This window comes from Limosilactobacillus gastricus DSM 16045 (genome assembly GCF_001434365.1).
Lineage (GTDB): Bacteria > Bacillota > Bacilli > Lactobacillales > Lactobacillaceae > Limosilactobacillus > Limosilactobacillus gastricus.
Window position 1 is genome coordinate 1 of the sequence record NZ_AZFN01000003.1, and the last position, 57,671, is coordinate 57,671.

At 42.7% G+C, this 57,671-nt stretch carries 55 protein-coding genes, 1 pseudogene and 1 riboswitch (1 of these 57 running past the window's edge); of the genes and pseudogenes, 26 read left to right on the plus strand and 30 right to left on the minus strand.

The features are described from left to right. Positions 1-20: 20 nt before the first annotated feature. The 3 genes from mazE to guaA form a co-directional block, all read right to left on the minus strand. On the minus strand, positions 21-314 hold the full coding sequence (gene mazE / locus FC60_RS01180) for a type II toxin-antitoxin system PemI/MazE family antitoxin (RefSeq protein WP_056936690.1): 294 nt from the start codon (positions 312-314) through the stop codon (positions 21-23). A gap of 105 nt (positions 315-419) precedes the next feature. Next, positions 420-1,100 carry a DUF4357 domain-containing protein gene (locus tag FC60_RS01185; RefSeq protein ID WP_056936691.1) on the minus strand — a complete coding sequence of 227 codons (681 nt, stop codon included), beginning with the start codon at positions 1,098-1,100 and terminating at the stop codon, positions 420-422. Positions 1,101-1,370: 270 nt separating this feature from the next. Further along, positions 1,371-2,924 (minus strand): glutamine-hydrolyzing GMP synthase, encoded by a 1,554-nt coding sequence (gene guaA, locus FC60_RS01190; protein WP_056936692.1) that lies wholly within the window; start codon positions 2,922-2,924, stop codon positions 1,371-1,373. 173 nt (positions 2,925-3,097) lie between these two features. Between guaA and FC60_RS01195 the strand changes: the two genes are divergently transcribed. Genes FC60_RS01195 through FC60_RS01205 form a run of 3 tightly spaced genes read left to right on the plus strand, consistent with a single transcriptional unit; the run spans position 3,098 to position 5,649 of the window. Then, entirely contained in the window at positions 3,098-3,697 is a 600-nt protein-coding gene (locus FC60_RS01195; RefSeq protein WP_056936693.1) for a GTP pyrophosphokinase, read from the plus strand. Between the two features lie 11 nt (positions 3,698-3,708). After that, on the plus strand, positions 3,709-4,380 hold the full coding sequence (locus FC60_RS01200) for a response regulator transcription factor (protein ID WP_056936694.1): 672 nt from the start codon (positions 3,709-3,711) through the stop codon (positions 4,378-4,380). Positions 4,381-4,401: 21 nt separating this feature from the next. Then, positions 4,402-5,649 carry a sensor histidine kinase gene (locus FC60_RS01205; protein ID WP_007122229.1) on the plus strand — a complete coding sequence of 416 codons (1,248 nt, stop codon included), beginning with the start codon at positions 4,402-4,404 and terminating at the stop codon, positions 5,647-5,649. Between the two features lie 67 nt (positions 5,650-5,716). Here FC60_RS01205 and FC60_RS01210 read toward each other — a convergent pair whose 3' ends face one another. From FC60_RS01210 to helD, 11 genes are all read right to left on the minus strand, one after another. Further along, entirely contained in the window at positions 5,717-7,156 is a 1,440-nt protein-coding gene (locus FC60_RS01210) for a 6-phospho-beta-glucosidase (RefSeq protein WP_056936695.1), read from the minus strand. 14 nt (positions 7,157-7,170) lie between these two features. Next, a complete protein-coding gene (locus FC60_RS01215; RefSeq protein WP_056936696.1) occupies positions 7,171-8,367 on the minus strand; it encodes an MFS transporter in 1,197 nt (398 codons plus the stop codon). A gap of 16 nt (positions 8,368-8,383) precedes the next feature. Next, a complete protein-coding gene (locus FC60_RS01220) occupies positions 8,384-9,277 on the minus strand; it encodes an alpha/beta hydrolase (RefSeq protein WP_056936697.1) in 894 nt (297 codons plus the stop codon). 94 nt (positions 9,278-9,371) lie between these two features. Further along, positions 9,372-10,274, minus strand: coding sequence for an ROK family protein (locus FC60_RS01225; protein WP_056936698.1), 903 nt, complete (start codon positions 10,272-10,274; stop codon positions 9,372-9,374). Continuing rightward, positions 10,271-11,131 carry an AraC family transcriptional regulator gene (locus tag FC60_RS01230; RefSeq protein WP_056936699.1) on the minus strand — a complete coding sequence of 287 codons (861 nt, stop codon included), beginning with the start codon at positions 11,129-11,131 and terminating at the stop codon, positions 10,271-10,273. Before FC60_RS01230 ends, FC60_RS01225 begins: the two co-directional genes overlap by 4 nt. A gap of 153 nt (positions 11,132-11,284) precedes the next feature. Further along, the gene (locus FC60_RS01235) at positions 11,285-12,757 is read right to left on the minus strand and encodes a glycoside hydrolase family 1 protein (protein WP_056936700.1); all 1,473 of its coding nucleotides are present in this window, start codon (positions 12,755-12,757) and stop codon (positions 11,285-11,287) included. 15 nt (positions 12,758-12,772) lie between these two features. Continuing rightward, positions 12,773-14,758, minus strand: a complete 1,986-nt coding sequence (locus FC60_RS01240) for a beta-glucoside-specific PTS transporter subunit IIABC (RefSeq protein ID WP_056936701.1) — start codon at positions 14,756-14,758, stop codon at positions 12,773-12,775. 133 nt (positions 14,759-14,891) lie between these two features. Continuing rightward, positions 14,892-15,740: a PRD domain-containing protein gene (locus FC60_RS01245; RefSeq protein ID WP_056936702.1), complete on the minus strand. Its 849-nt coding sequence runs from the start codon at positions 15,738-15,740 to the stop codon at positions 14,892-14,894. A 156-nt stretch (positions 15,741-15,896) separates the two neighbouring features. Then, a complete protein-coding gene (coaA, locus tag FC60_RS01250; protein WP_056936703.1) occupies positions 15,897-16,820 on the minus strand; it encodes a type I pantothenate kinase in 924 nt (307 codons plus the stop codon). Between the two features lie 111 nt (positions 16,821-16,931). Continuing rightward, positions 16,932-19,022, minus strand: a complete 2,091-nt coding sequence (locus tag FC60_RS01255; protein WP_056936704.1) for an LTA synthase family protein — start codon at positions 19,020-19,022, stop codon at positions 16,932-16,934. A gap of 189 nt (positions 19,023-19,211) precedes the next feature. Next, positions 19,212-21,503: an RNA polymerase recycling motor HelD gene (gene helD / locus FC60_RS01260; protein WP_056936705.1), complete on the minus strand. Its 2,292-nt coding sequence runs from the start codon at positions 21,501-21,503 to the stop codon at positions 19,212-19,214. A gap of 106 nt (positions 21,504-21,609) precedes the next feature. Between helD and FC60_RS01265 the strand changes: the two genes are divergently transcribed. From FC60_RS01265 to FC60_RS01275, 3 genes are read left to right on the plus strand one after another with little or no spacing between them, the layout of a single operon-like run. After that, positions 21,610-22,275, plus strand: coding sequence for a histidine phosphatase family protein (locus tag FC60_RS01265; RefSeq protein ID WP_056936706.1), 666 nt, complete (start codon positions 21,610-21,612; stop codon positions 22,273-22,275). A 3-nt stretch (positions 22,276-22,278) separates the two neighbouring features. Then, positions 22,279-23,556, plus strand: coding sequence for a GTPase HflX (gene hflX / locus FC60_RS01270; protein WP_056936707.1), 1,278 nt, complete (start codon positions 22,279-22,281; stop codon positions 23,554-23,556). 15 nt (positions 23,557-23,571) lie between these two features. Then, positions 23,572-24,072, plus strand: coding sequence for a cupin domain-containing protein (locus tag FC60_RS01275; protein WP_056936708.1), 501 nt, complete (start codon positions 23,572-23,574; stop codon positions 24,070-24,072). A 49-nt stretch (positions 24,073-24,121) separates the two neighbouring features. On the opposite strand, the gene FC60_RS01280 is transcribed toward FC60_RS01275, so the two are convergent. Then, positions 24,122-25,714 (minus strand): APC family permease, encoded by a 1,593-nt coding sequence (locus FC60_RS01280; RefSeq protein ID WP_082601312.1) that lies wholly within the window; start codon positions 25,712-25,714, stop codon positions 24,122-24,124. Positions 25,715-25,831: 117 nt separating this feature from the next. Here FC60_RS01280 and FC60_RS01285 point away from each other — a divergent pair, with 117 nt between their 5' ends. Then, positions 25,832-26,869 carry an aldose epimerase family protein gene (locus FC60_RS01285; RefSeq protein WP_056936709.1) on the plus strand — a complete coding sequence of 346 codons (1,038 nt, stop codon included), beginning with the start codon at positions 25,832-25,834 and terminating at the stop codon, positions 26,867-26,869. 76 nt (positions 26,870-26,945) lie between these two features. Here FC60_RS01285 and FC60_RS01290 read toward each other — a convergent pair whose 3' ends face one another. From FC60_RS01290 to FC60_RS01315, 6 genes are all read right to left on the minus strand, one after another. Then, on the minus strand, positions 26,946-27,455 hold the full coding sequence (locus FC60_RS01290) for an SA1002 family membrane protein (RefSeq protein ID WP_056936710.1): 510 nt from the start codon (positions 27,453-27,455) through the stop codon (positions 26,946-26,948). Between the two features lie 4 nt (positions 27,456-27,459). After that, complete coding sequence (locus FC60_RS01295) at positions 27,460-28,302, minus strand: DUF6681 family protein (RefSeq protein ID WP_007122242.1); 843 nt, start codon at positions 28,300-28,302, stop codon at positions 27,460-27,462. Between the two features lie 11 nt (positions 28,303-28,313). Then, positions 28,314-28,733, minus strand: coding sequence for a hypothetical protein (locus FC60_RS01300; protein ID WP_056936711.1), 420 nt, complete (start codon positions 28,731-28,733; stop codon positions 28,314-28,316). 80 nt (positions 28,734-28,813) lie between these two features. Continuing rightward, positions 28,814-29,257, minus strand: a complete 444-nt coding sequence (locus FC60_RS01305) for a Fur family transcriptional regulator (RefSeq protein ID WP_056936712.1) — start codon at positions 29,255-29,257, stop codon at positions 28,814-28,816. Positions 29,258-29,268: 11 nt separating this feature from the next. Beyond that, the gene (locus tag FC60_RS01310; protein ID WP_056936713.1) at positions 29,269-29,826 is read right to left on the minus strand and encodes a guanylate kinase; all 558 of its coding nucleotides are present in this window, start codon (positions 29,824-29,826) and stop codon (positions 29,269-29,271) included. Continuing rightward, positions 29,826-30,248 carry a bis(5'-nucleosyl)-tetraphosphatase gene (locus FC60_RS01315; RefSeq protein WP_056936714.1) on the minus strand — a complete coding sequence of 141 codons (423 nt, stop codon included), beginning with the start codon at positions 30,246-30,248 and terminating at the stop codon, positions 29,826-29,828. The genes FC60_RS01310 and FC60_RS01315 overlap by 1 nt, the downstream gene beginning before the upstream one ends. Positions 30,249-30,349: 101 nt before the next feature. On the opposite strand from FC60_RS01315, the gene FC60_RS01320 reads away from it, so the two are divergent. The 4 genes from FC60_RS01320 (at position 30,350) to FC60_RS01335 (ending at position 35,508) form a co-directional block, all read left to right on the plus strand. Beyond that, the gene (locus FC60_RS01320) at positions 30,350-31,744 is read left to right on the plus strand and encodes an APC family permease (RefSeq protein ID WP_056936715.1); all 1,395 of its coding nucleotides are present in this window, start codon (positions 30,350-30,352) and stop codon (positions 31,742-31,744) included. 92 nt (positions 31,745-31,836) lie between these two features. Next, positions 31,837-32,193 (plus strand): arsenate reductase family protein, encoded by a 357-nt coding sequence (locus FC60_RS01325; RefSeq protein ID WP_056936716.1) that lies wholly within the window; start codon positions 31,837-31,839, stop codon positions 32,191-32,193. Positions 32,194-32,203: 10 nt separating this feature from the next. Next, positions 32,204-34,558, plus strand: coding sequence for a Xaa-Pro dipeptidyl-peptidase (locus FC60_RS01330; RefSeq protein WP_056936717.1), 2,355 nt, complete (start codon positions 32,204-32,206; stop codon positions 34,556-34,558). A gap of 44 nt (positions 34,559-34,602) precedes the next feature. Beyond that, positions 34,603-35,508 (plus strand): proline-specific peptidase family protein, encoded by a 906-nt coding sequence (locus FC60_RS01335; protein WP_056936718.1) that lies wholly within the window; start codon positions 34,603-34,605, stop codon positions 35,506-35,508. 48 nt (positions 35,509-35,556) lie between these two features. Here the strand turns inward: FC60_RS01335 and FC60_RS01340 are convergent, their stop codons facing one another. Both FC60_RS01340 and FC60_RS01345 read right to left on the minus strand, forming a co-directional pair. Beyond that, positions 35,557-36,099 carry an RBBP9/YdeN family alpha/beta hydrolase gene (locus tag FC60_RS01340; protein WP_056936719.1) on the minus strand — a complete coding sequence of 181 codons (543 nt, stop codon included), beginning with the start codon at positions 36,097-36,099 and terminating at the stop codon, positions 35,557-35,559. Between the two features lie 128 nt (positions 36,100-36,227). Beyond that, a pseudogene (locus FC60_RS01345) lies at positions 36,228-37,504 on the minus strand (MFS transporter). A 376-nt stretch (positions 37,505-37,880) separates the two neighbouring features. On the opposite strand from FC60_RS01345, the gene FC60_RS01350 reads away from it, so the two are divergent. Beyond that, a complete protein-coding gene (locus FC60_RS01350; RefSeq protein WP_056936720.1) occupies positions 37,881-38,519 on the plus strand; it encodes an HAD family hydrolase in 639 nt (212 codons plus the stop codon). A 66-nt stretch (positions 38,520-38,585) separates the two neighbouring features. Then, complete coding sequence (locus FC60_RS01355; protein WP_420804644.1) at positions 38,586-39,203, plus strand: L,D-transpeptidase family protein; 618 nt, start codon at positions 38,586-38,588, stop codon at positions 39,201-39,203. A 27-nt stretch (positions 39,204-39,230) separates the two neighbouring features. On the opposite strand, the gene FC60_RS01360 is transcribed toward FC60_RS01355, so the two are convergent. Together FC60_RS01360 and FC60_RS01365 are read right to left on the minus strand one after the other, a co-directional pair. Then, entirely contained in the window at positions 39,231-40,307 is a 1,077-nt protein-coding gene (locus FC60_RS01360; protein WP_056936721.1) for a phosphoesterase, read from the minus strand. Further along, positions 40,291-41,856, minus strand: a complete 1,566-nt coding sequence (locus tag FC60_RS01365; RefSeq protein WP_056936722.1) for an ABC-F family ATP-binding cassette domain-containing protein — start codon at positions 41,854-41,856, stop codon at positions 40,291-40,293. Before FC60_RS01365 ends, FC60_RS01360 begins: the two co-directional genes overlap by 17 nt. A 103-nt stretch (positions 41,857-41,959) precedes the next feature. Between FC60_RS01365 and FC60_RS01370 the strand changes: the two genes are divergently transcribed. Beyond that, positions 41,960-43,282 carry an MATE family efflux transporter gene (locus FC60_RS01370; protein ID WP_056936723.1) on the plus strand — a complete coding sequence of 441 codons (1,323 nt, stop codon included), beginning with the start codon at positions 41,960-41,962 and terminating at the stop codon, positions 43,280-43,282. A gap of 214 nt (positions 43,283-43,496) precedes the next feature. On the opposite strand, the gene trxA is transcribed toward FC60_RS01370, so the two are convergent. Continuing rightward, on the minus strand, positions 43,497-43,814 hold the full coding sequence (gene trxA, locus FC60_RS01375; protein ID WP_056936724.1) for a thioredoxin: 318 nt from the start codon (positions 43,812-43,814) through the stop codon (positions 43,497-43,499). After that, positions 43,804-44,562 (minus strand): DUF475 domain-containing protein, encoded by a 759-nt coding sequence (locus tag FC60_RS01380; protein ID WP_056936725.1) that lies wholly within the window; start codon positions 44,560-44,562, stop codon positions 43,804-43,806. Before FC60_RS01380 ends, trxA begins: the two co-directional genes overlap by 11 nt. A 205-nt stretch (positions 44,563-44,767) precedes the next feature. Between FC60_RS01380 and FC60_RS01385 the strand changes: the two genes are divergently transcribed. The 6 genes from FC60_RS01385 (at position 44,768) to FC60_RS01410 (ending at position 49,315) form a co-directional block, all read left to right on the plus strand. Then, positions 44,768-45,319: a TetR/AcrR family transcriptional regulator gene (locus FC60_RS01385; RefSeq protein ID WP_056936726.1), complete on the plus strand. Its 552-nt coding sequence runs from the start codon at positions 44,768-44,770 to the stop codon at positions 45,317-45,319. 20 nt (positions 45,320-45,339) lie between these two features. Further along, positions 45,340-46,260, plus strand: coding sequence for a magnesium transporter CorA family protein (locus FC60_RS01390; RefSeq protein WP_007121775.1), 921 nt, complete (start codon positions 45,340-45,342; stop codon positions 46,258-46,260). Between the two features lie 162 nt (positions 46,261-46,422). Further along, positions 46,423-47,166, plus strand: a complete 744-nt coding sequence (locus FC60_RS01395) for an amino acid ABC transporter ATP-binding protein (RefSeq protein WP_056936727.1) — start codon at positions 46,423-46,425, stop codon at positions 47,164-47,166. A 10-nt stretch (positions 47,167-47,176) separates the two neighbouring features. Beyond that, a complete protein-coding gene (locus FC60_RS01400; RefSeq protein ID WP_040467861.1) occupies positions 47,177-48,013 on the plus strand; it encodes a transporter substrate-binding domain-containing protein in 837 nt (278 codons plus the stop codon). Next, complete coding sequence (locus tag FC60_RS01405) at positions 48,010-48,648, plus strand: amino acid ABC transporter permease (RefSeq protein WP_056936728.1); 639 nt, start codon at positions 48,010-48,012, stop codon at positions 48,646-48,648. Before FC60_RS01400 ends, FC60_RS01405 begins: the two co-directional genes overlap by 4 nt. A gap of 13 nt (positions 48,649-48,661) precedes the next feature. Next, the gene (locus tag FC60_RS01410) at positions 48,662-49,315 is read left to right on the plus strand and encodes an amino acid ABC transporter permease (protein ID WP_056936729.1); all 654 of its coding nucleotides are present in this window, start codon (positions 48,662-48,664) and stop codon (positions 49,313-49,315) included. A 113-nt stretch (positions 49,316-49,428) separates the two neighbouring features. Here FC60_RS01410 and FC60_RS01415 read toward each other — a convergent pair whose 3' ends face one another. Further along, positions 49,429-50,082 (minus strand): histidine phosphatase family protein, encoded by a 654-nt coding sequence (locus tag FC60_RS01415; RefSeq protein ID WP_056936775.1) that lies wholly within the window; start codon positions 50,080-50,082, stop codon positions 49,429-49,431. 167 nt (positions 50,083-50,249) lie between these two features. Here FC60_RS01415 and FC60_RS01420 point away from each other — a divergent pair, with 167 nt between their 5' ends. Beyond that, positions 50,250-52,382 (plus strand): LTA synthase family protein, encoded by a 2,133-nt coding sequence (locus FC60_RS01420; RefSeq protein WP_056936730.1) that lies wholly within the window; start codon positions 50,250-50,252, stop codon positions 52,380-52,382. Positions 52,383-52,433: 51 nt separating this feature from the next. On the opposite strand, the gene FC60_RS01425 is transcribed toward FC60_RS01420, so the two are convergent. After that, positions 52,434-52,736, minus strand: a complete 303-nt coding sequence (locus FC60_RS01425; protein WP_056936731.1) for a hypothetical protein — start codon at positions 52,734-52,736, stop codon at positions 52,434-52,436. Positions 52,737-53,086: 350 nt separating this feature from the next. Between FC60_RS01425 and FC60_RS01430 the strand changes: the two genes are divergently transcribed. Then, on the plus strand, positions 53,087-54,196 hold the full coding sequence (locus FC60_RS01430; RefSeq protein WP_191978587.1) for a PTS sugar transporter subunit IIC: 1,110 nt from the start codon (positions 53,087-53,089) through the stop codon (positions 54,194-54,196). Positions 54,197-54,282: 86 nt separating this feature from the next. On the opposite strand, the gene FC60_RS01435 is transcribed toward FC60_RS01430, so the two are convergent. Continuing rightward, positions 54,283-55,281 carry an NAD(P)/FAD-dependent oxidoreductase gene (locus tag FC60_RS01435; RefSeq protein ID WP_056936732.1) on the minus strand — a complete coding sequence of 333 codons (999 nt, stop codon included), beginning with the start codon at positions 55,279-55,281 and terminating at the stop codon, positions 54,283-54,285. Between the two features lie 90 nt (positions 55,282-55,371). On the opposite strand from FC60_RS01435, the gene FC60_RS01440 reads away from it, so the two are divergent. From FC60_RS01440 to FC60_RS01455, 4 genes are all read left to right on the plus strand, one after another. Beyond that, positions 55,372-56,331, plus strand: a complete 960-nt coding sequence (locus FC60_RS01440) for a nucleoside hydrolase (protein ID WP_056936733.1) — start codon at positions 55,372-55,374, stop codon at positions 56,329-56,331. Further along, positions 56,331-56,816: a methylated-DNA--[protein]-cysteine S-methyltransferase gene (locus FC60_RS01445; protein WP_056936734.1), complete on the plus strand. Its 486-nt coding sequence runs from the start codon at positions 56,331-56,333 to the stop codon at positions 56,814-56,816. The genes FC60_RS01440 and FC60_RS01445 overlap by 1 nt, the downstream gene beginning before the upstream one ends. A gap of 36 nt (positions 56,817-56,852) precedes the next feature. After that, positions 56,853-56,941, plus strand: a riboswitch (TPP riboswitch). A gap of 92 nt (positions 56,942-57,033) precedes the next feature. Further along, positions 57,034-57,597, plus strand: a complete 564-nt coding sequence (locus FC60_RS01450) for an ECF transporter S component (RefSeq protein WP_007121784.1) — start codon at positions 57,034-57,036, stop codon at positions 57,595-57,597. A gap of 2 nt (positions 57,598-57,599) precedes the next feature. Then, on the plus strand, positions 57,600-57,671 hold the beginning of the coding sequence (locus tag FC60_RS01455) for an ATP-binding cassette domain-containing protein (protein ID WP_056936735.1). It continues 1,293 nt past the right edge of the window; the window shows 72 of its 1,365 coding nt (coding positions 1-72); the start codon lies at positions 57,600-57,602; the stop codon falls past the right edge of the window.

A 57,671-nucleotide genomic window follows, 5' to 3' on the forward strand; every position in this document is an offset into this window, starting at 1 on the left:
AAGTGTCCAACTTTAAGGGTTCACTTCACAAGCCGTGGCCTGAGGGCTTTGTTTATATACTGATTTAGCCATTCGCTAACCTTACACGAAATGATTACATTATCCAATATCTCATCATCCTCAGTTATATCATCCGTTTGCTTAATATCGTTTTTAAACCAATTACCCTCAAATGGATTTTTATGAGCTGAACGATAAGTAATGATTCCGTTTGACTTAATTTCTGCAGTATATACTGCCCCTAATTCAACATTAAATGACTTTGGAACGGTTAAAACAAGCGAATCCCCAACCCTTCGAACTCGAAAAGTCATTCCAATCACCTCCGTATACACTTGGCATATGTTTCAGCAATAATGTACCAAAAATAGATTCATTGCTCTTTTTTGATTAGTCTTAACTTCTCAAGCTAAAATTGACTATCTGAAGCTATCAATAGTTTTACCATCTTCAGACTTCCAATGAACCCAGCCGTCTGTCGATCCACCAACAACAAAATCTGCGGCTAGTGAAACAGAACCAAAAGAAACATTTTCAGTAACAATCCCATTTCCATCGATATAATCACTTCGCTGAGCACTTATAGATAATGGAACCGAATTAGTCTCTGTAATGGCAGCTTGTCCTCCCGCTAATACAACATATCGACCATTTTGTGCCTTTAACCGACAACTAGTTTCAATGCCATCTCGTTTAATTTTTCGAGTTAAATAATAAACACCATCTGGTATTTCTTGATTACGTTGATCATCTTTATCTTGATTAACTGCATCGTTAAAAACTTGATCTTTACTAATTTCGTCAGGAAAGACTTGCTCTCCATCAAATGATGATAATAATTGAATGACTAATTCAACATCCGTGGCAAACAATTCTGTATCAGCGACTCGAGACTTAGCAAATAAAGTATGCAATAGTTGTTCTTTCTCATCATACTCATCAACCTTAATGGCGTAACGACGCTTTAACCCGACAACATTAGCATATCCATTTGATTCCAATGCATTCATTCGTTGGTTAAAATTACCAGGACCAGTTTTCCCAATCTTAATTAGCCCATCAACCACCGTTGTCATTACATATAGTATTCCTTGCGGCATATTAACTCCTACTCTCTAACAACCAAGCTATCTACAATCCATATTGATCTCTTAGCTCTGCCAATTTTTCTCGAACACTTGAATACTGTTCATCTCTGGCTACTCTGAGATTTTTAATTCTCAGTATAACTGATCCTTTTCGAAAAAATCATTTTTGTAATTCCCATTATAATCGCCTTATATGGTTACATTATAGCTTAACCCCTATATATCTTGCTCTAAAAAGGTGCTAACTGACTTCAGAATCAGCTAGCACCTTTAACTTAAATTTTATTCGTATTCAATTGTTGCCGGCGGCTTACTGGTAACATCGTAGAGTACGCGGTTGATATGGTCAACTTCATTGACGATCCGGACCGAGATCTTTTGTAAGATATCCCACGGAATTTGGGCAAAGTCAGCGGTCATCCCATCGATTGAAGTTACCGCTCGAATGCAAACGGCATAGTCATAAGTCCGACCGTCACCCATGACCCCGACACTGCGCATACCAGGTAAGGCCACAAAGTATTGCCAGATTTCTTCATCCAAGCCGGCTTTCTTGACTTCTTCACGTAAAATAGCATCCGCATCGCGAACTAAGGCCAATTTCTCTGGTGTAATTTCACCAATGACCCGAATTCCTAGACCAGGACCGGGGAATGGTTGCCGCCAAACCAGGTCATGCGGAATCCCCAGCTTTTCACCTAAGGCCCGTGTTTCATCCTTAAAGAGCGACCGTAGTGGTTCAATTAACTTGAAGCCTAATTCTTCCGGTAAGCCCCCTACGTTATGGTGGGACTTAATGGTTTGGGCTGTATCGGTCCCGCTTTCAATCACGTCGGTGTATAAGGTCCCTTGGGCTAAGAAGTCCGCGTCCTTGAGCTTCCGGGCTTCATCATTAAAGACTTCTACAAACTCATTCCCGATGATTTTGCGTTTCTTTTCAGGATCTGTCACCCCTTGGAGTTTCCCTAAGAACCGATCCGCTGCATCCACTTTGACGATGTTAATCCCTAAGCCATCGGCTAGGGCGCTCATCACTTCATCGGCTTCATTCTTCCGTAAAAGACCATGGTCAACAAAAATCGCCGTGAGTTGATCCCCGATCGCCCGGTTCAATAGGGCCGCCGTTACCGATGAGTCCACCCCACCGGAAAGACCTAAGATGACCTTTTTGTCACCCACTTCTTCGCGAATACTATTGACTTGCAGATCAATAAAATCATCCATCGACCAGTTGGCTTGTGCTCCACACACATCAAAGGCAAACTTCTTGAGAATTTCTAACCCGTGATCAGTATTGCGAACTTCGGTATGGAATTGGAGACCATAAAACTTCCGGTCATCATCGGCCATGGCCGCAATTGGACAGTTTTGACTGGTGGCCACGACATGGAAACCATCCGGCACCGCTGTCACCTTGTCACCATGGCTCATCCAAACTGCTTGTTCCTTAGGGAGACCATTAAACATGACCGCTTGATCATCAACAACGGTAATATCGGCCCGCCCATATTCGGAATCATCAGCTGCTTCAACCTTTCCACCAAGGTCGTAAGCCATCAGTTGCATCCCGTAACAAATTCCCAGGATCGGAATTCCCAACTTGAAGATTTCTGGATCAACCTTAAAAGCGTCCTCATCATAAACACTGTTGGGACCTCCTGAAAAGATGATTCCCTTGGGGTTCATTGCTTGGATCTCTTGGGCGCTAAGTTTGTGCGACAATAATTCTGAATAAATCCCAAAGTCCCGAATCCGCCGGGTGATCAATTGGTTATATTGACTCCCAAAATCCAAGACCAAGATCTTATCAAAATTATCTAAATTGACCTTTGCCACTAGTTTCACTCCTTATGTTTTTACTTTGCTACTAGATATTGTACGGTGAAAGGCGAACAAGGTCAATTCTAAACAGCCGATCATTTCATAAATCACGGAAATTATCAACCTAATTCGGTTCTCGGCGGTTTAGTTGTTATAATAGAGCATAGTAATTTTATCTGGAGGCGCTTATGAGTATATATGGAGTACAAGGTCAATATTTGCCAATGATTTTAACGGAGATTGAAGATCGTCTCCAGAAAATCAATGCGTCATCCAGCCCCAAGCTATACGAGCATCTAATTGGACGGGTCAAAGCCGAAGATAGCATGATCGAAAAGTGTCATCGCAAAGGTTTCCCCGCTACTCCTCAAGGTGCTTTACGTGACTGTCGGGATGCCATTGCCCTTCGCCTGGTTTGCAATTTTATCGACGATGTTTATCGGGCCATCGAAGCCCTGCGGCAAGCGGATTGGTGTCAGATCGTAACCGAAAAGGACTACATCACTAACGCTAAGCCCAATGGTTATCGGTCGTATCATTTGATCCTCGATGTGACGACTCCCTATCCCGATGTCGACCAGCAGACCCCTGGGCACTATTTTGTAGAAATTCAACTAAGGACCATCGCCATGGACTCATGGGCCAGCCTAGAACACGAGCTCAAGTATAAGCACAATATCAAAGATGCCGAACGAATTGCTGGCGAGTTGAAACGGTGTGCTGAACAATTAGCGGCTTGTGACGTCCAAATGCAGACCATTCGGCAATTAATTAATGAAACGGATTAAAGGAGATTATCATGAAAGTTTTAGTGGCTGAAGATCAAGCCGATTTATCGCGTTTATTGAAAATTGCGATTGAACACGAAGGCTTTACCGTTGATATCGCTAATAATGGTCAAGAGGCCGTCGACTTGGCGGCCCAAAATGCCTATGATGTGATGATCCTAGACATTATGATGCCCGTTAAAGACGGGATTACCGCCCTCAAAGAAATTCGACAAGCTGGCGATGATACCTATATCATCATGTTGACGGCCATGACCGAAATCGATGATCGGGTTAACGGTCTCGATGCGGGCGCCGATGACTATATGACCAAGCCCTATTCCATTAAGGAATTAATGGCACGGTTACGCACTTTGGATCGGCGGGAGAAACAATATGAACAACCGCTCTTGCAGTTTGGGGATTTAACTTTAGATCCCGATGAGCAACGCATTGAAAGTCACAATTCCATCAGTCTTTCGGGGAAGGAAACCAAACTTTTATCGATTTTCATGTCTAACCCCAACAAGGAAATTCCAAGTCAACAGTTACTCAATACCGTGTGGGATGATGACGATCAAGCTGAACCAGCCGATCTATGGATCTATATTTCTTATCTACGCCAAAAGTTACAGTCAATTAATGCCCACGTTCAATTAGTTGGTAACCAAGATGGTCCTTTTGCTCTAACCACGCTTGAATAACTTTTTAAGGAGGTCGAGCTTATGATTCAACGTTTCCGTCGCCTCTTTATCTTTATCTCGTCCACTTCCCTCCTCTTTGTGCTGGCCACGATTATGACGGCGGTCATTGGCGTCTCGGTAATTCAAACCAATCGGCAAGTCGATAGCATTATGGATATTTTAGTACAACACGACGGCCAATTAGATCACCGGGAAGCTACTCAGGCCGCCAAAAAAAGTCTGGGAAGTAATTCAACTGCTATTAATATTCTCCAGTACCGCTATTTTACGATTTTTTATAACAAATCCGGTTCCGTGAAGAATGTGGATCTTACTAATTCACCTTCATTAACTAGTGAAGACGCTACTTACTTAGCCAAATTAGTGAAAAAGGATAAAAATACTTCTGGAACCATTGATTCTGATAATGCCATCTATGCTTACCGGATCATTAAGAAAAGTGATGGCACCCGCGAGATCATTTTTCTCGATAAAACCACCTTAAATAATGCCACCTTGGCCATTTCTAAAATTGGTTTATGTATTGCCGTTATTGGATGGGCGCTCTTCACCGTAGTCCTGATCCTATTCTCGAAACGGGCGATCCGGCCGATCATTACCGCCGAAAAACGCCAAAAGCAATTCATCACCAATGCGGGGCACGAACTAAAGACTCCTTTAGCGATCATTTCGGCGAATAATGAAATGGCTGAAATGTTAGATGGAGAGTCCGAATGGACGAAAAACAACAAGCAACAAATCAGTCGTTTAACCCGCCTTATCAATAATTTGATTAACCTGGCTCGGCTCGATGAAGATCCTGAGTTTGACTTCCAAAAAATCGATGCCTCGGCCAATGTCCAACGTGCGGTCGATAGTTTTAAACCCCTCGTCGAAAACGAAGATAAACAGTTTAACTATCAGATCAGTAAGGGCATTCAACTGGTGGTTGATGAAAATTATTTTTACGAACTCTGCAATATCTTACTCGATAATGCCGTGAAATACTGTGATCCTCACGGGACAATTACCGTGGTCCTAAAAAAGGAAGGCCGCAATGCCACCTTAGAAATCGCCAACACTTATGCGGCTGGGAAAGGGGTTGACTACTCACGCTTCTTCGATCGTTTCTATCGGGATAACGAAGCGCACACCACCAAGGGACAAAGCGGTTTTGGGATTGGCCTTTCCATGGCCCGTAACCTAGTCACCATCTTTAATGGTCGGATCAACGTCACTTATCGCAAAGACCAAATCGTCTTTGTAACTAAATTTAAATTAGCCCGTTAAGCAAAAAGGCAACCCAGCTGAGTAACCTACTCAAGCTGGGATGCCTTTTATAGTATCAATATATTAACTAATCCAATTTAGCACCATTGGAGGCAATCACCTGTTGATACCAATAGAAGGAATCTTTCCGGGACCGTTGTAAGCTTCCATTACCTTCATCATCTTTATCAACATAGATGAATCCATACCGTTTTGACATTTGGCCCGTCCCGGCTGATACAAGATCGATACAGCCCCATGGGGTGTAACCCATCAGATCAACCCCGTCTAAGGCTACGGCCTTTTCGACTTCTGAAATGTGCCGCCGAAGATAATCAATCCGGTAGTCATCATGAATTTGTCCATCCTCGGTAACTTGGTCATAAGCACCCATGCCGTTTTCCACAATGAACAAAGGCTTATGATACCGGTCCGTCAGCCAATTTAAGGCATACCGTAATCCTTCTGGATCAACTTCCCAATCCCAATCGGTTTTATCCAGATATGGGTTATCAACTGTCGATTCATTTAAGTCTCCTAAATGATCCGCATCCACTTTCTTGGCCGAAACGGTCATGGAATTGTAATAAGAGAAGCCGACATAATCAACCGTGCCTTCACGTAGAATTTGACGATCTTCTTCAGTAATGTCCGGCCGATAGCCCTTTTGATTTAAATAAGCTTCGACTTCAGCGGGATATTCCCCATGGACATGCACGTCCGAGAACCAGTAACGCCGTTGACCGACCCGCTGGGCTAGTAAAGCATCATCTGGACTGCAAGTAGCGGGATAAACCGTTTGGAAATTGATCATACAACCAATTTGCAGATCTGGATTAATCTCATGACCAATTTTAACTGCCAAGGCACTGGCAACCAATTCATAGTGTGCTGCTTGGTACATGGCCGCTTCCCGGTCTTGACCATCCTTAAAGATGATTCCTGAATTTGTCGCCATCAAAAAGGCATTATTAAAGGCACTTTGATTATCGATTTCATTAAAGGTCATCCAATACTTAACCTTATCTTGATAACGTTCAAAGACCACCCGAGCGTAACGAGTGAAGAAGTCGATTACCTGGCGGGACTGCCAGCCACCATACTGCTCGACTAAATGCCAAGGCATTTCAAAATGATGCAAGGTAATGACTGGTTCAATCCCATATTTATGACATTCATCAAAGAGATCATCATAAAATTTTAAGCCTGCTTCATTCGGTTCTTCTTCATCGCCTTGCGGAAAAATCCGGGTCCAAGCAATTGACGTCCGGAAACACTTAAAGCCCATTTCTGCCATTAACTTAATATCTTCTTTGTAATGATGATAAAAGTCAATTGCTTCATGATTGGGATAATTCTTGCCTGCAACGACGCCATCTGTAATCTCACGCGGCACCCCATTGGCCCCCGCCGTCATGACATCCGCCACTGATGGACCTTTCCCGTCAACATTCCACGCACCTTCTAATTGATGGGCGGCAACAGCACCACCCCATAAAAAGCCTTTTGGCATTGCTGTTTGATACATTAATGAAACCTCCTTTAGTTTCTTTGTTTATGAACATTGAGATAGTGAACACAGGCGTAAATCGTAATAATGACATAGGCAATGGTACTTAAAATCATGATTCCACGTGGTGAGCCCAAATGAACCCATTGCGCTAACGTATCGACCACCGTTGGTGAAATCGCACAACCAACATTTACTAAGACTAAGACAATCGTGGTGGCTAAGTTAACTGAGTTTTGCGGAGCGGACCAATCAAGCCAATTATACATATAAGGGTTGGCCATCCCGAAACCAAAACCTAGAACAATCACTCCCGCGTATAGGACCACTAAATTGGTTGCGAGCGAGATAATCAAAAAGCCCAGGGTAGCCAATACAAAGCCGAGTGGAAAGACTAGATCATGCATCTTTTTGAAGAAGTAACCAAAAGCTGCCCCAATCGGAATCGAAATCAAGGTTGAGAACCCAGCAACAATCGCAGCGGTACTGGCGGTTCCAAATTTGCCGGAGACAATTAAACTCGGTAATTCATATGAAATCGGCATATAGAAAATGTAGATGCAAAACATCAAGCTGGCGATTAAAATTACCTTCCCATTGATGCTTTGTTTCTCTTTAGGTTTGGCGGCTGCCGCTGCTTGGTCTACGTGAGTTTCTCGCCCCTTTAAAGGTACAAACAGCAAAAACATGATTAAAGCCGGCACAACTAAGAAGTAAATAGCAAAGGCCGCATGCCAGCTAATCGTTACTAAATAACTAACCAAGAAAGAAGCAATCGCCCCACCGACAGACGGCATTACGTTTTGAATCCCGACCATGGTGGCTAATTTTTCTTCATCATCGCCGTAAAATTCTGGAATTAAACTGTAGGCTAATGAGTTAAATAAGCCAATCCCAAAACCTAGTAAGAAACGGGAAACCAGAATCGGGGTATAAGCCCCACTAAACATGGGGAAGACCCCAGCCACCAAAGTGATTAGCAAGCCCACTAACATGGTGGACTTTTGCCGCATCAATTGGACTAAAAAGGGAGTAACTACCAATCCTAATACAATCCCAAAATTAGGAACCGTTGATAGCATTTGTACCCCGGCTGCACTAACTCCCGGAAAGGCCGAATACATTAATGGTAAGGCCGAAGAAATTTGCGGTGCGATCATCAAAAATAGGGAAACCGATAATAGGGAAACCATAAAAATCAAGCGGTCTTGTGGTCGTTTCGTTTTCATAGGTCAAACCTCCAATCTAGACCAAGTATTGCTTAAAGAAAGCCACTTCTTCGTCCATTGCTTGCTGGGCCAAGACATCCTTTTGATTACAAATAAAGACATGTCCTTCAGGGTGCTCTTCATCACCATACGACTTAGTGACATGACTAAGCCCTTTAGCACGTAGAAAACCGTCAAACTTCATAGTTTGGTCCCGAATAAAGTCCTCGTTGGCCGTAGTCATAAAGGATGGTAGGAAGTTTTTTGTAATATACTTTTCGGTATCTATCATGTTATGGAGTTTAGGATCATTGAGCACCTCGTCCGTGAAGTATCCGGTCACGGCTCCTTCTAACATCCCTTCATCTAAGGTAAAGAAAGCCGCACTATTAAAGGCAACCGCCCGAATCTTGAGCTGAGTTAATTTGTAACCAAACAAGTCTCGATATTCAGGATTAGTGAGGATCGTGACATATTGTTCGGCCATTTGACCGCCCGCCGAATCCCCCATTAGGAAAACGTTTTGCCGATCTAACTGATATTCATCAGCGTGTTCATCCACCCAATGCAGATAGCGATTGACATCATCCATTTCCCCCGGGAATTGCACTTCCGGAGCCAGGCGATAATTAGGATTCACAAAGGCAAAGCCCCGTTTAGCCAGCCCCAAGCCAAAGAATTGATATGTTTCTTTCGTTCCATAGCACCAACCACCACCATGGATATTGATAATCACCGGAATTTTACCCTTGATGGCATCTGGTAGGTAGATATCTAAGCGATGCCACTTAGGGTCCGCTCCATAAGTCAAATCATTGTGTCGGGTTACCCCCGGCACTTCCGTTGGCAACCCGGCATCCCGCTGATCATCGCTTTCCTTAAAGGCCACTCGGAGATCTAAAATTGCTTGTTTCGTTGCTTCATCAACCACTATAAATCACCTCTTTATTAATAATTACCTTCATTGTAGAAAAATTAATTACTAAAATAAATAATGATATTAACCACTTTTTGGCGCTGATTGACTAATCGAGGGTCTCACCATTCACGGTTAACAACAAGTTATATAAGGCCCCATACAGATTAGCGTCGTTATTGAATTTAGCGGCAACGATTTCGGGCTCTTGAAAGGTTTGCTGAATAATCGGGTACTTGGCAAAAATTTCTTGATAGGCTTGGCGGATTCCTTGGATCACCTTGGACTGGGCTGAAATCCCGCCACCAATAGCATACTTATCAAGATCCACCACAAACTGCACATTCATGATTAAAGTTGCGATCCCGTAGCAATAATCATTTAGAATCGCTTGGACTGCTGCATTGCCATCCTCAATGGCCTGAAAAGCCTTGAGTCCATCTGTCTCGTCGTCATTACCGACGACTTGATTGATCCGTTTAATCATCTCAACGGCCGAACCAATCCCACCCACATAGGCATCATTAAAATCAGCCGCATGGTAGTTAAGGTTAACAAAGCTCAGTTCTCCTGCTTGATAATGGGATCCGGCCACCAGATGCCCATTCACAATAATGCCACTGCCTACCCCGGTCCCTAAGACGATGGCAGCACAATTTTGCTCGCCCTTTAAACTTCCTAACCAATTTTCTGCTAAGGCTGCCGCTTTCCCGTCATTCAGGCCAATAATTGGCATTGTTAATTCATGAAAATGACTTTTCAGATCAAGACCATCTAAAAAGGGCAAGGCACCCCCAAAATGGATGGTGGTCCTTTCAATTTGACCAGGCGCACAAAAAGCCAAGCCTTTAATCTGATCATGATATTGATCCACAATTTGATCGAGCGCCTGCAAGAAGTTTTCCCGGTCTTGCGGGGTTTTGATTTTATCTTTCTCGATAATTTGACCAGCAGCGCTAATCAAGGCGTACTTGAGATTCGTTCCCCCAACATCAATGCTTAAGTAATTCATTTTCGGCCTTCCTTTCTAAGTTCCGCAGCAGATTTGCCATATAGTTTTTCCAAGGTTCGATTCATGGTCCGAATTCCACTAAAGCCCGTTTGAATCGCGATCATCGTTAAGTTCAGCTTTGAGGTCCGGAGACGTTGTCGTGCATGTTGCGCCCGAACATTATTAATGTATTCGCCAACCGTCTGGCCCATTTGTCTCTTAAAGAAGCGCGCGAGATACTCTTTGGAGATGCCACAAAGTTCAGCTAAACTTTCTAACCTTATGTCACTTTGGTAATTGTCGTTAATGTATTTCGTAATGAGATGGATCCGCTCCATCGAGTAATTACTACTTCGGCCATATTCACCAATTTTATCGACCGTGAAATAAGTCAGTAATTTACATAAAACTTCATCTGTCAGACACTGTAAGCGTAAATTCTTCAACCGCGAGGTCGTCAAATAGTTTTCCGAAATTTCTAATAACAAGCCTTGTAATTGGGCATAAATGGCTTTTTGAATGTCACTAAATTGACTAGGATCATTAATAGAGATTTGCTGCTGATCAATTAATGGATAGAGTCCCATCACATATTGATAGGGAAAAATTATCGATAAAGCCCGATCACCAGCTTGACCCTTGGAGTAGATTTGATGCAACTCTTGGGAATTAACCACTAAAATATCCCCGGGTTTGGTATGAAATTTTTGATTCTCAATCTCAAATTCCGTAATCTCACCACGAATGGTATAACTTAATTCAATTGATTGGTGCCAATGCATGGCAATCCGATCGGTTCCTGACCCTTGATGTAAATACAACCAACTGTTAACGGGACCATCAACGGTCACTTGTTCATGTCTCGACCGATTTGGCATCGTCCTCCTCCTTCCCATGAATTAACCTAATTTTAAAAAGGGCTGCTTGGCAAAACAAGGCTGATCTTGATCTGTTTTGAGCGTTCATTAACCTAGTTAATCTGCTAAAAAATAAGACGCTTGAAAAAATCCAGGCGTCTTACGAATTTAATCCTAACTTAAATCATTCCCGTTTGATTGAATGACTTTCTGGTACCAATAGAAGGAATCTTTTGGATAGCGGTCTAGCGTCCCTTGACCTTCATCATCTCGATCCACATAGATGAATCCATACCGCTTGGACATCTGACCAGTCCCAGCTGAAACACAGTCGATACAGCCCCAGGTTGTATAAGCCCGTAAATCAACTCCATTGCCAACTGCGGCATCCATGGCTTGAATGTGTTGGCGTAGATAATCGATCCGGTAGTCATCATGGACGGTCCCATCTTCAAATTTATCGATGGCCCCCAGTCCATTTTCAACCACCATCATTGGGAGGTGGTAACGGTCATACATGGTCTCTAGATAATATTGCAGACCAGTCGGGTCAGTCGCCCAACCCCATTCTGAGTATTGCAAGTACGGGTTCTTAGCACCAGCAGCGAAATTACCACCCACTTGATCCTTCACTTCATGAGTTGTGACCATGTTGGACATGTAGTAAGAGAAGGTATACATGTCAACTTTCCCCTTTTGTAGATCTTGACGGTCTTCATCCGTAATGTCCAATTCTACATGATGTTCATCCCACAGCCGTTGGGCAAAGCTTGGGTATTCACCCTTACATTGGGCATCGCTACAATAGAGAATGTTTTGTTCCCAATTATAACGATTGAGCATGATATCTTTTGGATCTGGTGAGCCTGGATAGTAGACAATCCCGCAAATCATGTTTCCTACGACATTATTCGGATCAATTTGGTGGGCTACTTGCACCGCTTTGGCCGAAGCCACAAATTGATAATGTAATTTTTGGTAGTTGTGTTGATAATCTTCGTCATTGCCATCACCACCAAAAGTACTTAAACCGAGCAGTGCTGAGTTAATTTCATTAAAGGTTAACCAGTACTTCACGAGGCCCTTGTATTCCTTAAAAAGCGTGGTGGCGTATTTGACATAGGCATCAATCATGCCCCGATCTTGCCAGTCATTATACTTTTCACTCAAGGCGAGCGGATCTTCATAGTGCGAGATCGTGACTAAGGGTTCAATATCATACTTACGTAATTCCTCAAAAACCCGCCGATAAAAATCAAGTCCGGCTTGGCTAGGTTTCGCTTCACTGCCATTGGGGAAAATCCGTGTCCAAGCAATAGATAGCCGGTACACCTTAAAGCCCATTTCGGCAAACAGTTTGATATCTTCCTTGTAGCGATGATAAAAGTCAATCGCCACATGATTAGGATAGTATTCATCCTCGAAAACGGCTCCCTTGGCTCCTTTTGGTAGTCCTTGTCCTGGCAGAGCCACTTGTTTCCCGCGTTGCCCATTTAAGGTATAAGTCAGATAACGGGGCGTTTCTAAGGAACCGGCCGTTTGAATATCAGTGACGGACAGACCTTTCCCACCTTCATCATAACCACCTTCAACTTGGTTGGCAGCGACCGCGCCACCCCATAAAAAATCATCACGAAAATTAGCCATCATTTTCCTCCTTTTTTATGATAATTCTAGCACTTCATCACCAACTGCCACCGTATCTTTAGCAACAGCTTTAACCTCATGGTATTTAACGGAGTTCGTTACGACCATTGGCATGGTTGGATCATAACCAGCTTGCTTAATTGCCGCTAAATCAAATTTAACTAATGGATCACCAGCTTTGACCGCTTGACCTTTTTCTACTAAGGTTTCAAACCCTTTCCCTTGAAGGTTAACTGTATCCATCCCAATGTGCATTAAGATCTCCGCACCTGCTGCCGTTTGCATTCCAATGGCATGTCCAGTTGGGAAGACTAAGACCACCGTCCCATCAGCTGGGGCCCGTAAGAGACCTTCGGAAGGCACAAAGGCTAATCCTTTCCCCATCGCCTCGCTAGAGAACACTTCATCTTTAACCTCGGTCAATGGTAGAGTTTGCCCATTAACTGGCGCATATAGTTTCGTTGGTTGGTTGTATTCATCCGCTTCCTTGGCAGTTTGTTCGGCGGCCCCGCGCTTAACATCGGCCACTTGCGCCCCGACTTCTGTCACTGCAGCCGCTTGTAATTCTGCTAATTCTTCCTTCGAATCCACCGCACTCTTACCAAAGATAAATTGTAGTAACAAACCAGCTAAGTAGGAAACAATTACGGAAATTAACCACCAGATTAAGGACGAAGCCACATGACTCTTCCCAATCACCATTGGGAAGGCAAAGACACCCATTCCGGCCATACTAAAGGCTTTTACACCACCTAAAGCAAATGGAATAGCGCCGATCGCCCCACCGATACAGGAGAGGATAAAGGACTTTTTCCGTGGTAAGGTCACCCCATAAATAGCGGGTTCGGTCACCCCAAAGATCCCTGAGATTAAAGCAGGAAGCGCAATCGCTTTGGTCTTGGGATTCTTGGTTTGGAAGATGATCGCCGTAACAACCCCAATTTGCGAGAAACAAACTGAAACGGAGAACAGTAGCATTTGATCCCAACCTTGAGATGATAATTCGGTATAAAAGGCTGCCACAATTCCCCAGTGGACCCCAAACATAACCAATACTTGCCAGAAGCCACCAACAATCACGGCCGCTAAGATAGGACTGAAGTTAATAACCGCTTGAATAGCTGCGGCGATAATATCAGCAATCCAGGTCGCCACCGGTCCGATCACTAGGAAGGTAATTGGCACGGTAATCAAAAGCGTAAAGAATGGGACTAAGAATAATTGAACCACCCCTGGAATCAACTTTGTCACAAACTTTTGAACATAAGAAGCAAACCAAACTGCTAACACGATTGGAATCACCGTGGAGGAATAGTTCATCAAGATGACCGGAATCTTTAAGAAAGTCGCATGAATTGGTGATTCGATGATCGATCCTTTAAAAAGGGTCATTAAGACGGTTTTGGAATTATATAAGGAAAGGATGTTAGGGTAAACCATGGCCGCCCCAATCGCAATCCCAATAAATTCGTTGACTTTAAATTTCCGGGCAGCGGTTAGCCCCAAAATAATTGGTAGGAAATAGAAGAAGCCATTCCCAATCGCATACAGGATCGTGTAAGTCCCAGAAGTTGTGGAAATCCAGCCAAAGGACCCCATGGCCGAAGTCAAACCTTGAATCATCCCGGCAGCTGCCATGACACCAAGGAAAGGCGTAAAGATCCCCGAGATTAAGTCAATGAAACGATCCATAAGTGACATATTAGACTTATCTTCATAGTCATCAGCCACTTGACCACCACCAGTCAGGCCACCAACGGCCAAAACATCATCATAGACCTTATCAACGTGGGTCCCGATGACCACTTGATATTGTCCACTGGACTTCACAACGGTCACAATCCCATCATTGGCCTTTAATTGATCATCATTGGCCTTGGCTTCATCTTTTAATTTAAAGCGTAGCCGCGTCGTACAATGCACCACCGAAATGATATTTTCTTTTCCACCAACATTATCAATAATAAATTGCGCTAAATCGCGATATCCATTATCTGCCATGAGATAATTCCTCCTTATTTATTAGCAAACAAAAACCTGAGTTGCCAAAACCAGGTCACTATGCCACCATAGTCACTTCGTTTTGACTCCTCAGGTTTATGCCAGCAATGTTGTAACACACCTAAATTGTCAATTATTGTTCTTCTTGATAATTAGTTACTCGCCAGACGTGGAGAATTAAAAAAACCCGTTCATCTGGTGATAAATCCCAGCCCATTTGATTTTTGAGAAAGATCGCAATCCGGTCAACACAGGCAACCGCATCGGGATATTTCTCTTGAATGACCATCATTAAGGATTGATCTAAAGCTTGCCCATTAACCTTGCTGTTGGTAAGTTGACGGATCATGAAGGCCCTTAGATGACCGATAAAACGGGTGAAATTAAAGGAATCCGGATCTAATTGGATTTGGTATTGATACTGGACAATATCAATAATTCCCTTAATTAACCGTGAAATTTTCATCGTATCTTGAATGGTTGTGCCATTGGACTCGAGGTTAACAAAATGTTGGGTCAGCATTACCGCTTCCCCTTCATCTAAGCCCGCTCCCGTCATCCCATTAATCAGCATCAAAGCTTCCTTGGCCACGGCATATTCTTTAGGGAAAAGTCGATTGGTCTCCCAACTGACCGTCGCTGAATCCAAATTAATCCCGTCTTGAGTTCGTTTGATGGCAAAATCAATATGATCCGCCAAAGATAAATATTGATAGTCCGTAAAGGAACGGGATAACTGGTCCTTGACCAATTTTTCCACCCGATTAACGACCTCAACAATTTCCGGCGATAGCTGAGTGGCCGTATTTAAGACCGTTTCTTCTTGATCCGCCGCTTTAAAGCGCCGCTCAATCTTTGCTAGATCAATTTCATCCCCACGATGTTTCCCAAAACCTACTCCCTTGCCGATCACAATCCACTCGGTTTGTTGATCGTCTTCAACCAAGGCGGCGTTATTATTAAAATTTTTAACGAATTTCATTCATAGCCTCCTTCTGTTGGAATAAAAAAGCCTACACTATCTCCTGAAAAATCAAAGGAAAAATGTGTAGGTTAATGCCTGGTCGAACCAGTAACACACGCTTTATTCGTGATTATCATACCAATCTATGTAAGCGCTGTCAATAGCTATTCCACATTAATCTTCCCGTAAATAAATCTTATCAATCCGATGATTGTTAGTTTTATGCAAAATGACGTCGGCCCGATTCCGCGTTGGCAAAATATAATCATCTAAATTCGGTAAATCCACCGTTTGCCACACTCGATGGGCCATTGCTAGGGCTTCTTGACGATCACCTTGCGCATATGAATAGTAATAATTAGTTGGGTCTTGAAAGGCCGTATCCAAAAGAGTATTAAATCTTTCTAAATACCACTGCTCAATTAGATCCGCCTGCGCATCCACATAAATGGAAAAGTCAAAGAAGTCACTCACGTAAATCCGCTGCGCCGAGGGTAACTGTAATACGTTAATCCCTTCCACAATTAATAGGTCCGGTTGATCGATGATTTGAACTTGATCAGGAACCACATCATAAACTTGGTGTGAGTATATCGGCGCAGCTACCTGCTCCTCACCAGCATTTACATCATTTAAAAAGGTGATTAACTTATCCATATCGTAGGATTCCGGGAAACCCTTGCGATCCATAATGCCCCGCCGTTCTAATTCCGCATTGGAATATAAGAACCCATCCGTCGTTAACATCTCAATTTCTCGATCAGGCATCAGGCGTTGCAATAAAATTTGTAATAACCGGGCCGTTGTACTTTTCCCCACCGCTACGGAGCCGGCAATACCAATAATAAATGGGATCCGGCGATTCGGTTTATGCAAAAAGGTCATTTTCTGCAATTGCATTTGCTCATAATTTTGATACTGTAACTGAATCAATTTGATTAGTGGCAAATAGACTTCTTGCACATCTTTTAAGGAAATCTGATCGTTAACTGACTTAATCTCATCTAGATCCGATTGCGAAAGCAGTTGGGTCCGACTCGGGTAAAAGCTATACCAAGTCGGTCGGTCAAAACGATCGTAATTTATCCACTCATCCATCTTGTCGTCCTCATTCATTTGTAATGTTATTATTTTAACACTAATTCTATGAGAACGCTTTATTTGTCTTTATAAGCAAAAAACGCGACCATGACTGATCGCGTTTTGAAACTACTTAGTTGGATACTTCAAGGAAGTCGAACTGGTCAGTTCTGGAGCGTCCGTTGAGTAATCGGTATCCTTTTTATCGTTTTGATAGTACAAACTTGTCTTGAGCTTTTCTTGAATCTTCTTCAAACTACTCAAGCTCTTCTTAACGTTATAAGTAAAGTTCTTCTTATTCACCTTAGTGAAGCCGCTTAACTTGTAGAAGCGTAACAAATCACCATTTAAGACTTTATCAGATAATCCTAATTCAGTCGTCACTTGCTTTTGAATGGCTTTAAACTTCTTCTTTTGAGCGGCTGTCGGATTCTTAATTTGCTTACCCGACTTAGTGTAGAAGTATTGACCACCATACTTCGTGTATTGTGGAGTTACCCAACTACCATTCCTAAATGGCACAATTTGATCATTTTCTGATGACAAGAGGTCTTGACCAAACTGAATATACTTATTGGAGCTGATTCCTAAGAGGTCCTCCAGGGTTGGTAAGACGTCAATTTCATCACCATAAGTCTCATTGATACCACCAGGAATCCCTTCACCATTGATGATTAATGGAACCTTTTGCCACATCGCTAGGTCATAATTAGTGACCGACTTCTTGCCAAGAATCTTGGCAATGGCATCCTTATGGTTTTCGGAAATCCCATAGTGGTCCCCATATAAGACCAGCACCGTATTCTTCCGCAAGCCGGTTTCATCCAGGTAAGTTAATAACTCCCCAACGGCTTGATCCAGATAATGGGCCGTTTGCACATATGGATCTACAGTGTTGTCCCCCGTCGTTAATTCAGGGAAGTCCGTATTCTTCTTATCAATTAAGTATGGATAGTGATTCGTCACTGTAATCAACTTCGCATAGAAAGGTTGTGGTAACTGTTGTAAGTAATGGGCCGCATACTTCATAAATAGCTTATCTTTGGTCCCATAACCCACATCAGAGTCTTTAACTTCTGGGAAGAAGTCCTTGCTAAAGAAGTATTGATAACCGAAGGACTTATAGGTGTTATCCCGGTTCCAAAAACTTGGCGTATCCCCGTGGAATGAAGCCGTGGTGTAACCTAACTTTTGTTCCAATAAGGCCGGTGCCGCTTGGAAGGTATTTGACGTCCCCAGCGTACTCATGGCTGATCCTTCAGGCAAACCATATAGCGAGTTCTCCAGCATCATCTCGGCATCGGAAGTCTTCCCTTGACCAACCTGATTAAAGAAGTTACTAAAGGAGATCGAATTTGATGAATTATAAAGCGAGTTAATATTAGGCGTGACCTCTTGGCCGTTTACCTTATAGTTAATCAAGAACTGTTGGAAACTTTCCAAGTGGACGATAATAATATTCTTCCCCTTGATCGTTCCGTAATACTGCATATTAGGCGCAGCATAGTTCTTCTTAATGTAGTTTAAGATCGGGGTTAAATCCTTTGATGAAGCCTGTGACCGGACCATGCTGGTATGCGTGGTCTTCACGCCATCATAAATCGTGTAAGCTTCTAACCCTAAGTACTTCACCAAATAATTATTATCAAAGGTCCGCGTTAGTAGTTGGCTCCGATCAGACTCCGCCATCCCTAAGTTAACCCCAAACAAGAGGAAAGCTAAGGCTGAGATCGTCAAAGAATAGCGGCGCTTGAAGTAGCGCATATCAATCCGAATCAAATGGAAGGCTAACAATAGGATTAGCAAAATAACATCAGCATAGACGAAAAAGTCAGATGGCCGAATAATCTGTCCTAAACTAGTCCCTAGGTTACCCGAAGAGGTCCCGGACCCTTTAATTACGTTTAAGGTAATAAAATCGGAAAATTCCCGATAATACAAAATATTCGCAAAGAGCCAAGTTGATAATAGAGCATTGATAATGATCATCAACCAGTAGGAAAGTCGTCCCCGAAAATAAAGGGCAATCCCAATAAATAGTAGCGTGGCTGGGATAGTGTTAAAGGCCAGTAAAAATTCTTGAACCGCACCACTTACCCCTAAGTTGAACTTAGTCTGGTAAGCCCAGTAACTTTTAATTGCAAATAAAAAGACTACCAGCAGGAAGAACCCTAATTTGGTGTTCAGCCCCCGCCGAATTTTTTGCAATAATAATTTCATATTTTTTCCTCCAGAGAAAAATCTCAACGCTCCTATCATACTATAATGTTGGCGTCCCTGCTGTGGAATTTAAAAACAATAATAAAATTTAAACTTTATCTCAACATCCCTATTATACCGACTACGGTCAAGGGGTCAATTTGATCCATTCTCACAATAAGAGACTGGGAGGAAAATCTACCCAGTCTCTTATTGGCGTTGATATAGGCTAGCATCCACCTCATCAATTAACGGACTCACTGGTCCAATACTGGTGACCGTTAAGGCATGCATGGCGCGGGAACAAATCGTGTAAATTAATTGTCGCTCGTCATCACCATGATACTGCTTAGCATTCGCATTCCAAACAATGACGGCATCAAATTCCAGCCCTTTGGCTAAATAAGATGGCACGACAATCGTCCCTGGTACGAGGCGTTGATTCTCAGTGCGAATCAGGGTGACCTGCTCGCCCGCCGCCTTTAGAAGTTCAGCAATTCGTTCGCTATCGGCTAATGTCTTCCCGATGATGGCCGTTGTATCATGAGCCGCTTGGTAGCGGTCTAAGGTATTAACTACGGTCTCAACCGCCGTTGATTCGTCAGCTATTTCTAAGACTCGCGGCAGTTCACCTTGACGCTCAAAGGCTTCAATCCGCTCCCCGTTCACTAAGAGACCCTTGGTAAAGTCAGTTAGCTGTTGCGTAGAGCGATATGATTTGGTTAATTGAATGACCTTCGTATTGTCTTCACCAAACATTGTACCTAACTCTTGTAGAAGAGTATGGCTCTGTTCGTGGGTAAAGATGGCCTGGTTTAAATCACCTAGCAAAGTAAACTTGGCTTTGGGAAAGTTAAATTGTAAGTAGGCCAATTGGAAGGCATCGTAATCTTGGACTTCATCCACAAAGACAAAGCGAATCTCACGTTGACCGCGTTTCCCCGATAAAAGGTCGTATAAGTATAAGTAAATCGAAACCCCACTTGTACTAATCCGCTTTGCTTTAAAGGCCGTTGTTTGCTGATCAAGATACTGTTGCCATTCCGCGGGACTTATATCAAAATCAGCGATATTAACTAACTTCGGCGTTACTCGCAATAAATGCAGATATTGCGCATTGATGTTCATCCACCGATTATGATCAATTGCTTTTTTGACGGGTCGCAAAGCATCCATCACAATCCGCCGCGCTAAGAATTTACGCTCCGCTTCTTCGCTTTCAAATTCTCCCGGATGTTCATGTAAGGCCACGTCCAGGTCTTCCTTACTCATCGTTTGGATTGCTTCTTCAACCCACTTGGACCGCATCTCATTCCCGATCCGACTATTCAAAATCTTAATAAGATTTTCTTTGGTCGCATCTAGGCGATTTCCTAAATGATAATTGCGATTAAAAGAATAATAAATTTCGGCAATCTTTTCCTTACTGAAAAATACCCGTCCCCGAAACATTATATTTTTAAAGCGTAAGTGATGATCCAACCCTAGATGTTTGGCATAGCGGGTGACAGCATTAAAATACTTCAAACTGGTTAATAGTTTGGTAGCTTTTTGATGGACCACTTCTTGATCGGCTTCGAAACGTTCTTGAATCGTTGCGACTTGTAACCGTGGAACCCGCCGACCAACATATTGATAGTAAGTCATTTGGATCATATTATGTTCCCAAAGTTCCGGTAAGACCTGGTCAATATAATCATTAAATAACTGATTAGGGCTAAACATAATTACTTGCGAGGCCGTTAAATTCCCCCGATAACGATACAACAGCCACGCTACCCGTTGCAAAACTGCCGCGGTTTTCCCCGAACCAGCCGCTCCTTGAACAAACAACAAACGAGCATCCGTATTCCGAATAATTTGGTTTTGGGTTCGCTGAATAGTCGTAACAATACTCTTCATCTTGGTGGATGAATGATTATCCAAGGCCGATAACAGCATCTGATCCGTGACAGCCTCTTCAGTATCATACAAGGTCACGATGACGCCATCTTCAATTTGAAATTGGCGTTTTAATTGAACGTCTACTGTTTGAACCCCATCTGGCGCTTGGTATGATACCTTCCCCAACTCCCCTTCGTAATAAATAGAAGAAATTGGCGCCCGCCAATCATAGACGAGAAAATGATCGGGTTGATCAGTAAATGATGCGAGCCCAATATAAATCGTTTCCGCTTCAGTATCGTCAGTTTCTTTAAAATCAATCCGGGCAAAGTAAGGCCGACTTTCTAAGCGTTCCAGGGTCTCCAAAAGATCAGCCGCATGTTGCCAAGTATTCTCCCGTTCATCCAGCATTTGCTGTTGGGCGCGCACCGACATAGCTGTATCCATCATTCCCGAATAAGTAGTGGTGTTCATGCGAATATCGTCAAAACCCTCCTTGATTTGACCAATATCCGTCTTGGTATGTCCTATCTTTTCCTCCGTCGCCACCTTGGCACGTCGAATTTCATCAATGACGTGGTCCAAGTGCTCTTGTTCATATCGCTTTGGATCTGTCATAATACCCCTCCAAAATAGTTTGATGATCTATTATAGCACCCTCAAGGGCCGAATAGCTTTAATTATGTTAAAATATGGTTAATATGACTTTTGAAAGGGTGTAAAAATGGCAATTGATGTATACATGGTTCGTCATGGTCAAACGTACTTAAATGAATTCGGGAAAATGCAAGGTTGGTCGGATGCGCCTCTTACCGATCAGGGCTGGCAAGATGCTAAACGAGCCGGGGAAGCTTTAAGCGAGATCGACTTTGATTTTGCTTTCACCAGTGATCTCAAGCGGGCCATTGACACGGCTCAAACAATTCTGCGTAATCATCCCACTAAAATTCAAAAAGCCACGCCGAACTCGGCTTTTCGGGAATCATTCTTTGGCTATTTCGAAGGCCTGCACAGTGGTTTTACGGCGACTACAATCGGTGGGGCGCTCGGCGTCAAAACTTGGGAACAACTTATCGAACAAGTTGGCATCGAGAAATCACGGGATCTAACTAAAGCAGCAGATCCCTTCAAGCGGGCCGAAGATAACCGTGATTTCTGGGAACGCTTAGCACCAGGCTTTGAAACCTTACGATCCCTACCAGACCAAAGCAAAGTCTTATTGGTATCACATGGGATGACGATCCGTTCGATTATTAGTAAATATGGTCAACCGGGCCAGGCACTCATTGCCCCACAAAATGGAGCAATTACCAAATTAGTGATTACACCTACAGATATTAAAGTTGCGTTTTATAACCAATTAACCATTCTACAGGGAGATGAAGCTTAATATATGGAAACCACCAAACCGAATCTTGATCAAATTATCATTATCGGCTTAGATACGGGCCAAAGTAATTTTGATTACACCATGAATGAGTTAGTTGAACTTGCTAAAGCTAACAATATGCAAGTCCTCGATCGCTTGGATCAAGCACTGGATCGCCCGAATGCAGCTACCTATTTTGGCAAGGGAAAGGTCGAAGAATTAGCTAATTTGGCCGCGGCTTTAAAGGCAACCACCATTGTTGCCAATGACGAATTATCGCCGAGTCAAATTAAAAATCTAACTGATGCAACGAAGACGCGGGTCATCGATCGCACCGCTTTAATTCTTGAAATTTTCGCTCAGCGGGCCCAATCTCGAGAAGCAAAGATCCAAGTCGAAATCGCCCAATTACAATATCGCCTCCCCCGCTTACGGACGGCTGACAATATTACCCTCGACCAACAAAGCGGTGGCGGAGCCGGTATGTCCAACCGGGGGGCTGGGGAAACGCAAATGGAAATGGACCGGCGAGTGATCCAACGCCATATTAGCTATTTGCGGAATGAATTAAAAGAAATTCAAAAATCGGAGGATACCAAACGGAGTCAGCGTGATAAAAGTGCGATCCACACGGCGGCTCTAGTCGGTTATACTAACGCTGGTAAATCAACGATAATGAATCAGCTGGTGGAACGGTATGGCGTTTCAGCCGACAAACAGGTCTTTGAAAAGGACATGCTTTTTGCCACATTAGATACTAGCGTTCGCCAATTAACTTTAAAGGATCAAAAGCGGTTCTTATTAAGCGATACCGTTGGTTTCGTCAGCAAATTACCAACCCAACTGGTAGAAGCCTTTAAATCTACCTTAGCGGAAGCCGCAAAAGCGGATCTCTTAATTCAAGTAATTGATTATTCGGATCCCCATTATGAAGAGATGATCAAAACGACCGAAAGCACTCTTCAACAAATCGGGATTGAAGATATTCCAATGGTGTATGTCTTCAATAAAGCTGATCGGACTGCGGTTGAGTATCCGGTGATGGAAGGTGAAGACCGGATTGTCATTTCTGCCAAGGATGCTGCTTCGATTGATTTATTGGAGCAAATTATCCGCCAACATCTTTTTAAGGATTACCAAACTGCCACTTTATTGGTTCCCTTTGCCGAAGGGAATGTTGTTTCTTACTTGAATGAACATACTAACATTTTAGAAACGACCTATGAAGAAGCAGGTACGCGTCTAAAAGTCGAGCTATCGAGCGAAGATTTACACCGTTTTGAAAGCTACCTAGCTGAATAGTCTAAGGAGTACGTTATGACAACGAAGCAAGAATACATTGAGCAACTTAGATTGGAAGCTCATCCCGAAGGTGGCTGGTATCGGCAAGTCTACCATAGCGCTAAAAGTGTTTATGACCAAACTTCCTTAGCCAGCCGCTATCAGTACACCTCCATTTATTTCATCTTAGATGGTGGTTCCCCTTCGCACCTGCATCGCTTATTACATGATGAAATTTGGTATTATCACGACGGTGCCCCGATTGTGGTTCACTGCTTTTCACCCAATGGAGATTACACCGCCGTTAAGTTAGGTCGAAATCTGTCAGCGGGTGAACAACTTCAATTTCGGGTCCCAGCCGGCACCATCTTTGGTTCCGAAGTCACTGACCCGACTTCATTTGGTCTAGTGTCTTGTGCCGTCGCCCCAGGTTTTGACTATCATGATTTCGAACTCTATACGCAAGCTCAATTATTGCCAATCTTTCCTGAACAGGCGGACATTATTAAACGACTGGCTTATCAAAATTTACCTTAAATCAAAAGGAGACGCGTCAAAAACGTCTCCTTTTGATTTGTCTATGAGTTTAATTGATTTTAACTTTATCGTTAATCGCTTTGGCTACTTCAAGATCCTTGCCATCAACTCGTGAGGCCACGGCCCAGTAATAAAAGAAGATCGAAGCAATGGTAATTACCAAAAAGTCATAGGGATATGGAATCCAATTAATACCCCCAAATCCACTACTACCTAGATATGAAATCGCCGAAATAAAGACCAGATAAACTAACATCCATAATGATCCTTTCAGCTGGGTTTTCAGCGAACGATGGTTATAACGCAATTCATAGTAGAAGTAGATAGGTAAGCCCAGTAAGACCACAAAAATAACTTCAATCGTGGTTGGCCACATTGCCCAGTAAATAACCAATCCGGTCAAAATAAAAGAAAGCGGGACTACCCAAGACAAATGTTTAGAATTAAAAGGCCGTTTAAAGTTGGGCCGCATTTTCCGTAAGGCCACGGCCGTCACAGGACCCGTGGCATAAGCCACAAAGGTCGAAATTGATACGACCGTGGCAAGCTTACTCCAGTCTCGGAAGAAATAGACTAAGACCATTGCCACTAGCAAATCTGCCACCATTGCCAAGCGAGGAATCATGTATCGCCGGTTCATCCGCCCCAGCCAAGCCGGCACGTTTCCATTACGGGTCATTGCTGCTAAGGTCCGCGATGAGGTGGCAACAAAGGTTACTCCCGTCCCGAAAGGAGATACTAAGGCATCCATGTATAGCAAGATCGACAGCCAATTAATACCTAAAAGTACCGCTAAATCAGCAAACGGTGAGGAGAAATTGATTCCATGCCAACCAACATTCGTGAGCATCCCCGATGGTACCGCCGCGATGAAGGCCACCTGTAACATAATATAAATAACAGCTGTAATGGACAGTGAAATCCAGACCCCCCGGAAAATATTTTTCGAAGGATTAACCATTTCACCCGCCATATTAATCACGGTTTGAAAGGCATCATAAGATAAGATGATTCCGGAAACGGCAACGGCTTCAAAGATCCCTCGCGTCCCAAAAGGCATGAAATTACCAAAATTAGTGGCGAGATGATTTTCGTGAAAACCTGACCATAGCAAAACTAGAATGGTCAAGCTAGGGATCACTAACTTAAAGACCGACACTAAGCTAGTAAAATGCGTTAACAATTTCACCGACCAAAAGTTAATCAAGGTGAAAACAATCATGATCGCAAAAACCAACAAAAGTCCCTTAGTCGTGATGACCCCATTATGCATGAATTGTGCTGTCCAATTAGCCCAGGCCCAGGGCCAACTACTCATATACTGTACACAAGCAACCGCTTCAATGGGAATTAAGGTAATTAGTGACACCCAATTAGCCCAGGCTGCAATAAAGCCTAATAATGATCCATGACTATACTGAGCAAACCGACTCATTCCCCCACTTTCGGGGAACATGGTTCCGAGTTCCACGTAATTAAAGGCAATCATGATCATGACCACGGCCCCAATTACCCAGGAAATAATGGCTGATGGGCCAGCCACGCGGGCCGCCGCTCCTGATCCAAACAGCCATCCTGAACCAATCAAGGAACTGAGAGCCAACATAACCCCGGAAAATAAACTTATTTGATGTTTTTTCACGTTTCTACTCCTTACTAATTCACAAATTATATCACAATCCCTTTTTTACCCGGCCTTAAATATGCTAGAATATTTATTGAAACCGCTTACCAATACTTTTGAGGGGGTACTCAAATAATGGAACTTACCGTTACTAAATTTGGTGAATACCAAAATCAAGACGTAATGAAATACACCATGACCAATGATCACGATGTGCGGGTTAGCATTTTGAATCTGGCCGGGATTTGGCAAGAATATAGCATTCCTACTGCTGATGGTCATCAAAATCTCTTATTGAGCTCGGACAGTGTGGAAGGCTTTATGGGCAATGGTCTTTGCTTGAATAAGCTAATCGGCCGGGTGGCTAACCGAATTGACCACGCCACTTTTACGATTGATCAGCAGACTTACCATGTCGAGCAAAACGAAGGTGAGAACAACATCCACGGTGGCAACAATGGTTGGAAAGAAAACTTTTGGGAAGTGGAAACTAAAGAAAGTACTGACCAACTTCAGGTTGTATTAAGCAAACAATTTACGGAAGCAATGGACCATTTTCCGGGAACAGAAACGTCCAAGGTGACCTACACTTTAGCTAACGACAACAGCCTCTCCATTGATTTTGAAGGATCTAGTGATCAACCGACGCTCTTTAATCCAACCAACCATACTTACTGGAACATCAGTGATCATAATGACGTCACTGGTTTGGAGCTGCAGTTAAATTCGACTGACCACTTAGCGGTTAATGCTACCAAGATTCCTACTGGCGAACGGATCGCCAATGCTGGCACCCCATATGACTTCCAGCAATTCAGCTCTCTTGGCCAAGCTTTATCGGCAATGCAAGCTACTAGTAATGAAGGGGGCTTTGATGATTACTTCGAAGTCACGCCAACTGATGCCAGCACCAATCAACCCGTCGCTCAGCTTTACGATCCTGAAACTAAGCGGCGGATGAAAATGTACTCAGATCGTAATTCGGTCGTGATTTATACCGCTAACGGTTTATCCGGCGACTTAGGACTAAGCAAACCGGCGCAATCCTGGTTAGCGATCGCCATGGAAGGACAAACTTTGACTGATGCCATCAATCATGATGACTTTGGTAATATCGTTCTCCGCCCCGAAGCGCCTATGCATAATCATTTACGCTACGAAATTGAATTTTAAATTTCATTATAATAAAGGCTGACGATAGCAAGGTTTGGTCCCTACTTCGCCAGCCTTTTAATATGCATTCTGATCTTTAAATCTCGCGATTGGAGAATTTGTACAAAACCACGGCAATCCATGATGAAATTAATGAAGCCAGAATCGCCACCAAAATCACGTTGGAACCGAGATTCATCACCCAATTGATTTTTAAAATTGATTGCAAATTTTTCAAAAGATTATCAAACACGATTTGGTAAATAGTTACATAAATCAAGGTCCATTGAATGTAGTATTCAATTAAAGTGAGACTAGTAATCGAAAAAGGCCAGCGCCGGTGCAATAACTTCAGGAATCCATATAAGATAAAACCACACAGGATTAAAATCGCACCAAACAGAATAAACAAAGAGCCAATTTTAAGTTCGGTGATCAAATTCGTGAAGAAATAAGAAATCGCAACTGCAATCAAAAAAACGAAGGTGCTTATTATCACCATCATTGCCAATAAACCCGCGGCAGTAATAAAAACATAACGTTCTTTTCGATGATGTTCCGCAATTACGATCGTTACCATGATCACGAACAATAGGAACCATCCCATTGGCTTACCTCTTGGCTTGGCGATTCCGGTAAGCAACTTGAACGATCAGCCCAAAATCAGCATCCGTCAAGATTGGGCTCCCACTACGTCCCGGCATTTTCTGCGGTCCACCAGTAATATAAACATTGGCTAGATATAATTCATAAGCCTTGGCCGCCGTATTAATCTCAGTTAATCCGACCTTGGTGATGTGCCCAACCGGTCGCCGTTCCATCTGGTTAATCCCAATATAGACTTCATACTGGCCAGTTTGGGAATTGTGTTCTAATTCGAAAAATGGTGGTTGTTGACCCTTATTAACAGCTGGCACTCCCTCACCCGTGGATCGGAAATGTTCTGTAATTCCTTCGGCATCTAGGCCATTATAGTCCACGGCAATCAGCTTGCGGGCCACTAGATCATCAACTACATCCCGTAAATTCTGTTGCTCCTGTTGGCTAATCTTCACTTCTGTTTGGATGACATCCTCATTAGCATACAGACCATTCGATTGGTTCATTGCCAGCATTGCTTCCCGCCGGGCTAAACGTTTTCGATCCTTTTCCTCGGGAGTTTCTGGCGAAAAACCTGTTAATTGGGTTAATTTCGGCGATAGAAAGTCCCATCGCGAAGTGCGTCCCAAATAATAATAAACAATATTTAAATAGAGATAATAGGTGATCACAATTACCGCTAGGCAATATAAAAAGCCCCGTAACCAAGATTGGTTCTTGAGCAGCATGAAGGTAACGTAGATCAGATACCCATCCCCTAATAAAGCCACAATCGTATAAATCCGATTTTTGACCTTTACACTCATATTGAAATAGCCCAGGGAGCTATTAATCATGTCTAAAAAGGTAAACATCTTGGCTCCTCCTAGTTAGTGGTTCCCGCCGTAGTGCCAGTAGTACCGGTCGTGCCCGTATCAGTAGTAGTTGTGGTTGCTCCAGTTCCTTGTCCGGTATTGGTCGTGCCCGTCGTTGATGCTGAAGAAGATTGGGTTTGATTTCGCGTTGTCGTCTGACTACTTGACTGACCAGTCGTGTCATCTAGTGAGTTATTCTGATCATTGGATGACCGTTGATCACTACTTTGGTCACTCATACTTGAGCGATCACTTCCATCACTGCGCATTTGGTCACTGGACGTCGAAGAACTAACGCTACTTGTTGAGCTTACTGAAGCCCCATTATTGGTATGGGTAGCCAAGTTAACCCAAACATTCGTTGCTCCTAAAGCTAATACTAGTGATACCAAAGCAAATGGTGTTATAAACGGTGGTATTTTCATTACCATATTACGGCCTCCTTATCAGGTCCTCTATTATAACGTTAAATCACCATAAAACAGCAGTTTAAGCATAATTTTTATGTGAATTATTCATGCTTCTTAACGCAATCAGCACACCGCCCATATAATTCAAATTCATGGCCCGTAATTTCCGCTCCCGGCAACTGAGCTTGATAAAACTCTAAATCAAAGGGCTTCATGTGGATTTCGGTTACCCGTCCACATTCTTGACAAATAAAATGATGATGGTGTTCATGAGCTTCTTGATCACAGCTTAGTTTAACGGCTTTGCCATGACTCCGCTGCGTAATTTCGACAATCCCCGCTGTTTGAAACTCTTCTAAATTACGATAAATCGTATTATGACTAACCCCTGGATACTGTTGACGCATTAATTGATCAACATAAGTTACTTCTAAATAGTGTTCTGGTGAGCTAGCTAATATATCAATTAAGGATTGGCGCTGTTTGGTTAATCGCAACTGACTCCGTCGAATTAAAGCAACGGCTTGTTCACTTAAAGTTGCCATAGTTACTCCTTTTAGTCTACTAATTCTCGTAGGACCAATCGGTCTAATTGTTGCCGAGTGATCGTCCAGTCCTCATTATTAATCACATACGACCGATCCGTCAATTGATCTGGTAGGGTCAGGTCACGTTTAAATTCCTGGCTGTTAATCCGCGAGCGAATCGCTTGAGAATTATCACCACGCGTCCTTAACCGTTGCACTAAGATGTCAGGATTGGCAACCGTTAAGAAGATTACCACTACTTGCGACCCGAGTTGTTGACAATAGGTCAAAGCCCCTTGGGAATCTAAAACAATCACGGCTGCTGGATGACCCTGCCAGGCTCGTTCTAAAGCTTCCCGTGATGAACCATATTGATAATGATCATATTCAACCTGTTCCAACAACTCTAAATGTTGAAAACTATCGGGACTCTCAAAATAATAATCGACCCCATCTACTTCTCCAGCCCGCGCTGGCCTTGTTGTATGAGTGATTACTTTGGCGATTTGGTATTGGGCTTGTAAATAGGCTTGGACCGTTGTTTTACCAGTGCCAGCCGCACCTACGATTACGAAAACTTTCTTCATTATTTTCCTAACTCCACCAAATGTTGATTAACCTGATCCAGTAATGATTTCAAATTATCATAGGTCAATCGTTGGCGGGCAGCTTGATAGTTAAACCAACCAGCATTCGCAATTTCTTCAGTCTGAAGATTAAGTTCAGAATTAGTTGGGACGGGCGCCGTATAGAGGGTCATTTCTTTTAAATTTCCATTTGGTAAATCATATGAAGTTGTAACTTGAAAACTTGGATCAATTATTAAGTGCAAACTGGTCTCTTCTCGAATCTCTCGCGTTGCCGCAGTCACCAGATCTTCTCCTACTTCTACATGACCCTTGGGAAAACCCCAAAAGTGTCCCGGATTTTGACTCTGTAGTAATAAATACTCAATTCCAGTCGCTGTCCGCCGATAAACGACGGCTCCACTTGTGATCTCAGTTGCCATTTTAAACCCCTCCTAATCTTTATCTCATTGACTTTTAATTTAGATATCGGTATGATGTACTAGTATTTTACTACATAAAGCTAAAATAGATGGAGATTGTTATGAGTCAAAATATTTTCCGAAAAGAATCCTTGGCTACTTACCTAGGATCCGACAAACAATTTGTCAAATCCATGAATGGAATTGACCTAATGACTCTGGGGATTGGGGCAATTATTGGGACCGGGATTTTCATTTTACCGGGAACCGTGGCCGCCACAACCGCTGGCCCTGGGGTAACCTTATCGTTCTTCTTTGCTGCCATTGTGTGTGCTCTAGCGGCAATGTGTTATGCGGAATTCGCCTCCGCCTTACCAGTTGCAGGGAGCGCCTACTCATACGGTAATGTCGTTTTTGGAGAAATCGTTGGTTGGGTGCTTGGCTGGGCCTTAATCTTAGAGTACATGTTGGCAGTGGCCTCCGTTTCAACAGGTTGGTCAGCCTACTTTGCCTCTTTTATTGAAAGTTTTGGTATTAAAATTCCAACCGCTCTTTCAGGGCCATTTGATCCTGCCCACGGAACCTACATTAATATTGTGGCGGTCTTAATTGTCTTATTTGTTGGTTGGATCCTATCTCATGGGATCAGTACTTCCATTAAGATTAACGATGTTATGGTGCTGGTTAAATTAGCCATAATTGTCATCTTCATCGTTATCGGAATCTTCTTTATCAAGCCTCGTAACTACCATCCATTCCTCCCTTACCATCTCTTTGGATCCTTAAAGGGGGCTACCACGGTCTTCTTCGCCTTTCTTGGTTTTGACGTGGTTGCTGCTTCATCGGCTGAAGTGAAGAATCCGCAGAAAAACATGCCGATTGGGATCATCGGTTCCTTAATCGTTGCAACTGTACTCTACATGGGAGTTTCGATTGTCTTAACCGGGATGGTTAAATACACTCACCTCGACGTGGCTAACCCGGTGGCCTTTGCCTTGAAATACGTTAACCAAGGTTGGTTAGCCGATCTACTTTCACTGGGGGCATTGGTCGGGATGTTTACCATGATGATCTCGATGACTTATTCTAGTTCCCGGTTGGTTTACTCGATTGGTCGGGATGGTCTTTTACCAAACTTTATTAGTAAGTTTGATGAGAAGCACCAAGCTCCTCAACGGGCACTTTGGATTGTTACCATTATTATCGCTTTCATGGGTGGATTGGTTTCCCTTGATCAATTAACTAATTTGGTTAACATTGGTACTTTGCTGGCCTTTACTGCCGTTTCCTTTGGGGTCATTCCGCTACGTAAACGATCGGACATCAAAAACGATGGCTTTAAAGTTCCTCTCTACCCGGTCTTACCAATCATTTCCGGTTTGGCCTGCATTGGGATGATTTGTCTCTTGTCTGCCGAAACTTTAATCAATGCTGCCATTTGGTTTATCCTCGGTTTAATCATTTACTTTGCTTACGGATACCGGCACAGTAAGTTAAGTCACCTTTCAGATAAATAAGTCTTGATAAGGCTGTGAAGAAACTTATTTTATGTTTTCTTCACAGCCGATTTTTATTTATAATTAAGAAAAATTATTTAGGAGGCCCACTCATGACCATGTTTTACTGTTATTCCCGTTGTAGTACCTGCAAAAAAGCTCAAAAGTGGTTGGATGAACACCAAGTTGCTTATGACCAACAAGACTTAGTTGAGCAACCACCAACGAAAGAGCAATTTGTCGACTGGCTGACCAATAGCGGTCACCCTATCAAATATTTTTTCAATACAAGTGGTCAACATTACCGTCAACAAAATCTTAAAGAGCGGGTCAATGATCTGACTATCGATGAAGCTGCCACGCTCTTATCTACCGATGGTAAATTAATTAAACGCCCTTTAATGGTTGATGGACACCAGTTAACCTGCGGCTTTAAAACCGACGTCTATGAAGAAACCTGGTTAAAGTGAGGAAGCGCTAATGAAAATTAATCAATTCGCTAACCAACTCATTCCGGGATGCCAACCCTTAACGGAATTAGCGCATTTAAGATTATTAGCAACTGATGAATTAGAAACTTGCCAGCCTAAAGAACTGTGGCAACGTCTCTTATGGCGTGTTGATTGTAATGGGACAACCGACGCTCAACATGAACTGCGCCTCCATGACTACTTAGCCACCCCATCCATGGCCTTAGATGAGTGGTTAGCTAACGACCAACCGATTACGGATGAGATCTTTGCCCGTGTCGCCTTACAATTATTAGATTTTGAACCTGCTCTAGACTTTTCATTAGCTGATCCGCTGACTGACGCCCAAGGAATGAATCTTCAGTTACCAACTTACGAGCTTTGGAATCAAGCCGCCGTGGCCCGTGGTTTCTACCAACTATTGTTAACACGCACCAAACACGGTCAAACTTGGTTAGACTATTTAACTGGCCAAGGTCTTTTGACTTGGACCTATCAATTGCCAGCAAAACAAAAACCGCTGTTAGTCAACGGTCAGCCCATCGCTTGTTTTGATCCGCACCAATTTATCTACGAAGTGGTCTATGTTGAAATGGATCATGACACCGACTTTGATGGCCAAGCAGACTTGATTAAAGTCGAAATTATGCGGCCGGCCGACTCTAATCATGGTCTAAAAGTTCCGACTGTCTTCACCGCCAGCCCGTACAACCAAGGAACTAACGACCGTTGGGGCGAAATTATCACCCATGATGTTAACCAACCTTTAACCCATCTAGCTCCCGACCATCAGGCGTCCCAAGAAACTAAATTTACCAATCCCCAAAGATGCCAGGCAGTGACGGGACATGCTCAAGTTGCCACCGAGACTTTTAGCAATACCCCCGGCTACACCCTTAATAATTACTTGGCGCCTCGTGGATACGCTATTGTATATGCGGCTGGGATTGGCACCAAAGATTCGGATGGACTCCAAACTTGTGGCTCTCCGGAACAAACCGAATCAATGAAGGTCGTCGTGGAATGGCTCCATGGGATCCGGCATGCCTATACTGACCGCACTAGTGGCATCACCATCAAAGCTAGTTGGTGCAACGGCAACGTCGCCATGACGGGTCGTTCTTATTTGGGGACGCTATCGACTGCCGTTGCTACCACGGGTGTCCCGGGACTTAAAGCGATTATTAGCGAAGCCGCAATCTCTAGTTGGTATGATTATTACCGGGAAAATGGTCTGGTAATGGCCCCCATGGGCTTTCAGGGAGAAGATGCCGACGTGCTGGCAGCTGAAACCTTTAGTCGTACCAAACGGCCCGCCGATTACCAACGTATCACGGCCATCAACCAAAAGTATTTAGCTCAAATGACCAAAGCCCAAGACCGGGCTAGTGGCCAATATAATGATTTCTGGCGGCAACGGGACTATCTTCCCCACGTTAAACAAATCAAATGTGACGTCATGATGGTCCATGGCTTAAACGACTGGAACGTTAAACCGAGCAACGTTAAACATCTATACGATCGGCTGCAAAGCCTTCCTGGAGATCACAAATTAATCTTGCACCAAGGAGAACATATTTATATCAACGCCTTTCCATCCCTTGATTTTTCTGAAATGGTTAATCTTTGGCTTGCACAAAAGCTGTGGGAAGTCGATAATCATGCCGATCAACTTTTACCTAATTTAATCGTGCAAGATAATGTTAAAGCCCAAACTTGGACGGCCTATGACCATTGGAATGCCCCAGCTCATCAAGTCGCCCTAGGTGAAGAAATTATTCAATTTAGCGATCGGCAACCTGAAACTCAGTACCAGCAATGGTGCAAAGACCCGGGTCAATGGGCGAAGGCTTTATTAGGTCAAACTAATCGCTTCAGTTACTCGATCCCATTAACCGCGCTTCAAAGTGATTATTATCAAGGAACCCCTCATCTATCGCTCACCGTCCAATCATCCCTTGACCATGGCATGATCAGCGCTTACTTAGTTGATCGGGGGGCGGAACGACGACTAACCATTAGTCCAACCATGATTGAACGCCAAGGAATTCAGCTGGGCTACCATTGGCAAACGGATGATCTGAGAGATTTTAAACTTCAAGCCCAACCAAGTGATTATAAAATGATTTCATTTGGGCACGCTAACCTTCAAAATCCTCATGATCCAGAATTTGCTATTGACCTCGCTGCCCAACAATGGGTAACGGTTGAATTTGATTTACAGCCAATTTTCCATCACCTTGCTAATCACCATCATTTAGAATTAGTGATCTTCGGAACTGATTACCAAATGTCTTTGCGAGGAAACGAAAATATTACTTATCAAGTTGATTTAAGTAAAAGTAGCCTAACCTTGCCATTTTAATTATTCGGTTTAAAATAAGATTATTTTATTGATAGGAGCAGCTCATGAAAACAGGAACAACTATTATTACGCTCGACAACGGCTATCATCTTTGGACTAATACCCAAGGAAGCGGGACGATTCACTTATTATGTTTACACGGTGGACCCGGTGGAAACCATGAATACTGGGAAGACACCGCTGCACAATTAAAAGCTCAGGGACTGGACGTTCAAGTTCACATGTATGACCAATTAGGTTCTCTATATTCAGATCAACCTGATTATTCTGATCCCGCAAATCGGGATCAATTTCTGACCTATGAGTATTTTTTGGATGAAGTGGAAGAAGTTCGCCAGAAGCTAGGGATTGACCAATTCTATTTAATTGGCCAAAGTTGGGGTGGCCTTTTAGTTCAAGAATATGCGGTTAAGTATGGTGAACACCTTAAAGGAGCAATTATTTCTTCAATGGTCGATGAAATTGATGAATACGTTGACCACGTTAATCAAGTTCGCGAAGAAACCTTGCCGGCAGAAGAAGTTGCCTTTATGAAGGAATGTGAGCGAACTAATAATTATGATAATGAACGTTATCAAAAAAATGTCCAAATCTTAAACGAAGGCTTTGTCGACCGAAAGCAGCCATCCAAGCTTTATCATCTAATGGACCTTGGTGGTACAGCTACCTATAACGCTTTCCAAGGCGACAATGAATTCGTCATTACTGGGAAATTAAAAGACTGGCACTTCCGCGATCAACTACCAAAAATCAAAGTCCCAACTCTCTTAACTTTTGGTGAACACGAAACCATGCCCCTGGCTACAGCACGAACAATGGCTGATATCATTCCGCATGCTCGTCTCGTAACGACACCTGATGGCGGACATCATCACATGGTTGATAATCCAGATGTGTACTACCGGCACTTAGCTGATTTCATCCGCGATGTTGAAAATGACCAATTTTAGTCAAAACAACCTGAGAAGAATCGTAATTCTTCCCAGGTTGTTTTCTTTTTAATCAATTAATTTTAAACATTCTGCTTTCACTAGCGGAAACTGCTGATAACCATCACTCGTGAGAAAATGACCACCCGTTGGTAACTCAATTAACTTCGAAGCTAAGCGCTGGGCCACCTGAACTGATAAATTTGTTGGTACGACATAGTCATCTTGTGCCGTAATAATAGTCGCTGCACTGACTTTGGTCTTAATTTGAGCATAATCTAAGGGCGGCTGACAAAAAGCGTCTAATTGCGGATAAGCAGGCAAAAGCTGATCAAAGGCGCCAACCAGTACCAGCCGAAGATCCTTAACGGGATTTTGTTCGATATAACGTAAAGTGGCTAAACAACCTAGACTGTGGGCTACTAACAAGGTCCCAGCAACTGGTTTCATTTGTTCTTCCATCGCTCGCTCCCATTCCAGCGGATCAGGGTCAAATGGTTGCGGTAACCATAGTCGCTCTATGTTCACACGCGGTTTTAAAGATGCTTCTAACCAGGGAAACCAATCATCATCTCGGGTCGACGTCCCATGAATTAAATATCCGACTTGCATAAAGATCCCTTTCCTATAATAAACAGCGATGCCAAATGAGGTTTCCCTCCATTTTAACATCGCTGCTTATTTATCTCATTCACTTAGGTAATCTTCTAATTGCCCAGTAACTCCTGAGCAATGTTACTTTATTTCGTGTAATCAACGTCTTTCGTTTCTTTAGTTAGCAACCAAGCCACTACCGAAACAACAGCCAAGGCTAGCATGTAGTAACCAGCTGAGTGCAGACCATATTCAGCAATCAACCAGGTCGTGATCGATGGTGCTACTGCAGCTCCAACAACGGCTGCCAAGTTGTAGGTAATTCCCGCACCGGAATAACGAACCTTAGTTGGGAATAATTCTGGAAGCACGGCACCGACTGGTCCATATAAGGATCCCATAACCAAGAAACCAAGACCGAGGAACAACAGCATCCCAAACATGTTGTGTTGGCCTTCGAGGAAGTATGGGAAGACTAAGGAGTAGACAACCAAAGCTACCGAAGCGGTTAACAAGACCTTCTTCCGGCCGATCTTATCAGCTAAAATTGAAGTCAGCATAATCAAGGCCGCAAATTCAACAATCGCACCCATTAGTAATAGCAAAAATTCTGAATGGCTAAAGCCTAAGGACGTGGTTGCATACGACAAGGACCAAGTTGTCAACGTAAAGAAGAGCGCATAAGTTGCACCCATGATGAAGGTCCCTTTAGCAATTTCCCGCCAGTTGGACTTGAAAACTTCCTTCAATGGTGACTTGGTAGTATTGTCTTGTTCTTGCGCCAGCTTGAACAATGGCGTTTCTTGAAGCCGCCGCCGGACATACAATCCAATAAAGACTAGGACTGAGGAAGCCCAGAAAGGAATCCGCCAACCAAAACTAGTCATTTGGGCCGGCGTCAAAACATTTTCTAAGACAAAGAAAAGGCCGTTACACAAGAAGAAACCAATCGGTGCCCCAACTTCTGGAAAGGCTCCGTATAAGGCCCGCTTATCAGCAGGCGCATTTTCAGTAGCCACCAAAACGGCCCCTGACCATTCACCGCCAAGGCCGATTCCTTGAACAAAGCGGCAAAGACACAAAAGCAATGCGCCCCAAACCCCAATTGAGTTATAACTTGGGATAAAGCCGATGGCCACGGTAGCAACCCCCATCACCATTAGAGAAACCACTAGGGTCCGTTTCCGCCCTAACTGATCACCAAAATGACCGAATAAGAAGGAACCCACTGGGCGAGCAACAAAGGCGTCATTTGCGGAAAGAAGACACTGGGGAAGTATGCGGCAGATGCCGTTCCATAAGCATAAAAGTCAAAGAATTCAATGGCTGTTCCCATTAAAGAGGCTAAAATAACCGTTTTGACTGGATCGGCTTTAAACTTAGGTAATGTTGTGCTGCGAGCTTGATCGTTCGTTACATCCATAAAATATTTCCTCACTTTTCATTAAGCTTCTCTAATCAAACAAAAAGCCAGTTAACTGATGAACAGCTAACTGGCTAACAGATTTCCCATTAACAAGTTGACCATCCACATCACTAAAACTGGTCACGGTGATGCAGACAATCTCAAATAGATCCGCACCACCTACTGAATAATGACTCGGATAATAATTTGACGATTAGTTTGTAAAAGACTTGTCAATGTCATAAATCTGTTCCTCCTTGATTTGATGTTTTCAAGATTATCATCAGTAAAATTAGAAGTCAATAAGAAAATTAAGTTTTTTTAATTTTTAACATCTTTTCGATCCTATGCTATGATCTTGATAGACTTTATACAAAAGGATGTAACCGAATCCATGATTACTAATTTTATTTTCGATATTGATGGAACTTTAATTGATACCAGTGAGATGTACATGCCGGCAATGATCATGGCCTTGGCTGATTTTGGTTATCATTATTCCCCAGAAGAAGAGATTAAATACCAAAAAGAACTTTTCGGAATCACTGGTCACGATTCACTAGTCCAACTAGGTATTCCTGAAAATCAATTATCCGAAATCCTAACTCGCTGGAATGAGTACACAAACCAACGAAAAGCTTATATGCGTTCCTTGTCTGGAATTGCGGAGGCCCTGGACCAATTAGCACAACGTCCACAAACCCAATTAGCCGTCGCAACCTCCAAAAAAGCCCCTGAATATGCTGATTTCACCCAGCGATTTGCCTTTGCTAAATATTTTAAAGTGGTGATTAAAGAAGAAGACACCCGTAAACACAAACCCGATCCTGAACCATTATTAGCAGCTATGCAAGGGCTCGCAGGAAGCCCTGAAAATACGATCTATGTAGGCGATACCGTTAATGATCTTAAGGCCGCTCATGCCGCTGGGATGAAATTTGCGGGGGCCCTCTATGGTAGTTCCCAACCAGAAAAAATCCAATCTGCTGACTTTTTACTCCATCAACCAGCTGATTTATTAACCATTAAATGACTATCTTTAAATAGCTTATGATATCGTTTGATGAAGCCAGTTGCAATTGGTACAATCAACACTATGATGAATCGAATTAAAGCTTATCTTAATTACAAAATTATTATATCAGCGGCCTTTTTGTTGCTGGCTTTAATGATTATTGCCGGCTTAGCGCATGTTTCCACGGTTGATGAGACCAAAGCGCAAGCAGTGGCTAGTTCACAGTCAGTAAAAAAGGCCAAGGCTGCCCAAAGTTCCTCAACGATTGACTGGCAAGGTTCTTCCGAGAAAAAAGCTTACCCCGATGTCAACAAGTATCCTAATATGTGGGTAAAAGTCTCCATTAAAAAGCAGCGCGTCTACCTTATGAATGGTCAAAAGGTGCTATATACCATGTATTGTTCGACTGGCTCTAAGGAAAGCCCGACTCCGACTGGAACCTTTTACATTCAAAGTGAACGGGGCGACTTCTTTTACAACGCCGAAAGTGGGGAGGGGGCCAAAAACTATGTTTCTTTTCTTAATCATGGTGAGTACCTCTTCCACTCTGTCCCTACTGATCAGAACGGGAATTTCATTGAGTCGGAAGCAAAAGAACTGGGGAAAGAATCCAATTCCCATGGTTGTGTTCGACTATCAGTTACTGATTCAAAGTGGTTCTACGATAATATCAAAGAAGGAACTAAAGTCGTCATTAAGTAAGCAAAAAGTCGCCACTAGGGCGACTTTTTAGTTTGACTGCTTTTTCAACTGTTCAGCTAACTTAGCTAATTGCGCCCCCATCGGTGTATCGGCCAACGTCTCATTCGTAGCTTCAACTTCTTCCTGGTGATTTTCAACCGTATCTCGAACAAATTCGACCAAGGCCTTTTCCCCAACTTCAATCAAATTAAAGTCAATACGGGCCCCCGCAGCCGCCTCATGCCCACCACCATGAAAGTACTTCTCAGCAAACGCGGCCACATCTAGTTCCCCATTACTGCGAAAAGAGATACTTTTCGGACTGACAACCATGGCCGCTTGGGCGTCAGGATGATCTTTTAGAACTTGATGACCTATTTCAGACTTGTAATCATTAGCATAGACAATTGCCCAAGTATGACCATCAAGCCTAGCTTCCACTACATCTTTTAAATGATGCTTTAAATATTGGCTCCGCCGCTCATTTAAAGTCGTAATTAGTAATTCATTTTGATGACGATAGGTCGCCCAATCAGTCGCCAATAACTGTTCGATAAAGGCCGCGGAATAATCCAATGGATAAAACCAGAATAGTTGATCTAATTCATCGGCCATTTGACGAACTTCAGCTGCCATATCGGGATCATTTTGCCAATCCCAGGTATCATAGGCCCGGATCGCTTCGACATATTCCGCTAGTGATGTCTGGCGAGCACTAGCTAATTGATCAAAATGGTCCTGGCTTTGCAACCATTCCCAGACGATACTGACGGCACTCGGATTTTCGATTGAACTGGTCACCACGTTCTGCCGATATTTTTGGCGCATCTCAGCCTCACTATCATGATGATCAAAAATCAACCAGTGATTAGCAAAGTAGCGATCTAACTGTTGGATGGTGTAATCATTATCGGGGGTCATATCCATGATATAAACATCCGTACACTGGCTGGCAGCTGGATCCCGTAGCCATTGCGCTAAGGCATCATCAATTCTTCCAGCACCGATAGGTTCGATTTCAAAGGTCGTCTCCGAAAACATGGTCGGTTGGACCGCTTTTAGTAAATAGGGAGCGCCAAACCCGTCTAAATCGTTATGTGAAAATACCTTAATTGTTCTTGGCATGTTTTTCTCCTTTAAGGCTCAGTTTCTCAACATTCAGCACCTTGTCAAACCATCCGTTTGTAAAGCTTTGTTCATGACTAACTAGAATCAAGCTTCCCTTAAACGACTGTAGTGCCTGTTTTAAGGCTGCTTTCGTGGGTTCGTCAAGATGATTGGTCGGTTCATCTAAGATCAAAAAATTGGCCGGCGTGAGCTCTAAAATAGCCAGCTTAACTTTGGTTTGTTCGCCCCCCGATAATAGTTGGAGGGGTTTCATCGTATTAGTAGCGTTGATGCCAGCTCGAGCCAACCGTTGGCGGATCGTTTTTGGTAACATCGTTGGAAATAAATTTTGCAGAGTTTGTAGTGGTGATAATGATGGATCATCCCAGATTAGGTCTTGATCAAAATAATTCACGATCGTCGAAGGCGAAAAACTAGCAGTTCCACCCAGCGCAGGAATCTCACCCAGAATAGTTTTGATGAGGGTTGATTTCCCGACCCCATTAAAACCACTAAACAAGATTTTTTCGCCACTGGAGATCGAAAAAGTCACTGGAGCCAGCAACGGTCGTTGATAGCCGGCACTTAAATTCTCCACCCGTAATGCATTCGCTGACCCCGTATTCTCATAGGGAAAATTAAAACTAGCTTGAACATTATCACTCGGTGGATCAATCCGATCCATCCGCGCTAACATTTTTTCCCGTGACTTCGCCATGGTCGACTTTGAGCCCGCTTTATTCTTACGGATAAAGCGCTGGGCCTTATCAATGACTTCTTGTTGCTTTTCATATTCGCGTGCTTGGAGCGCCTGCCGTTCGGCCTTTTGTCGCATTGCTTGTTGGAAACTTCCCCGATACTTTATGATCTTACCAAAAGCGACATCACAAATCGTATTCGTAACTCGCTCTAAAAAGTCATAGTCATGTGAAATGATCATGGCTGCCCCGTCATAATTACTTAAATATTCAATTAGCCATTCGATATGGGCAGTATCTAAATAGTTCGTCGGTTCATCTAGTAAAATCACGTCAGGTTCTTCTAACAGCATTTTGGCTAGAATGATCTTGGAACGCTGTCCCCCACTCATTTCGGCTACGATGTGGTCACGACCTAATTCAATTAAACCTAACCCCGTCATTACCCGTTCAATTTGGGTATCGATCTCATAAAAATGATGGGCGTCAAGATCCGCTTGGAGTTGACCGGCCTGATTGAGCAAATGGTCATCCAATTTTTCGACATAGTCTGCATAAAGTTGGTTCATCTGGTCATTTTTGGCATACAGATCTTGAAAGGCGGTTTGGAGGAATTCGATTAATGTCATCCCCGCCTTAATATCAACATATTGATCTAAATAACCGATCTTAAGATTCTTTTGCCAAGTAATTTTCCCAGCAACCGGTAACACTTTGCCAATTAGGATTTTAATTAGGGTGGATTTTCCGGCTCCATTTTCACCGACAATCCCCATGTGCTCGCCTCGTTCTAATTGAAAACTAGCTTGATCATATAATTTCTTATCAGCATAACTCATGGTTAAGCCGTTTACATCTAAAACCGCCATTACAATCTCCTTCAATTCAATGGTTTGATTTTAACACGCCCCTTGCATCAGAGCTGACTTTTCCCTTAAAATGGCTAGGTTATCATAAAAGGAGTTCTTAGTCATGGACAAACTATTCGAACACACTTCAATTCCGAAAGCCTATTTCACCTTGGCAATGCCCGTCGTCTTAAGCATGGTCGTCACCTTGGTGTACAACATGGTTGATACCTTCTTCGTTTCCCAAACCCAAAATCCTAATTTAGTCGCCGGAGTTTCGCAAAGTGCCCCCATCTTTACTTTTTTGATCGCCCTTGGCGACATTTTTGGTCTAGGCGGGAGTTCGGTAATTTCCCGCCTCTTCGGCGAAAAGCAAGATCAACTCGGCCGCAACGTTAGTGGCTATGCTTTTTACGGCTCGATTTTATGCGGGATTATCGTCACGATCATTATGTTGGTTTTTAAAACTCCAATCTTGCACTTATTGGGAGCAACCAGTGCTACCTGGCAATATGCCAACGAATACTATACGGTCTTGGTCAGTGGGGCGACCTTTATTGTTTTTGGTCTTGCCCCTACTAATATTTTGCGAACCGAAGGACTTGCCCTGGAATCAATGAAGGCAAGTATGATTGGGACGATTTTAAATATTATTTTAAACCCCATTTTCATTTTCCCGTTAGGTTTAGGCGCTGCCGGGTCGGCAACCGCCACCGTCATCTCCCAAATTATTAGTGATGGATTTTTAATCTACTATACACACACCAAGAGTACCCGTCTCACAACCTCAATTAAAGAAACTAAAATTAGTCGTCATCTCCAATGGGAACTGTTCGCAATTGGAATCCCGGCTTCCGTTACTAATATTATGTCAACATTTGCCATCGCCCTTACCAATCATTACCTAATCCCTTACGGGGCTGATAGCGTCGCTGCTATGGGTATCGCCCTCAAGATTAGCACTATTATCAATATGGTTTTCGTGGGCTTTGCCTTTGGCGCCCAACCGCTAATTGGTTACACTTATGGCGCCAAAGATGCGAAACGCTTTAATCAAATTATGAAGTTTGATTTACAGGTAGTCTGTGGCTTTTCAATTATTATGACCGTCTTGATGTTCATTTTGGCGCCTACCCTTATGAAAGGCTTCTTGCACGATCCACGTGTCATTTCTGAAGGTGCTGGAATGATCCGCTGGTTGGTCTTATCCTCCACCTTCGCCGGAATTATGTTAGTTTTTACGACGATGTTTCAATCAATGGGAAAAGCTTTCCCAGCCTTCTTACTCTCGGTCAGTCGCCAAGGCCTGATCTTTTTCATCGTCATTGTCATTACCAGTCAATTATTCGGCTACACTGGAGTTATCGTGGCGCAACCAATTGCCGATGTCCTCACCGCTGGTTTAGGGATTTTGCTCTTTTTAATTTATCGACCAAGGTTCAAGTAAATAATAAGAAGCTGGGAAAAAAGCAATCAGGCGTCCCACAGGGATAACCAAGAACGAATGTTAGTACGAAAGGAACTGACGTGAGTTCGTAGTTAGACTCGCGGGGCGCGCTTTTTGACCGTAATTACGAGTATGATCAAAAGAATAAGGGTGGAAAAAACTAATCAAAGTTTTTTCCACCCTTACTAACGACAATGATAATTGCCGCCAAATCCTATTCAGCTAATTTTCGATCTAGATAATGTGACAGTTGTTGGTAATTATAAATTCCAGTTACCTTTTCTTTAGCCACCCCATCACGGAACAGGACCAAACTAGGCATACTCATGACCTTATAGCGTTGTGGAATTGAATTATCTTGTTCAACGTCATAACGAACAAACTTAACTCGGTCCTGATAATGAGCTTCTAACTCATCTAAAACTGGAGCCATTAATTTACAAGGGCCACACCAATCTGCCCAGAAATCCACTAGGGTAATCGGTCCCTCTAAAGCTTGCTCAAAATCAACTGGACTTACATTAATCGCCATTTTTATTTCCTCGCTTACGAATAAAGTGAATGATTAAGGTCACTAGGAAAACAATTAAAATAAAGGTACCGAACAATCCCGATGAAATTTCAATATCAATTGCCGGAATTGTTAAAAAGAGCTTAATCGCGATAATAAAGATTAAGACATAGGCCATTGGTTCTAATTCCGGAACCTTTTCCATTAATTTCATTATGAACTCGGCAATGCCCCGCATACATAAGATCCCAATGATCCCTCCAATTAGGACAATCACCGGATTATCAGAAACGGCAAGCGCCGCTAAAACTGAATCAATTGAAAATACAATGTCAGTAAATTCAATTTGCGCCACAACCGCCCAGAAGCGTTTGCGCCCCGAGAGATTCGCTAACGATCTCTGACGTCGTTGATGTGCCGGCTTTTTGCCAAAGAATTTCACATGGAAGAATCGATAAGCCATGTAGGCTAAATACGCCGCCCCGATGACTTTAATTTCCCAAAAATTGATTAAATAGGTTCCAATCCCAATCACCAAGAATCGGAATAGGTAGGACCCCCAAATTCCATAAAACAGGGACTCTTCTTGTTCCCGCAAATTAGGTAAAACTCGTGTTTGCGCTGCCAATACGACTGCATTATCAACTGACAGCAAACATTCCATTAAAACTAATGAAAAGATGATCAGCCAATCCTGACCCGATGTTAAAACTGATAGCCAATTGTGGCCACTAAAAAAGGGACCATATAGTTCTCTTAAAAGTGACAATTAAGTCCATTCCTCCTTTTTATACCGTGTCATTTATTTTAACAAAAAATCGCTCTCAACTAAAAATGATATTACTTATTGCTATTGAGTCGAGTTTGTTTATCAGTCGATTAACCAAATTCCTGATTGTGATAAAACTATTGGACAACACGATTGTAAAGTTGTTATAATCAATACAGAAATAATATTTAAGGGAGATCTAAGTATGGTTAAAGCAACTAACGATTCACTAGTACAACTAACGATTCAAGAAATTAGCAAACATGGCTACCAAAACATAACCTTACGTCGATTAGCTAATGAAATTGGTGCCACTACCGGGGTAGTTTACTCGCATTTCACAAATAAGGAAGATTTATTCGCTGCCGTTACCTATGCTTTATCTGAACAAATGGCGGATAAAGAAGAATATAACGACTACAGCGATTCAACTGAGGCCATTATCAAAATCGGGGAAGATTTGATTAAGTGGTATATGGATGAACCAAACTTAGCAAACTTCTTCTTCTCGAACCCTAGCTTATCAAATGTCTTCAATGGCAACCGCCAGGGCTTGACATTTATTGACATTTTGAAGCGCCACATCACTAACATCAAAGAACAAACGGGCTTACACTTTAATGAACAAGTGCTCTTTATTCAATTCTGGTCATTTGTTCAAGGCTACATTATGTTACTAAGTCAACACATGACGGATCCAAACCCACTTATTATCCGGAGTACGGTTAAGCAACTAATCGGCACGATTCATCCTTAAGACTTCATGGAGGTTCTCCTATGCTCAGTTCAGTCCAATTAAATGAACATAGCTACTGGGTTAGCGTCTTTGAACCTCTCCCCAATGAACAACAAGAACTGTTTGAACGATATGAAGTCACTTCCGACATGTTGGACTACGCCATTGACCCCTTTGAAAAGGCTCGTATTGAAATTGACCATGATGCCCATATCACTCTGTTGATTTTTGACGTTTACATCGCCCATCCCGAAGAGGACGATGATGTAACGGCTCCTATTGGGATCATGTTGACCAATAATAATGTCTTAACCTTTACCAACGCCCAAACCAACTTTGTCAACGGAATTATTGCCCAATTGATTAAGAACGAGCGGGCTCACCACCCGATTCATTCAATTTATGATGTGGTGCTTCCCTTGCTCTATCAATTGTCGACCGACTACTTCTTACCGATCCGAAAAGCTGATAATCAGCGTAAAGCCCTCCAAAAGAACATTCGCAAACGCAATGAGCGCGTGTCGATTAATAAGTTTATGGAGTTGGAAACTAACTTGGTCTATATTCTAAGTTCGATCCAAGGAAATGTCTCCTTGCTCCAGGAGTTTAAGCGGCGTTTTTTATATACGCTAACTACTAGTCAACAAAATAAACTTGATGATGCCATCATTGAGGCTCAGCAAGGACTCGAAATGGCCCAAATGACTTCGGATGTTGTTTCCCGGGTTTCATCGGCCTATAGCAATGTTTTAGATAGCAATCTAAACCAGACGATGAAATTTTTAACAGTTTATTCAATCATCCTAGCCATTCCACCAATTGTTTCAGGTTTTTATGGTGAAAATGTTAAAAGCCTTCCCTTCGCGCAAAATGACTGGGCTTGGCAAATCACGGTCATTATCACCTTAATTTTTATTGCTTTATCAATTTGGTTCATGTTCAATAAGCGCTGGTGGAAATAAAATTGTTATGATTCTCTCTTTTTGGAGAGGATCTTTTTATTTCTTAAGGGTATAAAATGTGTCCTTTTTGTGACCAGAAGTGTAATCTGTTGCATGCATATATTAAATTATAGTAAAATTGTTTAATGAGAATCTTATTATACATTGGAGGAAACGATCTCTATGGCAATGATTGAATTTAAAAATGTTCAAAAATACTATGGCGATTTTCACGCTTTAAAAGACATTAACCTAAAAATCGACGCCGGCGAAACGGTAGTTTTAATCGGCCCTTCTGGTTCAGGAAAAAGTAGTTTGATCCGGACGGTCAATGGTCTTGATCCGATTCGAAGTGGTCAACTAATCGTTAATGGATTCGATCTTGGGGATAAGAAGACCGATGTCAACAAGATCCGCAAAGATGTGGGGATGGTTTTCCAACATTTCAACCTATACAACAATAAAGATGTACTTGAAAACATTATGTTGGCTCCCCGGGTAGTTTTAAAACGGCCTGAGGAAGAAAACAAAAAATTAGCTATGGACCTCTTGGAACAGGTTGGTTTAGCTGATAAGGCCCACAATATGCCGGCTCAACTGTCAGGTGGGCAAAAGCAACGGGTGGCAATTGCGCGGAGTTTGGCCATGAAGCCAAAATGTCTGTTATTTGACGAACCAACCAGTGCTTTGGATCCGGAAATGATTGATGATGTTTTGGATGTTATGAAAGAAATTGCCCATCGTAGTGATATGACCATGTTAGTGGTGACCCACGAAATGGGCTTCGCTAAGGCCGTGGGAGACCGGGTTATCTTTATGGCCGATGGTCGGATCCTCGAAGATGACTCAACTGAAAACTTCTTCGATGGGGAACCATCAAACGAACGGGCTCGCCAATTCTTAAGTAAGATTAACGGACACATTTAAGGAGGCTGGCATGAAGAAATTTTGGCGCCGATTGAGTCTGATTGCCATTATGGCTACCTTAGGGCTCACCTTATCGGCATGTAGTACCACCTCTGTGGCAAATCGAAATGTTTTAAAAGCGGATCAAAAATCCAAAACTATTACCTGGGGGGTTAAAGCTGATACCCGCTTATTTGGGTTGGAAAATATCAAAACCGGTCAACTAGAAGGGTTTGAAATTGATTTAGCTAAGGCGATGACCAAGAAGATTCTGGGTCCTGATGCTAAAGCCGAATTCGTCCCCGTCACTAGTAGTACGCGGATTCCACTTTTAAAGAATGGGAATATCGATGCGATTATGGCAACCATGACCATCACTCCCGAACGGGCTAAACAGGTTGATTTCTCGAAATCCTATTTTGATGCCGGTCAATCGATCTTAGTTAAAAAAGGGAGTGGCATCACTAGTATTAAAGACTTAAACAAAAAAGGAAAAGTCATTCTCGGGGTTTCAGGATCATCCTCGGTCCAAAATGTGGCCAAGGTTGCTCCTAAAGCCACGGTCTTACAATTATCAGACTATGCTCAGGATATGACGGCCCTCAAGTCTGGCCAAGGGGATGCCATGACCACTGATAACGGGATCTTATACGGGTTAGCCAGCGAAAACAAAGGCTACGAAGTCGTTGGTGGGACCTTTACCAAAGAACCATATGGGATTGCGGTCAATAAAAATCAAAAGGCCTTCTTGAAGAAACTGAACTGGGCCCTCGAAGAATTAGAAAAAGATGGCACCTACAATAAACTATTGAAGAAATGGTTTGGCGATGTCAAAGGCTTTAATTACGAGGAGATGAAGCGCTCATGATTAATTTAATTACATCTAATTGGCAATTATTCTTATCCGGCCTTGGCGTCACCCTCGCTTCTAGTATTATTGCCCTAATCTTTAGTTTAATTATCGGGACGGTCTTTGCCCTGCTGGAATTATCAGAACATCGTTGGATTCGGATTTTAGCCAATATTTACGTGGAAATTTTCCGAAATATTCCTCTTCTGGTAATTACCATGGCCTTCTTCTTAATCGTACCGTTATACATCGTCAAGATTAACGGTTTTACTGCCGGGACCATTGGTTTAACCCTATATACATCGGCCTTTATCGCCGAAACCGTCCGCTCGGGGATCAACTCCATTGATGAAGGACAGCTGAAAGGGGCCTTAGCCAACGGACTAACATACTGGCAAGCCATGCGGCTCATTGTTTTACCGCAAGCCTTCCGGGTGGTAATTCCACCGCTAGGGAACCAATTTATTAACCTCGTTAAAAATTCTTCCGTCTTAGCCTTCGTCGCAGGATTAGATTTGATGTATGAGGGAAATTTAATTGCTAGCAACACCTTAGAAACGATGCCATCATACTTTATTGTTGGGGTCTTATATCTTGTGATTACCCTGCCTTTAAGTTATTACATGCGGCATTTGGAAAAGAAATTAGGATAGGAGGAAGAAGGGTATGCAAACTTTTATTGATGCTTATTCATGGATTAACATCCGCTTCCTCTTGGAAGGATTATGGGTTACGATTGAAATTTCAGTCATCTCCATTTTGATTAGTTTAATTGTCGGCATTCTCTTGGGAACCATTCGGTACATGCGAATTAAGTATGTTTCGGCAATCGTGGGCTTTGTGATTGATATTATTCGAAACCTCCCATTACTGCTTATCATTTTCTTCGTTTACTTTGGGCTACCTAATATCGGTTTCCGCCCACCAGTAATTCCTTCAGCGATTATGTCAATGTCACTGTTTGAATCAATGATGATCGCGGAAATTGTCCGTTCTGGTTTACAAGGGATTGATATTGGGCAAACTGAAGGGGCCATGGCTAATGGAATGACTCACTGGCAAGCCTTACGGATCGTGGTGCTTCCCCAAGGATTGAAGCACATGTTACCGGCCTTAGTCAGTCAATTCATTTCCCTAGTTAAGGATACTTCTTTAGCAACGATTATCGTGCTACCAGAATTAATGTATCATGCCGAAATTGTCTATGGACAAAATAGTACATACATTATTCCAATGTTCGTGGCAATTGCGGTAATGTACTTTATCGTTTGTTACTTACTATCATTACTATCACGTTATCTAGACCATAAAATGGCCTAATAAAAGGAGGGTGAGAAGAAATGCTAAATTAGCATTTCTCCTCACCCATTTCTTTTGATCACACCTGTAATCACGGTCAAAAAGCGCCTAATCGCTTTTTTCCCAGTTTTCGCTTATTCGTTATAAGTAATGACCTTAATGTCATCATCCGTCATCACTAGTTTAGATAAACTACCATTTGCTGGCCGTTCGGTAATATCGTATTTTCCTTCACCAAACCGTTCAATTAAGCTTAGACAGGTATTCCCATGACTAACCAATAAGACATTCGCTTCATCCGGTAAATCAGCTTGACGAATCGTTGCTAACCCCCGATCCAATCGTTCCCAGTATTCTTGACTATTTTCAGCATCATGGAAAGGATCAGCTTCTTTTAACCAATCCTTGGCTTGATTAATCGAATAGTCCGTCACAATATCCTTAAAGGTCTTATAACCATGCGGTAAGCCCGCCATTTCCCAGGCTAATGACATGTTCGTCCCTTCAAAAACTCCATAAAATTCTTCTCGCAAATCAGGGGTAGTCCGCGGCCGGACGACTGAGTCCGCTTCATTGACGTTTAAAATCGTCTGGCAAGTTTCGACCGCCCGGGTTAGATCGCTACAAAAAGCGGCATCAAAGTGAATATCTTTTAACCGCTGCCCGACTCGTTGAGCATCTTCACGCCCTTGTTGGGTCAAAGGACTATTGCTCCAACCTTGTAATTTATTATAGATATTAAAATAGGTCTGACCATGCCGCACTAAAAAAATATTTAACTTAGTCATCATTTTCACCTCCGCTATCGATACTCTTATTTTACCCCATTAATTCTAAAGACCTGCTTAAATTTTCTGATTTTCCTATGGATATTAAAACGCCAACTTTTAAAGTGTGCTAAAATATTTTCATCAGTGATCTCATCACGATTCTACAGATAATAAAGGAGCGTCCCATGTTCAAGAAAATGGGCAACCTATTGAACACGCGGTTAGGGCTATTTCTAGTTCTAACCGTCTTGTTCTGGTTAAAAACCTTACTAGCTTATTTCGTTGATTTCAGCCTCGGTGAAACCGGCCTCTTGCAGTATATTCTACTGCTAGTCAATCCGTTAGGAACCACGATCCTGTTATTTGGTTTGGCTTTTTACTTTAAAAAATCCCGGTTCTTCTACCCAGTTTTAATGGGAATTGATATTTTAAATACTCTGTTATTGTATTTAAATGTCATTTACTACCGCGAATTTACCGATTTTATGACGATCGCCACCATTGCCGGCTATTCGAAAGTTAACCAAGGCTTAAGTGGTAGTTCATTAGCCCTGACCAAGCCTCATGACGTTTTATTCTGGCTTGATATCGCCATCATCTTAATTTTGATGATTCTTCGCAAAATTAAGTTTGATCCCCGGGCAGTTACCCATCGGTTTGCCTTTGCGATTACTTCAATCGCTCTCGTGTTGATTGGAACTAACCTGATGGTTGCTGAAATGGACCGGCCCCAACTATTGGGACGGACTTTTGATCGGACTTATATCGTTAAATATTTAGGCATTGATACTTTCACGGCCTACAATGTCATTCAAAACCAGCAAGTTAACCAGATGCGAAGTAGTGCTACTAAGTCGCAGCTTAACCAGGTCCGCAAATTCACCGAATCAATCTATGCTAAACCGAATGACAAAATGTATGGAATCGCTAAAGGTCGTAATGTGATCGTGATTCACTTAGAGAGTTTCCAACAATTCTTAATTGGATTAAAAGTCAATGGACAAGAAGTTACACCTTTCCTCAATTCGTTAGTCAACAGCAACGATACTTATTCCTTTGATAACTTCTTCCATCAAGTCGGACAAGGGAAAACTAGTGATGCCGAAAACCTTCTTGAAACCAGTACTTTTGGGCTTCCACAAGGATCGCTCTTCGCTACTTTAGGCTCAGATAATACCTTTGAAGGGGCTCCAGCAATCTTAAATCAGCGCCGGGGTTATTCTAGCGCTGTCTTCCATGGGAATGTGGCTAGTTTCTGGAACCGGAATAATGTCTATAAAAACCTTGGTTATCAATATTTCTTTGATGCCTCCTATTATGACACTTCCGGGGATAAGGCAACGGGCTATGGCTTAAAAGATAAGTTATTATTCCAAAATTCCGTTAAATATCTTGAACAGCTTCAACAACCCTTCTATGCCAAATTTATCACGGTGACCAACCACTTCCCATTTGAACTCGATAGTGAAGACGAAGATTCTGATTTTACGGCACCAGACACTGGTGATAGTACGGTTGATAATTACTTCGTCACTGCTCATTACTTAGACCAATCGCTGGAAGAATTCTTTAATTACCTTGAAAAGACTGGCCTAGATAAAAAATCGATCATAATGATTTATGGAGATCACTATGGAATTTCTAATAGTGAGAATAAATCTTTAGCTTCCGTTATTGGCAAAGACGCCAATAACTGGACTAATTTCGACAATGTTCAAATGCAGCGGGTACCATTGATGTTTGTCATTCCAGGAACAACCGGTGGGAAGGTCTATCACACGTATGGCGGCGAAGTAGACGTCTTGCCAACTCTCTTACACCTCTTAGGCATCAGTACCAAACGCTATATCTTCTTTGGTACTGATCTCTTCTCTTCGCAACACCGGCAAGTCGTAGCTTTCCGGGATAATGATTTTATTACTAATAAATTCACAAGTATCAGTGGCAAAATTTATAGTAATACAACTGGAAAATTAGCTACTTTAACCAAGAGTGAGAAGAAGCAAATCCGTGAGGATACTAATTTCGTTAACCAAGAATTAAAACTCTCTGATGCCCTCAACCAAAAGAACCTCTTACGTTTCTACACGCCAAAAGGATTCACTAAGGTGGTAGCTTCGAAGTTTAACTATTCTAACGGCTTAAAGAAGCTCAAACAATTAGCTAAGAAATTGGGAAATAAATCGACTAGCCTCTTCAGTGAGAATGGTGATAAATCAACCGTTGATGATTATTCAACCGACGCTCCTGAAGCAAGCCATTCCTCAACCTCATCCAACCGGATCAAGATTACCAATCCTGATTCAACCAATAATTAAGTTAAAAGCCAGGTTGCCTCATCTTAAGGATGAAGCCAACCTGGCTTTACTTTAGGCTAATTTATATTGTTGAAAGCGTTGTTGGTCTTTGTATTCTTCAGCCTCGATTACATACCCTTGTTCATGCAGGACTTGTAAAATCGCTTGACTGATGGCTGTCGTGGTATGCAGATTATTTTGCACAATTTTTAGTTCAATTGCCCCGATTAAAAAGGCCGCTTCCGCCTGTAAATGCAGGGTTTTCAATGTTTGCCGTAGTTTGATTTCTTGAAACGACTCTTCTTGACCACGCTGGTTAACTAAGGACCAGTGAGCTAACTGGTGCCAAGCTTGCACTAATTCCTTTCTTTTCATTCTCATCATCCTCTCTTAGTTTAAAGTTAATGAAATTAGTATAAGCCTTAAACAAGATAAACACAAGATATAGAGTTAATATTTTACGCAAATACAACATCTTGTGTATTTTGAAGAAATAATGCTCTTTATCGCAACATATTTAGTTAGTTTGGCTAGATTTATTTACTAAAAACAAAAATATATTAATATTAAACGTCGATTTAATTAATTATTCAAAGTATGCGAAAGCATCCGCTAGAGAGCAAACGTTTTCAAATTAATCTTTCATTAAAATTAAATATTTTATAGAAAAATTAAGATTTGGTGATAACATTAAATCATTCTTAATTTTTCAGGAGGTTCGATTCATGAACAATTCTACAGCTCACGAACACAAGGGAGCTAAAAAGACCTATGCGAACTCATCCAAATGGATGGAAGCCGCATATCGGATTTTCGCTGCCGTTGCTAATGCCGTCTTGGTTATTTTAGGGGGTGGACTTCTAGTCCAAACCATTGGTCAATTAACTGGGATTCAAGCGTTAACGTTAGTTGGGGCTGCTATTCAAGTCTTACTTGCTCCTGCAATCGGCTATGCCGTAGCTTCTCAAGTTCATACTAATACTTTAGTGACCTTTGCTTCGATGGCTTCAGCCATGATCGGGGCCAATGCCGTTCACTTTACCACTACTGCCACTCAAGCCTTAACGGCTACCGGTCAAGCTTATGCGACGGCCGCAAATGCTCCCGTTTATACAACTGGGCAACCAATTTCGGCGCTGTTAGCGGCCGTTTGTGCAACTATCGTTGGGAAATGGTTAACGGGTAAAACTCCGCTTGATATGGTCCTAGTGCCATTTGGCGCCTTGGCCGTCGGGGTAGTTGCTGGTTTAGCTCTCGCGGCCGTGGTTACGCCTGCCCTACTAGCAGTTTCTAAGTGGATCGCTAACATGGAACAGGTTTCTCCAGTTATTGGTTCCATCGCTATCTCAGTGGTTTGGGCCCTCTTCTTAATGACGCCAGCCTCTTCTGCTGCCTTATCAGTGGCCTTGATGTTGGATCCAATCTCATCAGCTGCCGCCCTAATTGGAACGACCTCACAATTCGTTAACTACACGGTCATGTCCTTCCGTCAAAACAACGCTGGGACCAACATCGCACAATTTGTGGTGACACCGAAAATTCAATTCCCGAATATCTTAATTAATCCTTGGCTCTTAGTTCCATCGGTAACCGCAGCTGCTATCTGTGCACCAATCGCCACTTCGCTTGGGTTCCGTTCTACTTACACCTTGGGTGGTTTGGGATTAAACTCCTTTATTGCCCCAATCGCTTACCTTTCCAAGGGACCTTACCAATTAATGCTTTACGTCCTCTTTGGGATGATCGTGCCGGCTGTAATTTCCTTAGCCCTCTACTTCTTCATGAAGAAGATCGGCTTGATTGGCGAAAACCAACTTCATCTTGATATTGTTTAAAATATAAAAGCTGGTTAAAAATGTGATCTAAACAAAATGAGGCAGGGAAGAAACATGAATTTGTTTCTTCCCTGCCTTTTTGATTGTTAATTTGCTTGTAAATTCATGGATGAACTATGCTTAGCCATTGATTTTTCAGGACACAATTCCTTGGCAATCGCGTTAACCGCATTAACGGCCTCACCAAAACCCGTTGCAATTAGATCGGCACGCCCATCATAGATGGCACAATCACCGATGGCATACACGCCTTTAACATTGGTTTGCAACTGTTGATTAACCTTTAGTCGCCCCCGTTCGCCAGCTAATGGTAAATCCCATTGCTGAAGCGCCCCATTATTAGCTGTAAACCCATAATTAACCAACAGCTTGTCAACCGTTAACTGCTTGGTTGACGTTGACTTCATCTTTTTGAGATCCAATTTAATTTCTTGACCATCTCCCGGCTGAATAGCTTGGGGTAAATATGGCGTTAGAATCTCAACCGTCGAAGCTTTTAATTGATTAACCGCATGCTCCATGGCCCGAAAGTTATCCCGCCGGTGGATTAAGGTAACCGATTTAGCAACTGGTTCCAACATTAAAGCCATATCAATTGCTGAATCGCCACCACCTAAAATTGCTACTCGCTGATCCTGGTAAGTCGCTTTAGGTTGAACAAAATATTGTAGTTGTTGTCCTTCGAATTGTTCAGCCCCTGTTAAGGCCAGCTTCCGTGGTGCAAAGGCTCCATTCCCTAAGGCAATTAGAATGGCTTTAGTGTAGGTCCTTGTTTGGTCAGTCGTTACCGCAAAGGTTCCATCAGGTAAAGTTTGCACATTGGTGACCTCTTGATTTAATTGATAATCAATCGGCGCCACTTCCAATTGTTTAATCAGGTGCTGGGTCAACTGGCTCCCGGTGACACCAGCTAAACCGGCAACATCCCAAATTTGCTTCTCTGGGTACAGGGTGGCTGGTTGCCCACCCAGTTGGGGAAGGGCCTCAATTAATTGGGCTTTTAATTGATGGAGGCCACAGTAAAAACCAGCGAAAATCCCTGCAGGCCCGCCACCAACAATGGTGACATCATAAATTTCCGTCATAGTTGTCTCCTTTAAAAATATCATTTTTCTATTTTAACAGGTACCAGTATAATTATAGTAACCAAAGATTTAAATTAAAAGGAGCAGCTCATGGCAAAGAAAAAAATGATTTTAGACTTAGATACTGGAGTTGATGATGCCTTAGCAATTGCGTATGCGGTGGCCGCCCCCGACGTGGACTTAATCGGTATTGTTGCCTCCTATGGAAACAACCTCCTCGATGTTTGTGCAGAAAATAGTTTGAAGTTATTAGAATTGCTCGGTCAAACCGATGTCCCGGTTTATAAGGGCTTGCCACACGCTAGTACGAGTGACCATTTTGAGGTCATGCAAGTTTCTTTGGATATCCATGGTAATAACGGAATCGGCGATGTTGATCTACCTAAACCACAGCGCGCCGTTGAAAAACTTTCGGGCGTTGATTTTTACATCCAAGCAGCTCATCAATACGGCCAAGACTTAATTATTATCCCCACCGGGCCCATGACCAATTTGGCTGCGGCCTTAGAAAAAGATCCTGAAATTGCCGATCTAATCGGCAATGTGACCTTCATGGGAGGAGCCTTAACCGTCGAAGGGAACGTAACTGATGTAGCAGAGGCTAATATCAATCAAGATGCCAAGGCGGCTAATACCGTCCTTACCAGCTCCCTGCCACTCACTATGGTAGGACTAGACGTTACCTTACGGACCTTACTCACCAAGCAAGAAACGGCGCAATGGCGAGCTCTAGGCACCAAAGCTGGCCAAGCCTATGCTGATCTAACCGATTTTTACATTGATGCTTATTATAACTTAGGCATCGATAAAAATGGTTGTGCCCTCCACGACCCATTAGCCGTTGGGGTTTCTTTAGATCCTTCCTTTGTCCAAACTCTCAGTCTCTTTATGAAAGTTATCTATGACGACCATAATTACGCTCGGACAATTGGGGACAAAGATAAACTTAATGATCCTAACCCGAATGTTAAGGTGGCCATTACTGTAGATAAAGAACGTTATCTTGCAACTTTTATGAACTATTTAACGCAACTCTTTAAGGAACACTAATGATTAAAACAAATAGGCAATCACCTTTAGGCGAAATTACCATCCTTAGTGATCATCAGTTTTTATACGGTCTCTGGTTTGAGCAAGCCAGTCATTATGGTGCCCACTATCAACTAGATGAAATTTCGTCGGGAACAACTGATGTGGCAGATCTAACGATTAATTGGTTAACCCAATATTTTAATCACCAAATAGTTGACCCTCGCTTGATCCCCGTTCATCCCGTGGGGACACCTTTTCAAATGGCTGTTTGGCAGCAACTACGAGAGATCCCCTATGGTCAAGCCAAAACTTACCGAGAGCTGGCCCAGACCTTGCACAGCTCTCCTCGTGCCATTGGTAATGCTGTCGGGCGTAACCCGATTTCCATTATTATTCCCTGTCACCGGATTCTAAACGTTCATCAGCAAATGACTGGTTATGCGGGTGGAATCGCACGCAAACAGTTTTTATTAGAGCTTGAAGGAATTCCTTTCAAGGATTGATTTTACAGTTTAAATTGGTTATGATGAAGACAATCAATTAGTTATCTGGGGCGCTTTTTAGCTGAGATGAACCCATTGAACCTGCTCTGGTTAGGACCAGCGAAGGGAGATAAACGATTTTATTCATTGAATTAATTACTATCTCCCCCGTTTTGAGCCGTGCTTAAAGCGGGGTTTTATATTAATTGATAATTTTCAATTAGGGAGTGTGCGAAAAATGCAACACAAAGGTTTTAGCTTAAAGGATATTATTTTGTTAGCTCTAATCGGGATTGTTTTTGGGGTAATTTTTGTTGGGGCCGGCTATTTATACAACATTATTATGTTAGCGCTAACGCCAGTTGGCTTTGGACCCGCTGCTGAAGACATCACCATTGGACTTTGGTGTATGGCGGGCCCCTTAGCTGGTTTTCTCCTTCGCCGCCCCGGAGCAGCCTTTTTAGGCGAGGTCATCGGTGCTGTCGTCGAAATGTTAATCGGCGATCAATGGGGAGCTGCAAATCTCCTCTCTGGGGCCGTTCAAGGACTTGGTAGCGAGTTGGGCTTTGCTTTTACCGGATACAAAATTTACAACTGGTTAACTGCCATCTTAACTACCCTCACCACCTGTGCTGTCACCTTTGTTTGGGACTGGTTTAAGAGCGGTTACGATGCCTTTAAGCCCAGCACCGTGATCACTTTATTGATTATCCGGATTATCTGTATGTTCATTATTGATGGGGTCTTAGTTAAATTAATCAGCAATCTTTTGGAACGCTCACAAGTATTAAAGGCGCGTTAATTATGGCAATCCAAATCAATGACTTAAATTTTCAATATCAAGATCAAACGATCCTTAAGATCCCTGAACTAACG

Bases quoted from the DNA above. Each gene is read 5' to 3' on its own strand.
- mazE (WP_056936690.1), bottom strand. From the start codon at position 314: ATGACTTTTCGAGTTCGAAGGGTTGGGGATTCGCTTGTTTTAACCGTT.
- FC60_RS01185 (WP_056936691.1), bottom strand. From the start codon at position 1,100: ATGCCGCAAGGAATACTATATGTAATGACAACGGTGGTTGATGGGCTA.
- FC60_RS01195 (WP_056936693.1), top strand. From the start codon at position 3,098: ATGAGTATATATGGAGTACAAGGTCAATATTTGCCAATGATTTTAACG.
- FC60_RS01200 (WP_056936694.1), top strand. From the start codon at position 3,709: ATGAAAGTTTTAGTGGCTGAAGATCAAGCCGATTTATCGCGTTTATTG.
- FC60_RS01205 (WP_007122229.1), top strand. From the start codon at position 4,402: ATGATTCAACGTTTCCGTCGCCTCTTTATCTTTATCTCGTCCACTTCC.
- FC60_RS01210 (WP_056936695.1), bottom strand. From the start codon at position 7,156: ATGTATCAAACAGCAATGCCAAAAGGCTTTTTATGGGGTGGTGCTGTT.
- FC60_RS01215 (WP_056936696.1), bottom strand. From the start codon at position 8,367: ATGAAAACGAAACGACCACAAGACCGCTTGATTTTTATGGTTTCCCTA.
- FC60_RS01225 (WP_056936698.1), bottom strand. From the start codon at position 10,274: ATGAATTACTTAAGCATTGATGTTGGGGGAACGAATCTCAAGTACGCC.
- FC60_RS01230 (WP_056936699.1), bottom strand. From the start codon at position 11,131: ATGCCAAATCGGTCGAGACATGAACAAGTGACCGTTGATGGTCCCGTT.
- FC60_RS01235 (WP_056936700.1), bottom strand. From the start codon at position 12,757: ATGGCTAATTTTCGTGATGATTTTTTATGGGGTGGCGCGGTCGCTGCC.
- FC60_RS01240 (WP_056936701.1), bottom strand. From the start codon at position 14,758: ATGGCAGATAATGGATATCGCGATTTAGCGCAATTTATTATTGATAAT.
- FC60_RS01245 (WP_056936702.1), bottom strand. From the start codon at position 15,740: ATGAAATTCGTTAAAAATTTTAATAATAACGCCGCCTTGGTTGAAGAC.
- coaA (WP_056936703.1), bottom strand. From the start codon at position 16,820: ATGGATGAGTGGATAAATTACGATCGTTTTGACCGACCGACTTGGTAT.
- FC60_RS01255 (WP_056936704.1), bottom strand. From the start codon at position 19,022: ATGAAATTATTATTGCAAAAAATTCGGCGGGGGCTGAACACCAAATTA.
- helD (WP_056936705.1), bottom strand. From the start codon at position 21,503: ATGACAGATCCAAAGCGATATGAACAAGAGCACTTGGACCACGTCATT.
- FC60_RS01265 (WP_056936706.1), top strand. From the start codon at position 21,610: ATGGCAATTGATGTATACATGGTTCGTCATGGTCAAACGTACTTAAAT.
- hflX (WP_056936707.1), top strand. From the start codon at position 22,279: ATGGAAACCACCAAACCGAATCTTGATCAAATTATCATTATCGGCTTA.
- FC60_RS01275 (WP_056936708.1), top strand. From the start codon at position 23,572: ATGACAACGAAGCAAGAATACATTGAGCAACTTAGATTGGAAGCTCAT.
- FC60_RS01285 (WP_056936709.1), top strand. From the start codon at position 25,832: ATGGAACTTACCGTTACTAAATTTGGTGAATACCAAAATCAAGACGTA.
- FC60_RS01290 (WP_056936710.1), bottom strand. From the start codon at position 27,455: ATGGGATGGTTCCTATTGTTCGTGATCATGGTAACGATCGTAATTGCG.
- FC60_RS01295 (WP_007122242.1), bottom strand. From the start codon at position 28,302: ATGTTTACCTTTTTAGACATGATTAATAGCTCCCTGGGCTATTTCAAT.
- FC60_RS01300 (WP_056936711.1), bottom strand. From the start codon at position 28,733: ATGGTAATGAAAATACCACCGTTTATAACACCATTTGCTTTGGTATCA.
- FC60_RS01305 (WP_056936712.1), bottom strand. From the start codon at position 29,257: ATGGCAACTTTAAGTGAACAAGCCGTTGCTTTAATTCGACGGAGTCAG.
- FC60_RS01310 (WP_056936713.1), bottom strand. From the start codon at position 29,826: ATGAAGAAAGTTTTCGTAATCGTAGGTGCGGCTGGCACTGGTAAAACA.
- FC60_RS01315 (WP_056936714.1), bottom strand. From the start codon at position 30,248: ATGGCAACTGAGATCACAAGTGGAGCCGTCGTTTATCGGCGGACAGCG.
- FC60_RS01320 (WP_056936715.1), top strand. From the start codon at position 30,350: ATGAGTCAAAATATTTTCCGAAAAGAATCCTTGGCTACTTACCTAGGA.
- FC60_RS01325 (WP_056936716.1), top strand. From the start codon at position 31,837: ATGACCATGTTTTACTGTTATTCCCGTTGTAGTACCTGCAAAAAAGCT.
- FC60_RS01330 (WP_056936717.1), top strand. From the start codon at position 32,204: ATGAAAATTAATCAATTCGCTAACCAACTCATTCCGGGATGCCAACCC.
- FC60_RS01335 (WP_056936718.1), top strand. From the start codon at position 34,603: ATGAAAACAGGAACAACTATTATTACGCTCGACAACGGCTATCATCTT.
- FC60_RS01340 (WP_056936719.1), bottom strand. From the start codon at position 36,099: ATGCAAGTCGGATATTTAATTCATGGGACGTCGACCCGAGATGATGAT.
- FC60_RS01350 (WP_056936720.1), top strand. From the start codon at position 37,881: ATGATTACTAATTTTATTTTCGATATTGATGGAACTTTAATTGATACC.
- FC60_RS01355 (WP_420804644.1), top strand. From the start codon at position 38,586: ATGAATCGAATTAAAGCTTATCTTAATTACAAAATTATTATATCAGCG.
- FC60_RS01360 (WP_056936721.1), bottom strand. From the start codon at position 40,307: ATGCCAAGAACAATTAAGGTATTTTCACATAACGATTTAGACGGGTTT.
- FC60_RS01365 (WP_056936722.1), bottom strand. From the start codon at position 41,856: ATGGCGGTTTTAGATGTAAACGGCTTAACCATGAGTTATGCTGATAAG.
- FC60_RS01370 (WP_056936723.1), top strand. From the start codon at position 41,960: ATGGACAAACTATTCGAACACACTTCAATTCCGAAAGCCTATTTCACC.
- trxA (WP_056936724.1), bottom strand. From the start codon at position 43,814: ATGGCGATTAATGTAAGTCCAGTTGATTTTGAGCAAGCTTTAGAGGGA.
- FC60_RS01385 (WP_056936726.1), top strand. From the start codon at position 44,768: ATGGTTAAAGCAACTAACGATTCACTAGTACAACTAACGATTCAAGAA.
- FC60_RS01390 (WP_007121775.1), top strand. From the start codon at position 45,340: ATGCTCAGTTCAGTCCAATTAAATGAACATAGCTACTGGGTTAGCGTC.
- FC60_RS01395 (WP_056936727.1), top strand. From the start codon at position 46,423: ATGGCAATGATTGAATTTAAAAATGTTCAAAAATACTATGGCGATTTT.
- FC60_RS01400 (WP_040467861.1), top strand. From the start codon at position 47,177: ATGAAGAAATTTTGGCGCCGATTGAGTCTGATTGCCATTATGGCTACC.
- FC60_RS01405 (WP_056936728.1), top strand. From the start codon at position 48,010: ATGATTAATTTAATTACATCTAATTGGCAATTATTCTTATCCGGCCTT.
- FC60_RS01410 (WP_056936729.1), top strand. From the start codon at position 48,662: ATGCAAACTTTTATTGATGCTTATTCATGGATTAACATCCGCTTCCTC.
- FC60_RS01415 (WP_056936775.1), bottom strand. From the start codon at position 50,082: ATGACTAAGTTAAATATTTTTTTAGTGCGGCATGGTCAGACCTATTTT.
- FC60_RS01420 (WP_056936730.1), top strand. From the start codon at position 50,250: ATGTTCAAGAAAATGGGCAACCTATTGAACACGCGGTTAGGGCTATTT.
- FC60_RS01425 (WP_056936731.1), bottom strand. From the start codon at position 52,736: ATGAAAAGAAAGGAATTAGTGCAAGCTTGGCACCAGTTAGCTCACTGG.
- FC60_RS01430 (WP_191978587.1), top strand. From the start codon at position 53,087: ATGAACAATTCTACAGCTCACGAACACAAGGGAGCTAAAAAGACCTAT.
- FC60_RS01435 (WP_056936732.1), bottom strand. From the start codon at position 55,281: ATGACGGAAATTTATGATGTCACCATTGTTGGTGGCGGGCCTGCAGGG.
- FC60_RS01440 (WP_056936733.1), top strand. From the start codon at position 55,372: ATGGCAAAGAAAAAAATGATTTTAGACTTAGATACTGGAGTTGATGAT.
- FC60_RS01445 (WP_056936734.1), top strand. From the start codon at position 56,331: ATGATTAAAACAAATAGGCAATCACCTTTAGGCGAAATTACCATCCTT.
- FC60_RS01450 (WP_007121784.1), top strand. From the start codon at position 57,034: ATGCAACACAAAGGTTTTAGCTTAAAGGATATTATTTTGTTAGCTCTA.